Origin of the sequence: Arenibacter catalasegens, from assembly GCF_002909235.1 — a bacterium.
Lineage (GTDB): Bacteria > Bacteroidota > Bacteroidia > Flavobacteriales > Flavobacteriaceae > Arenibacter > Arenibacter catalasegens.
Window position 1 is genome coordinate 1 of the sequence record NZ_PHQQ01000028.1, and the last position, 57671, is coordinate 57671.

A 57671-nucleotide genomic window follows, 5' to 3' on the forward strand; every position below is an offset into this window, starting at 1 on the left:
GCGTTATTAATAGTTCTGGTAGTATAAGCTTTAATAGGTCCAAAGATAATTCCAATGCCGATCGTTTTCTTGCAAAGATCGGACTCCTATTTCAATTCACACACAACTTTTGGGATTGATCCATTGTGACCATATCTAAAATAAGAGAAGCCAATTGTATTGCTTTATAGCGCGACTTTTAAATGCGCTATAGCCATTTGATTCTCCCATAAAAATTGATGGGATTGTCCATCCAAACAGACTATTTGCGACATATTTGTAGGCAAAACATCCCTTTGGAGGTATGGATAGGTGTATTTATCGCCTTTTGTCATTGATTAAAATTGCCCGATATGCAACGGTTTTTGCATTGCGATAAAGGAAATGGATTTGACCCTTTTTAAAATCGTATACCTTGGCAATCTCTTCCAACGGATTTTTTGCCTTTTAGTTTCATCCGTAGGTCACAAGATCAATCTGAACATCTTCGCATAAGGCAGAAAGATCTTTCCAAAGCAATTCTAAACGGGCTTTATCGGAATTATCCAAGGGCAAAGTTTTATTCCTACTGTTTGTAGTCAAACCAAGGCCTCGCAAGTTCATAAAATATTTGGCTCCGATTGAATATTTTTTACCAATGACTGATTTATTCGCAAGCACGAAATCATTTACTTTTTTCACAGATTCAGACACCTCTTTAGTCCGTCCATTTTGCCACAAATAAGAAAACAATTCTGGGTAATAGTTACCTGCAATACAGGAGATGCCCGCACCACCATGTTGAATGGACTGTAGCACATCGGGTGAATGCGCATTGTAGATGCCTAAGTCAGAACTAGAAGCAATATCTATCTTCTTGTCCACCAAATCGGCATCACAGGTAGTATCTTTAAAGTATAGGTATCTTCCCGTTTTTAGGAGTTGTTCTAACATCACAGGACTAATTTGTCGTTTGTAAGGACTTGGGCATTCGTAAATACCTAAGGGGATATTCCCGGTCAGATTCATAATACCTTCAAAAGAATTCAGTAGCGCAGCATCATTTTTTCCTTTTTTAACCATTACGGATGGTATTAAAACAACAGCATTAACACCTGTGTCGTAGATTTTCTTCACAAAATCTGCATTTTCCGTTACGTCACTAGAAAAGGTTCCGGTGGACACTACTGGAAGTTTGGTATTTTCTACTACAAACCTCGTGAGATCTAGACGTTCTTGGTTACTTAGATTGTACATTTCACTAGAACCACAATTTGCAAATAAGCCTGTGGACCCAGAATCTTCATACCACCGAATTAATCTTTTTAATCCAGGATAATCAATGGATAAATCATCATTAAATGGGGTCATCATTACGGGCCAAAATCCCCCTGGCAACTTATTGTCAAAGGAAGAAAAAGGTAACTTTTCAAAGCCTCTACTTAACCATATACCGCCTAAAGTTGTCATAAATGCAGTACTCACAAATTTTCTACGTGTCCAATTCATTCTATATTAAATTTATTTTACTCATGGCTCATTTAGAACCAAAATCCTGAGGGTTAAAGTACTAAATTTTGGGTATCAATTTAAATCTGTCATAGATTTAAAGCTTCATTTTTTGGTATTGTTGTGGTTAGGGCCTTAAAAAAAGGCTTCTTTAATGGGAGTTAAATACGCCAGAATTATGGCGATGAACTGTTGCAATTCTTTATTGATCTTCTGTAATGAGGTTATGCGGTTTCCTACTAATGGAAGAGTCATTTTTTTATATTCAATACCTTGATAATTTTTTCAATATTTTTTATCCTCCAACCACTTACTCTTAAAAAACTGATGGTTAAGTAGTGTTTTTGCTAATTAATTTGAAAAAATAATTTTTCCTTTGAATGTCTGCTATAAATGGTTCCGGAGGGGGGTTTCTTGATTAAATACACCATCTCTGATGGTATAAAAAATCTATGAAAGTTGGAATATGCAGTGTTTCATATTATATTTCCACTTTTATTCAAAGCTAAAAAAGAGATGCTTTTATAAAAATTGCTTAATCGTTTAAATCGAAAATGTTATTTTACATAGGGTGTCAAAATGTTGTTGTATCAAAAAGCGACCAAATTAATATAGAGAGTACTATTATGGACTTACACAATTTATCAAGATTTAACTTTTTTCTATGCCTCGTAATATTATGTTCTTCCACGGCAAGTTTACGGGCTCAGAAACACCAAAAAGAACAACTTGGCAGTATAGATAAATCGGCTTATGATTTTAATTCTGAATATGAGAAAGTCAAATCCAGGGTAAGTTATGTGCCAGGTATTAAGGTGATCAGAGGGGAAACCCATGTAATTGTTCCAGAGCAAGAATTTTTCTGCCCTGCTGGCAGTGTTTTTAAATATAACAATGGAGATATTCAGGTATTTGACCGGCGTTCTAATAATGGCGGAAAGACCTGGCAGCAGGTACCCCATATTCTTGAAAATTCTACTTACCAATTCCCTGGACCAGAAGGGGAAGTAGTTATGTTTCAATCGGATAATCAGGCGGGAGGTTCGACTAGCGCGGGAAGACCGGAAATTTCTTTGCAAAAGACTGATGAGGAAGGTGTTTTAGAGGCTAACTTTTTTCGTTCAAAGGATAATGGATTAACTAGGGTAAGTGACCCTGCTAGAGTTTATCTGCCTAAAAAATTTAAGGATTGGTCGGGGGTTTTATGCCGTAATATTGTTGGGCTTGATGATGGTAGCCTTCTTATGAGTATGTATCTCAGAAGTGGAGTCAAGAACACCATAGAGAATAAATTTCGTGACATCGTACTAAAATCCTCGGATAGCGGTAAGACTTGGCATTATTTATCAACGGTAGCCTTTGATATGTCCGAGGATAGCCGGGGAGAAGGCTTTAATGAAGCATCACTGTTGGTTCTTCCCGATGGTAAAATTAATTGCTATATGAGGTCGGGTGCTAGTTACCAGGCCTCTTTGGGTAGTTTTAATAATAACGATTGGGATAATAAAATGCCTTTCGGATTAGGACAACAAACATCTATTTATAAGTGCGTATCCGTTGATGGAGGTGAAAATTGGAGTATTCCGGATCCCATAACTGCTCATGGTGTTTGGCCAGATGCTACTCTAATGAAAAATGGGATTACGGCATTAACTTATGGACGGCCAGGTAACTGGATAATGTTTAACATAGGAGAGAGCGATACCTGGGGCCCAATTATTCCATTCTACAATGACCTTTATCCCCCAGATTGCGGAAATTATGTTTCTGTGGCGGAAGTAGCCCCGGACATTTTGCTGGTAGTTTATGCCCGCACCAACCCAAACGATCATTGGAAAAGTGAACTCGTGGGCACTTACTTTAATGTTAAGGCCGTGACGGAGTAGAATAAACGTAGTAGAATAAAATATTCCTAAAGGAAAGAATATAAAATAGATTGCATGAATAATATAGACAACTGTCTCTTCTCTGGTAGGATTGCCCTGATTTTCTTAAGCTTGTTAATAGTAACAGGGGCATTGTTCTCTTGTTCTGGAAATAAGGGAAAAGGTGGGGTCCAAATACCTGGTCCAAATATATCTTTAATTCTCAATCCCTCTGAAAACAACCCTCGTAACAGTGAAGGAGATTTTATCACTTTAAAGGATGGCCGAATTTTATTTATATATAGTCGGTATTCTGGAGATTCGTCTCATGATAATGCACCCGCCTCCCTAGCGGGAAGATATTCTAATGATGGAGGGAAGACCTGGACCTTAAAAGATGAAATGATCATTTCCAATGAAGGGGGAATGAATATTATGTCCGTTTCCTTACTTCGATTGAAGAATGGAGAAATTGCGTTGTTTTATTCAAAGAAAAATTCGGATGAAGACAATTCTCCTGTAATGCGTATTTCTGTGGATGAAGCAAAAACTTGGAGCGATCCAGTTCAAATCATAACTGATAAACAAGGATATTTCGTTCTTAATAACGATAGGGTCATCCAATTGAAAAACGGAAGAATAATTTTGCCTGTTTCTATGCATAATTCACCCGGCGGTAAGTGGAGCAGTAAGGGGGATCTGTTTAGTTATTACTCGGATGATAATGGTAGTACCTGGCAGTCAGGATTTAAAGTTCCGGATACAACGGACATTGTTACGCAAGAACCTGGGCTGATAGAGTTGCGCGACGGGAGGGTTATGATGTATTTAAGGGCCGGTGGAGGATTTCAAAGGCACTCTTTCTCTGAGGATAATGGCGTAACATGGAGTCAGATTCAGAAGAGTAATATTCCCTCTCCGGTATCACCGGCCTCAATTGAGAAAATACCTTCAAATGGAGATTGGTTACTGGTGTGGAACAATAATGATGGTTCCAAGGAGGCTCTTAAGGGGAAAAGGACCCCCTCACTGTTGCTGTGTCCAAAGACGAAGGTGAAACGTGGAAAATGATTAAAAACATTGAAAGTGAGCCAGATGGTTGGTACTGCTACACTGCTATAGAATTTGTGGGTGACCATTTATTACTTGGGTATTGCGCAGGAAAAAGAAAAAAGGGGGTAAGTGGGAGCGGCTTGGCAACCACACAAATTACTAGATTAAATATTAATTGGATTTATAAATAATTGGAGGTATGATGAATTTAAAATTTTTATGTGCATTTTTTATAGCCACAATGGTACATTGTTTGTGCTTTGGTCAAAGGGATAAAACCTTCCTTGATCCTCCCAAATTAATAAAGAATCCATCATCAGTAGCGTTTTATGCCCCCGAGAATAGAAAATTCACAGGTATTTCTAGCCTCGCTGTTAGCCCTAAAGGGCGACTGTGGGCGACATGGTATTCCGGAATAACACCAGGGGAAGATGCTAATAATTATGTAGTTGTTGCTACTAGTGGAGATAATGGGCAAACTTGGGAAGAAGTACTTGTGATAGATTCTGATAAAAAGGGTCCTGTTAGGGCTTTTGATCCAGAAGTATGGATTGATCCTGCAGGTAAACTTTGGATTTTTTGGTCTCAATCAATTCATAAGGAGATGGATAAGCATTACGATGGCATTAATACTGGTGTGTGGGTTTTGACGATTGATGATGCAGAAGAAAGTAATCCAACTTGGCCCACCCCTAAAAGAATTGTTGATGGTATCATGATGTGTAAGCCAGTCGTATTATCTACAGGTGAATGGGTTTTGCCAGTCTCAACATGGCAAATAAACGATGGGGCAAAAGCAGTCGTATCAGTTGATCATGGCCAAAGCTGGCAAGTTCGAGGCGCCGTTAACGTTCCAGAATTGGCGCGTAGTGCTGATGAACACATGATTGTTGAGAGAAAGGATGGGACATTATGGATGCTTGTTCGAACCAAATATGGGATTGGGGAAAGTGTTTCGAATGACAAGGGGTATTCATGGACCCCATTAGTACCTTCTAAAATTCAACATCCAACGGCTAGATTCTTTATTTATAGACTTAATTCTGGAAATCTTTTACTAGTAAAACATGGGCCAATAGATATGAAAATTGGACGATCTCATCTCATGGCTTTTGTATCTAAAGATGATGGATTTACCTGGTCCGATGGATTATTACTGGACCAAAGAAAAGATGTTTCCTACCCAGATGGTCAGCAATCAAGTGATGGAACTATTTATATCACCTATGATTATATCCGTAGAAGTGACCAAAAGATTTATCTTACAAGTTTCTCGGAAGAAGATATTGCTAAAGGTTCAAGCAAAACAATTTTGGAGGTCTATAACAGAAGGTTGCTAATAAGTCAAGGTGGCGCACAATAGTTCATTAATTCGGACTAAAAAGGTGCATATTAAGCGTCAAATGGATTGAGGTGACTTAAGTTCCATATGTCCATCTGGTTTTCTATAACTGATTTTAATTTTACAGTTTATTTTTCCGAAAAATAAACTGTAAAATTATTAATAAACATCCTTTCATCTTCCCCTTCCAAAGTGAGTCGAAGTTTAGTGGTTTTAGCAACAGGGAAAGTTTGAATGCGCTTCCTACCTATACTTTGGCCTTCGGCAATCGTTTTCCATTGATTATTAACGTGGGCATCAACTTTATATGACTTGATATGTTGGCCATTCCGAATATCTTCTTCCAATACCAGCAGATTTACTTTCTGTTTTTTTGGGAAATCAATGACAAGTTGGTTATTGGGTCGGTCAACTTTTGAGGAGGTACTGCCCAGGGGTATGGCAAATGTGTCTTCCAAAGATTTGCCAAATTCGTATAACCGTTCTACTTCCGCTTCAGGGATAAGGCCCGTAGTATCCGGTGTCATATTGACGAGCAGGTTGGCCCCTCGGCCTATGGATTCAAAATACACCTTCCTTAAGAAAGGAATATCCCTCAAGGTACTGTCGGAGTCCGGCGTCCAAAACCAGGTACTTCTGGTGTGAAGGTTGGCCTCCGCAGGAATCCAACCCGCGTTTTGCGGTCCTACCCACATCTCGAGACCTTCCCCTGGCCTTACAATATTTTGCAAGGGATAAGCGGCCCAGCCCTGTTCGCTTCCGGACCATCTTACGTCGGGTTTGGTTCCTCCCATTATCACGGCAGTAGGCTGTAAATGTTGTACCATGGAATGAATGGCATCGCCATAGGCCGTTCCAAACGGTTTCATGGTTTTTGGGTCCATTACATCCCAGCCAAAGGGGTCGTAGGCCCCATCGAACCATAGGTATGATATCTCGCCGTAGTTGCTAAGTAATTCCCTTAATTGTTCCATAAATACAGGGAAGTATTTATGGATGTCCCCAACCATCTTTCTTTCGCCTTGCGGGTCTGGTGTACTACTGCATCCAAAATGTTTATCGCCCCCAGATACATATAATCCAATTTCAATATCATATTTACGGCAGGCTTTTACAAATTCGCCTACCACATCGCCTTTGCCTTCCTTCCAGGGAGAACCTTTTATAGAATAATCCGTTGTTTCGGTTGGCCATAGGCAGTAGCCATTATGATGCTTTGCCGTTAAAACGATATGCTTCGCGCCAAAGGATTTGGCAGTTTTCACCCATTGCTCGGCATCCAATTCGGAAGGGTTGAAAATATCGGCAGCCGGAACGGACATCATATCTGATTCGATATACGCAGCTGGACCATAGTGGATAAATGCTCCCAATTGTCTTTCCTGAAAGGCAAGCTGTTGAGGGGAGGGTTTATTTGTTACCTTAAAAATGGGACTTTTACCATTCATCGTTTGTTTCTTGGGTGCTGTAAGTACCGGTGTCCAATTGCCTTGGTGCTCTGGAGGGACTTTAATGTTTTCTATGCTACCCTTGAAAAAATGTTCGAACAATTGTTTTGGAGTTCCTTCATAGGTAGCCCGTTGTAGGTCTCCCGCAGTGGTCTGGTCGCTCCCCGTAAAATAAAGAATGGTCTTCCCTTTAAAATAACAGAGTTCTACGTCGGATGCATTACTTTCACTTATCGTTGGGTCAATTAAAGGAATATTTTTATGTGAAGCGTCAAAAGTAACAAAGGGCCTGTCTTCATTGGCATCTTCCCAATTAACCAAATCTTTTGAGCGCGTAATACGGGTTTCATAACCTCCGCTAATGGATTCTAAATATAGTGTATAGTACCAATCCCCTTCATAGTACAGGGCGGGACCACCTACGTATTTTTCCTTTCCATAAACCGCATCGGGAATTTCCTTCCAGTTGATCAGGTCTGTCGATTCCAAATATCGGAATGTAAAGGGTTTCCAATGGGGGTCATTGGTCTCATATAGTAAGATGAATTTATCCTTTCCCCTACATACCGCAGTGTTGAAAAAGAACTCTTGCCCTGAAGCCTTAAAAACAGTTCGGGGCTTTGTCCAATTTTTTAGATCTTTTGAACTGGTCATGGTTATTTCTGTCATCTTACGCCAGGGCTTATCATTTCCATAATTACCAGCAAAAACATAAACCGAGTCCTTCCAGGTCAATACAGTTCCAAAACCATGATTTTTTAAGGGAACCGAAATTAGTTTCCCAGTTTCGATGTCCCTGATGCGCACTTCATCTTCGTGAAAAAAATCTCCGGGCTTAGCCCCCTGAAGGTCCCAGAAGTGCTGGTTGTTTTCAAGTAGGTATAATTTATTTTTAAAAACAAAAGGAGAGGTCTCTACCAATGGAGAATCGAGCCGCCCTTGTTTTTTTATCGGATTATCAAAGGGTGTTTGAGCGCTTATACCGCAATTAATTAGACACACATTTAAAAAGAGGAGTATTTTGGTAAAATTTATCATTGGATACTTATATGGTTTGGAAATCTAAAATTATGCTGAAACTTGGTGAATAACCACTGGATTTTCTTCAATATGTGATGGTAATTATACAAATCTTCAGGAATTGGGTTAAAAAAGGGAAATGACCCAATTAAATAGTAAGAATCGGATTTGAGTGGATCTTTAGATTTAGATAGTGATAGTGTTCTTTCATCATACTATGCATGTGGTATGTAAAATCGACTAAAAGGATTGACCTTTTTAAAAATTAAAATTTGATTTTAAGAAGCTGAAGCTCGGTAAATGTTCAAGCCGAAACCTTGGGTAAAGCGTTTTTTGTTTTCTATCGTTTAATTGGATTGATAATGAATAAATAGTTGGAATTTTAGGTATCTTTTTAGAATAAATAACTTAGATTATTGTAAGATCTAAAAAATATGTATATTTGCGGTGCTGAAAGAATATAAAGTATTCATGAGGGGACAATTTGTCCCCTCTTTTATTACCATACTTTGTTTAAACGGCACGGTAAATGAACAGCTTTAAGTAATATTCTGAAGCATGTCGATTTCAGAGTTAAAAGCGGATGTTTAATAAAACCGAGGTATATGTTGAAGGAAAAAGTTACTGCACTTTTAGAAGACGCGTTAAAGGAGGATCAATCACTTTTTTTATTGGATTTCTCCGTATCCGCGGATAATAAGATTATGATAACCTTGGACGGTGATCATGGTGTTACTTTGCAGGATTGTATGAATGTAAGTCGTGCCATAGAGCACAATATGGACAGGGAAGAAGAAGATTTTTCCTTGGAAGTGGCTTCTGTCGGAGCGGCTACACCACTCACATTGCCTAGGCAGTATGTGAAAAATATAGGAAGAAAGCTTGAAGTTAGAACCCGGGATATGGAATTCGAGGGTAAGTTAACAGAAGCATCAGAGGATAGTATTACCTTGGAATGGAAAGATAGGGAACCCAAACCCATAGGAAAAGGGAAAATTACGGTTCAGAAAAAGCAGCAAATCGCAATTTCTGATATTAAAGAAGCTAAAGTTGTATTAAAATTTTAATTGTAGTTCAAAAATGGAAAATATTGCGCTAATCGAATCTTTCTCAGAATTTAAAGATGATAAATTCATTGATAGAGTAACGCTAATGGCGATCTTGGAGGATGTTTTTAGGAATGCGTTAAAGAAGAAGTTTGGTTCCGATGACAATTTCGATATCATCATAAACCCGGATAAGGGGGATTTGGAGATTTGGAGAAACAGAATTGTAGTGGAAGATGGGGAAGTCGAAGATCCAAACGAGGAAATATCACTTACGGCCGCAAGAAAAATAGAGCCCGATTTTGAAGTTGGGGAAGATGTATCCGAAGAAGTGAAATTGATCGATCTTGGGAGAAGGGCTATTTTGGCCTTAAGACAAAATCTTATATCCAAGATTCATGAGCATGATAATACTACAATATACAAGCAATTTAAGGACTTAGAAGGAGAGATATATACAGCTGAGGTTCATCATATAAGACATAAGGCTATTATTCTTTTGGATGACGAAGGAAATGAGATTATTTTGCCAAAGGATAAGCAGATTCCATCTGATTTCTTTAGAAAAGGTGATAACGTACGTGGTATAATAGAAAGTGTAGAGCTTAAGGGTAACAAACCTACTATCATTATGTCAAGAAGTTCTCCATTATTTTTGGAGCAACTTTTCTTCCAGGAAATCCCTGAAGTTTTTGATGGTTTGATTACGATTAAGAAAGCAGTGAGGATTCCAGGGGAAAAAGCTAAGGTAGCTGTTGATTCCTATGATGATCGTATTGATCCAGTAGGCGCGTGTGTAGGTATGAAGGGGTCTAGGATTCATGGTATTGTCCGTGAATTGGGCAATGAAAATATCGATGTTATAAATTGGACCAGTAATCCACAGTTGTTGGTTACCAGGGCGTTGAGCCCGGCAAGGGTGTCTTCTGTAAAATTGAACGATGAGAAAATGACTGCTCAAGTATACCTAAGGCCAGAGGAAGTTTCCAAGGCGATTGGTAGGGGAGGTCATAATATTAGATTGGCAGGACAATTAACGGGTTATGAGATTGATGTTTTCCGTGAAGGTGTTGAGGAAGATGTGGAACTAACAGAATTTTCCGATGAAATTGAAGCTTGGATCATTGAAGAATTTAAGAAAATTGGTATGGATACGGCCAGAAGCGTTTTGGAACAAGATGTGGCTGATTTGGTAAAAAGAACCGATTTAGAAGAGGAAACAATTTTGGAAGTTGTGCGAATTCTTAAGGAAGAATTAGAAGATTAAACTATATATTAGCAGTAAATTACAAGAATAGGAATTTTTTTTTATGGCGGATAATGCAACGATAAGGCTTAATAAAGTCCTAAGAGAACTTAATATTTCATTGGACCGTGCAGTAGACTATCTCGGGTCCAAAGGGCATGATATAGATGCACGACCTACCACCAAAATATCTAATGAGGTATATCAAGTTCTGTTGGATGAGTTCCAGACGGACATGAGCAAGAAAGTTGCGTCCAAAGAGGTGGGTGAGGAAAAGCGAAAGGAAAAGGAGGCTATACGATTGCAATTGGAACAAGAGCAAGAGGAGAAAAAGCTTGCAAGGGAAAAGAGAGCAGAGAGAGATAATGTTATCAAGGGCCGAGTTGAGCTTGCGGGACCCAAAACTGTTGGAAAGATAGATTTGGACGCAGGTAAAAAAACGACCCCGGTTACACCTGTTGCCCCAGTTAAGAAAGAGGAGGCGGTTCCGGTAAAGGAACCAGTGAAGGCTCCTGAGAAAGTGGAGGAAAAAATACCGGAAGTTGTTTCCAAGGAATCAATTGAAGAGGTAAAGGCGGAGGTACCTAAAATAACGGAAGAACCCAAAGTCAAGGAAGAACCTAAGGTCAAGGAAGAACCCAAAGTTAAGGAGGAACCCAAAGTTAAGGAGGAATTGGCTCCAAAGGTAGAGGCAGTTAAGCCGGAAGGGGTTGAAGCAGTAAAGGAAGTTAAGGAGGCTAAGGAAGGTAATAAGGAAGAGGCTCCCGCTGCTGAGGATGCTACAGGAGAGAATGAGGTTATAACTACTAAATATCAAAAACTTAGTGGGCCCAAGATAATGGGAGACAAAATTGATCTTACCAGATTTGAAAAGCCTAAAAAGAAAAAAGAAGCTCCAAAGCCAGGAGATGCTGCCGATAGAAAAAAGAGAAGGAAACGAATAGTTACTAAAGCAGGTGATAATACTTCATCACCTAGGCCGCCAGCGGCCAAGGCAAGAGGTCCAGTGGTTAGGAGAGCTCCCGGACAACGTTTTGTGTCCAGTGTCAAGGTAGAACCTACCGAGGAAGATGTTCAAAAACAAGTAAGGGAAACATTAGAAAAACTACAAGGGAAATCCAAAAAAGGAAAAGGAGCCAAATATAGAAGGGATAAGAGAGATCAGCACCGTCAACAAACGGAGAAAGATCTTGAACAGCAAGAACTTGAAAGTAAAATATTAAAGGTTACGGAATTCGTAACTGCCAATGAGGTGGCAACCATGATGGATGTCCCGACTACCAAAATTATTTCGGCATGTATGTCACTCGGTATCATGGTAACCATGAACCAGCGATTAGACGCTGAAACGCTGTCTATTGTGGCCGATGAATTTGGTTATGAAGTAGAATTCGTTACCGCTGACTTGGAGGAGAGTATTTCGGAAGAAGTGGATGCTCCGGAAGATTTACAGCCTCGTGCCCCAATTGTAACAGTAATGGGACATGTGGATCACGGTAAAACTTCTTTGTTGGATTATATAAGAAAAGAGAATGTTATTGCAGGTGAGAGTGGTGGTATTACTCAGCATATTGGTGCTTATGGTGTTACCCTTGAAAATGGTCAAATGATTTCCTTTTTAGATACCCCTGGTCACGAGGCGTTTACCGCTATGCGAGCACGTGGTGCACAAGTAACGGATATCGCCATTATTGTAGTGGCTGCGGATGATGATATTATGCCTCAGACGAAGGAAGCTATTAGCCATGCGCAAGCTGCTGGTGTACCTATAATTTTTGCGATCAACAAAATAGATAAGCCAACGGCCAATCCTGAAAAAATTAAGGACGGTCTTGCGCAAATGAACTTATTAGTTGAAGATTGGGGAGGTAAAATCCAATCTCATGATATTTCTGCAAAAACAGGACTTGGAGTTAAGGAATTGTTGGAAAAAGTACTTTTGGAGGCTGAACTTCTAGAACTTAAAGCAAATCCTAATAAGTTGGCTTCAGGAACGGTTGTAGAGGCCTTTTTGGATAAGGGAAGAGGATATGTCTCTACTATACTTGTTCAGGCAGGAACCTTGAAAATAGGTGATTATGTTTTGGCGGGAACTTGCAGTGGTAAAGTTAAGGCCATGCAGGATGAAAGAGGTAATATTATAAAAGAAGTAGGTCCATCAAGACCAATATCAATTTTAGGGTTGGATGGTGCTCCACAAGCTGGGGATAAATTTAATGTACTGGAAGATGAACGTGAGGCCAAGCAAATAGCAACCAAACGTTCCCAATTATTGAGGGAACAATCGGTTAGGACCCAACGTCATATTACATTGGACGAGATAGGAAGACGTATTGCACTTGGTGATTTTAAAGAATTGAACATTATCCTTAAAGGGGATGTGGATGGTTCTGTGGAAGCCTTGACAGATTCGTTCCAGAAATTGTCTACAGATGAAATACAAGTGAACATTATCCATAAAGCCGTAGGACCAATAACGGAATCTGATGTGTTGTTGGCTTCTGCCTCCGACGCGGTTATTATAGGATTTAATGTTAGGCCTATGGGTAATGCCAGACAGGTAGCTGAAAAAGAAGAAATAGATATTAGAATGTATTCTATTATTTATGACGCTATAAATGATCTTAAGGACGCCATGGAAGGCATGTTGTCTCCTGAAATGAAAGAGGAGATTACAGGGACCGCTGAGATTCGTGAGACCTTTAAAATATCCAAAATTGGTACCATTGCAGGTTGTATGGTTACTAGTGGTAAGATCTTTAGGAATTCTAATATTAGATTAATAAGGGATGGTGTGGTAATTTACACTGGAGAGTTCTCCTCCCTTAAGAGATTTAAGGATGATGTTAAAGAAGTTGCTAAAGGGTATGACTGTGGTCTGCAAGTTAAAAATTACAATGACATACAGGAATTGGATATCATAGAAGCATTCCAGGAAGTGGCCGTTAAGAAGAAATTGAAATAGCCGGGAAGAATTTATAAAGAGTATTTTAAAAGAAAAAACGACCTAATTGGTCGTTTTTTCTGGTTTTAAGAGCATGGCGCTCGGGTATTTTTGCCTCACTTCTATAAGTTTTCGCTCTCCCTCCAGTTGAGTTTTGAATCTGCCGATCCTTACCCGGTAGCTGGGAGATTCAAAATCGATTTTAGTGGGCCATGTCGGGAAATCCTTATCTACATTTGCCTTAAGGGTTTCGGCTTCCTGAAAGGAGCCAAACCCAACTTGGATTCGGTAATGACTGCTACTTTCGTTTACAGATTTATAAATTCCCATTAAGTCCGTAATTTTTTCGTCTTGGTTAATGGTGATATTGCCCTGTTGCGCATTGCAATAAAATGCGGAACAGGCTAAAATGAGTGAAAAAGAAAAGGTTTTCATAGGGTTTTTGTGTTATGAAATTTAGACAATACAAATGTAAATTATTAAGAATCAATCAAAAGTTTTTATTATTATTTAGAATTGGTATAAATTGTCAATTATCAATACCTTAACATTTCCCAAATAAAGTCTAATGTGTATTTTTGCCATCAATTTGAGCATGGTTATTCCAATTGTTATTTTTAATATATAAATATCATGCCAAACTTTCGATAGAAATATTTTTAATATGAAAAAGGTTCCATACCGCAATCTAATTTCTAAAGTTTTAGGTGTCAGTCTGGTAGTAGTATTACTGCTTTCAAATTCCCTTCTTGCCCAAGAAACTGTAGCTGCTTCATCCGGTGAAGGTGATGCTGCTAAGGGTAAACAGCTGTTTAATCAGAATTGTGCCGCTTGTCACTCTTTGACTAAAAAGATGACCGGTCCGGCATTGGCAGCAGTAACGGAGAAACATGATAAAGAGTGGCTTTATCAATGGATAAAAAACAGCCCTGCTATGATTAAGGCGGGTGATGCTGCAGCTGTGAAGATTTACAATGAGTACAATCAGGCGGCAATGACGCCTTTCCCTACTTTGTCCAATCAGGATATTGATGATATTTTAGCCTATACCGATGCGCCCCCAGCAGTAGCTGCAACAGTTGTTGCTGTTAATGATGGTGCTCAAGGTGGTGGAGGTTCTTCTGGAATTTCCAATGAAATAATCTTGGGAGCTTTGGCGTTGGTCTTCGCTTTGTTGGTGATGATGCTAGTCTTGGTGAACAAAACCTTGAGGCGTATTGCAGAGGCAAACGGCGTGGTTTTGGAAAAAGAGTTGGCAGAGAAAAGGACTCCAATCTGGGAGGCCTTTGCTAAAAATCAATTTTTGGTTCTGGTATTTGCTATATTTCTATTATTAGGCAGTGCGTACTTTGCTTATGGCTGGATGATGCAGGTTGGTGTGGATCAAGGTTATGCCCCGATCCAACCAATTCATTATTCTCATAAAATACATGCTGGAGATAATGCAATAGAATGTAAATATTGTCATTCATCGGCAAGGGTATCCAAAACCTCTGGTATACCTTCATTGAATGTTTGTATGAACTGTCATAAATCCATATATGAATACCAAGGTAACCCAGAAGGTCCAAGTCAGGAAGATTTGGCTAATGGGTATACCAATGAATTCTATACGGGTGAAATAAAGAAGTTGTACAAGGCTGTAGGATGGGATGAGGAAAATCAAAAATATACTGGAGAGTCCAAGCCAGTAGAGTGGGTGAGGATTCATAACCTTCCTGACTTTGCGTATTTCAATCACTCGCAGCATGTTTCTGTTGCGGGAATCGAGTGTCAGACATGTCATGGTCCTGTTGAGGAAATGGAAATTATGTACCAATATTCTCCTTTAACTATGGGGTGGTGTATTAATTGTCACCGTGAGACCAATGTTAAAGTAGAGGGTAACGCGTACTATGAAAAGATTCATGCCGAGCTTTCCAAAAAATATGGGGTTGATAAACTTACGGCCGCTCAAATGGGTGGATTGGAATGTGGTAAGTGTCACTATTAATCAAACTAATTAGAAGATAATTTCAGATATATCATATGTCATCAAACAAAAAATACTGGAAAAGCGAGGCGGAGTTAAACCCCAACGATTCCATTGTTGAGGCGCTAAGACAAAATGAATTTGTTCAAGAGATTCCTGTAGATGATTTCTTGGGTGATAAGGAAAACTTGGCGGCATCTTCGACCAACAGAAGGGATTTTCTTAAGTACGTAGGATTTAGTACAGCTGCTGCTTCATTGGCAGCGTGTGAGGGTCCGGTAATCAAGTCTATTCCTTATGTAGTGAAGCCGGACAATATAATTCCGGGCGTGGCCAATTTTTATGCCACTACCATTGCCAATGGTTTTGATTTTGCCAGTATTTTGGTAAGAACTCGTGAAGGGAGACCAATTAAGGTTGAAAACAATACGGATGCCAAAATTGGAGGCACTGCAAATGCACGTGTACAGGCATCGGTTTTGTCGTTGTATGACAGTACTCGCTTGCAGGGGCCTACTTTTAATGGGGAGCCTGTTGCGTGGAGTGATTTGGATGCTGCGGTAAAATCTAAATTGGGATCATTAAAAAATTCAACCAAAAAGATTGCGATACTTACACAGACCTATGCAAGTCCTTCGACCTCTAGGTTGATTGCTGAATTTAAGGAGGCTTACGGAAACGTGGATCATGTTACTTATGATGCCATATCCCAAGATGCCGCACTTTCGGCTTTTGAGGCTAAGTATGGTGAAAGGGCTTTGGCTGATTATAATTTTGAGAATGCGGAAATCATTGTTTCTTTTGGTGCTGATTTCTTAGGAGATTGGCAAGGTGGAGGTTATGATGGAGGGTATTCCAAGGGCAGGGTTCCAAAAAATGGAAAGATGTCCAAGCATGTGCAGATCGAGGCCAATATGTCCTTGACCGGGGCAAATGCGGATAAAAGAGTGCCTTTGACACCTTCAGAGCAAAAAGTAGCCTTGGCTTATTTCTATAGTAAGCTTAATGGTACCGCTGGTGGCGGTAATCTTCCTGATAGCGCAAAAGCTGCGCTGGATGTTGTTGCTGGCCAAGTATTAAAAAATAAATCTAATGCTGTTGTTGTAACGGGTATAGATGATGTTAATGCCCAGGCAGTTGTTTTGGCTATTAATGAAATGTTGGGAAGCAAGGCGTTTGACGTTGCTGCTCCTAAATATGTTAGACAGGGTAACGTTAAGGCTGTGAACGCATTGTTGGCCGAGATGAAATCTGGTAAGGTGGGTGCGTTGTTGATGGATGGTGTAAACCCTGCATATTCCCTGCCTAATGCTACTGATTTTGCGGAAGGAATCAAGAATGTTGATTTAACAGTGGCATTCTCCACCAATAGAAATGAGACTACCGAATTGGTTCAATATGTTGGAGCTTCAAATCACTATTTGGAATCTTGGGGTGACGCCCAATTTAAGAAGGGCTATTATAGCCTTATGCAGCCAACTATTAAAGAGTTGTTTGATACAAGACAAGTCCAAGGCGCTTTGTTGCAATGGATGGACAGTGATAAATCTTATTACGATTATATAAAAGAAACTTGGAGTGCCGGAATATTGGCGGGTAATGACTGGAATCAGGCATTGCACGATGGTATTTTGGTGTCAGTTCCAATGATGGACGAAGAGGTTGCGAAAACTGTTACCCCTGTTGTTGGGGATGACGTGGAAGCACCGACTGCAGTTCCTTTGGCCTCGGCTATTAGAAGTTTGTCGGCAGCCTCTGCCGATGGCATGGAGCTAACATTGTATTCCAAAGTTGGTATGGGTGACGGGCAACAAGCAAGTAACCCTTGGTTACAAGAGTTTCCGGATCCAATTACAAGGGTTTCTTGGGATAACTACGTTACGGTTTCCAAGGCAGATGCAGAGAAATTAGGTTTGGTCAATGAAAATGTTGCCGATGGTGGTCTAAACGGTAGTTATGTGAAACTAACGGTAGACGGTGTTGCTGTTGATGGTGTACCGGTTATTGTTCAGCCAGGACAAGCATCGGGCTCAATGGGACTTTCCTTTGGGTATGGCAAAACAGTTGGTATGAAGAGTGAAATGCAAACAGGTGTAAATGCTTATGCCTTGTACAGTAATTTCTCCAATACCCAGGCGGTCACCATTGAGAAATCTGCTGGAATGCATGAATTTGCATGTGTTCAATTGCATAAAACTTTAATGGGTAGGGGCGATATTATAAAAGAAACTACCTTAGAGATATTTAATACAAAGGATGCCAAAGATTGGAACGTTGTTCCTGTGGTTTCCTTAGATCATCAAGAAGTTCCTGCCACTTCAGTGGATTTATGGGATAGTTTTGATCGTTCCATAGGTCACCATTTTAATTTGTCTATAGATTTGAATGCCTGTACAGGTTGTGGGGCGTGTGTTATAGCATGTCATGCAGAAAATAATGTACCGGTTGTAGGTAAGGCCGAAGTTAGAAAATCTAGAGATATGCACTGGTTGCGTATAGATAGGTATTACTCTTCAGAAGAGACTTTTGCTGAAGATGATACTAAAAAGGATGAATTTGATGGCTTATTCGGCGATAAGGGGTCCTTGGGTGGTTTTGGTGAGATGGAAGATCCTTCAGCCAATCCACAAGTGGCATTCCAGCCTGTAATGTGTCAGCATTGTAATCATGCGCCATGTGAAACTGTTTGTCCTGTGGCTGCAACTTCACACGGACGTCAGGGTCAAAACCAGATGGCTTATAACAGATGTGTAGGTACTAGGTACTGTGCTAACAACTGTCCTTATAAAGTAAGGAGGTTTAATTGGTTCCTGTACAATGAAAATGATGAGTTTGATTATCATATGAACAACGACTTGGGTAAAATGGTCATCAATCCTGATGTTACTGTAAGGTCTAGGGGTGTTATGGAGAAATGTTCAATGTGTATGCAAAAGACCCAGAAAACAATTCTTGATGCTAAACGAGATGGTCGTGTGGTTAAGGATGGTGAGTTTCAAACAGCTTGTTCCGCTGCATGTGGCAATGGTGCAATGAAGTTTGGGGATGTTAATGATGCAGAAAGTGAAATTGTAAAATTAAAGGAAAGTAACCGCATGTATCACTTGTTGGAACATGTTGGGACCAAACCAAACGTTTTTTATCATGTAAAAGTGAGAAATACGAACGAAGCTTAATCAAATTAGAGGAACGTAACTATATATTAAATTATGGCGTCGCATTACGAAGCACCTATACGAAAACCCTTAGTACTCGGAAATAAAGGATACCACGATGTAACCGTGGACATTGCTGCTCCGGTAGAAGGGAAGGCCAATAAGCATTGGTGGATTGTATTTTCCATTGCATTAGCGGCATTCCTATGGGGTGTTGGCTGTATTATTTACACGGTATCAACAGGTATCGGTACATGGGGATTGAATAAAACTGTGGGCTGGGCCTGGGATATTACCAACTTTGTTTGGTGGGTAGGTATTGGTCACGCAGGAACATTGATCTCCGCGGTATTATTACTGTTTAGGCAGAAATGGAGAATGGCTATTAACCGTTCTGCTGAGGCGATGACCATATTCTCGGTTATTCAAGCGGGATTGTTTCCTATTATTCACATGGGGCGTCCTTGGTTGGCTTATTGGGTATTGCCTATACCAAATCAATTTGGATCATTGTGGGTAAACTTTAATTCACCTCTGCTTTGGGATGTATTTGCGATATCTACTTACCTTTCAGTTTCCCTTGTTTTCTGGTGGACTGGATTGTTGCCGGATTTCGCCATGATTCGGGATCGAGCGGTAAGACCTTTTCAAAAGAAAATATATAGCTTGATAAGTTTTGGATGGTCAGGGCGTGCCAAGGATTGGCAGCGTTTTGAAGAAGTTTCCTTGGTCTTGGCCGGTTTGGCTACACCATTGGTGCTTTCTGTACATACTATTGTATCCTTTGACTTTGCTACATCGGTTATCCCTGGGTGGCATACAACAATATTTCCACCATATTTCGTTGCTGGGGCTATTTTCTCAGGTTTCGCAATGGTGAATACCTTGTTAATCATCATGAGGAAGGTATGTCATTTGGAATCATATATTACAGTACAACATATAGAGTTGATGAACATAGTTATAATGTTGACTGGTTCTATAGTTGGTTGTGCTTATATTACAGAGTTGTTTATGGCTTGGTATTCCGGAGTTGAATATGAGCAGTATGCCTTCTTAAATAGGGCAACTGGACCTTACTGGTGGGCTTATTGGGCAATGATGACCTGTAACGTGTTCTCTCCGCAGTTTATGTGGTTCAAAAAGCTTAGGACGAGTATTATGTTTTCTTTCTTTATTTCTATCGTGGTAAACATAGGGATGTGGTTCGAAAGGTTTGTAATTATCGTAACTTCATTACACCGAGATTACCTTCCGTCTTCATGGACAATGTTCTCTCCAACTTTTGTGGATATAGGAATTTTTATTGGAACGATAGGATTCTTCTTTGTGTTATTCTTATTGTATGCCAGAACTTTCCCTGTAATTGCTCAGGCAGAGGTGAAGTCTATTTTAAAGTCTTCCGGTGAGAAGTATAAAAAATTGAGGGATGCAGGTAAACCTTTGTATGAAATTACCAAAATGAAAACAGGGGTTAAGGAAAAAGAACCTATCACTGATGATGTTTTGATGGGAGAGGTTGTACCGGCAAAAGGTGATAAGCAAGGTGTTTCTGAACTTTTAGGTACTATAGGAACATTTGATCCTACTTCACAGGAGGCTGATGACTTGAAAAAGATTAAAGGTATAGGGCCTCAAATGGAAGCCACTTTGAATCAAATAGGAATATTTACATTCGCACAGGTGGGACGTATGACCAATAAGGAATACGATCTGTTGGATTCTATTACTGAATCGTTCCCAGGCAGGGCACAAAGAGACGATTGGGCAGGACAAGCAAAGATTTTAAATAATAAGAAATAATTATGGCGTCGAAAGTTATACATGCATTTTATAATGATGACGATGTGCTAATGCATGCTGTTAAAAGGGTAAAAGCGGCGAAGCATCATATAGAGGAGGTTTATTGTCCTTTTCCAGTACATGGTTTGGACAAAGCTATGGGGCTTGCGCCCACAAGGATTGCAATTACATCCTTTATGTATGGATGTGTTGGTCTTGCTGTATCCATTGTGATGATGAATTATATCATGATCCAGGATTGGCCACAGGACATTGGAGGTAAGCCAAGTTTTAGTTATTTGGAGAACATGCCCGCCTTTGTGCCGATCATGTTTGAATTAACGGTATTTTTTGCAGCCCATTTAATGGTAATCACCTTTTACTTAAGAAGTAGATTGTGGCCTTTTAAAGAAGCTGAAAATCCAGATGTGAGAACCACGGATGACCATTTCCTAATGGAAATTGAAATTCATGATAACGAGCAGGAATTGAGGGATTTGTTGATAGATACTGGAGCAGTCGAAATTAATATTACAGAAAAGTAGTCGTAAAAATTATGAATAGTTTTAGCAAAATAGGAGTCTTGTTGGGTTTGGTATTAATAGTTGCTTCTTGTGGAAACAAAAATAGCAGGAACTATCAATACATGCCCAATATGTACGAATCCGTAGGTTATGAGGCCTACCAGAAAGTTGATTTTCTTCCGGATGGCATGGAAGCTGGAATTCCAGCTGAGAATACAGTAGCAAGAGGGTGGATACCTTACGGAATTGAGAATACTATTGAAGGAAAAGAATTGGCACGGTTAAACCCAAGTCCATTGGATTCCTTGAAGCTAGAGGACAATCTAGTTGTAGGTAAGGAGCTCTATGCTATTTATTGTGCCATTTGTCACGGGGACAAGGGAGATGGACAAGGTAACTTGGTGAAAAGGGAAAAAATATTGGGCGTGCCCAGTTATGCAGATGTAGCTAGAAACGTTACAGTTGGAACTACGTACCATACCATATACTATGGATTGAATTCCATGGGGTCCTATGCAGGGCAATTGGATACCGAAGAGCGTTGGAAGGTTTCTGAATACGTGATGAAATTGAAACAAGATTTAACAAAATAAGACCTAGATTTTAGCAATATGTACACTTTTTCAAATAGATTAAAAATTGCTTCCTTCATTTTAATGGCTGTGGGCGTTTTGGGAATTGGTATCGGTTTTATGGCTGCGCCAAGTACTGTAGAAGAGGCAAAGGCCATTGTTGCCGGACACGGTGACGGACATGGCGATGCCCATGCGGTTGCAGAGAGTCATGGTGCCGAAATGGAACACGGGGATGCCCATGATTCATCACATGATGAACATTTGTTGCACCAGTTGCAAAACAAGCCTTGGGCGGCATTATATGTTGCAGCTTTTTTCTTTTTTATGATTGCCTTGGGGGTATTGGCCTTTTACGCTATTCAGCGGGCAGCGCAAGCTGGTTGGTCACCACTGCTCTTTAGGGTAATGGAGGGAATTACGGCCTATTTGGTGCCAGGTGGTATCGTTGTATTTGTAATATTGGCCATGTCCGTAGCCCATATGAATCATTTGTTCGTGTGGATGGATCCAGAAGTGGTCGCACATGATACTTTGTTGCAAGGCAAAGCCGGATTTCTAAATGGGACATTCTTCCTTATTAGGGCTGCGATATTCTTGGGAGGTTGGATCTTATATAGGGAGTATTCCCGTAAGTTGTCCTTGGCTCAAGATGAATCCAATGACGACTCCAATTTTAAATTGAATTTTAGAATTTCTGCAGGCTTTCTGGTCTTCTATTTAATATCTGAGTCCATGATGTCATGGGATTGGATTATGAGTGTAGATCCACACTGGTTCAGTACCTTGTTTGGATGGTATATTTTTGCCAGTATGTTTGTATCTGGAATTACCGTTATTGCGATGGTAACCATTTATCTTAAATCTAGAGGTTATTTGCCAGATGTTAACGATAGCCATATTCATGACTTGGCTAAGTTTATGTTCGGGATGAGTATTTTTTGGACTTATTTATGGTTCTCCCAATTTATGTTGATATGGTATTCCAATATTCCTGAAGAGGTTACTTATTTCGTTACCAGGATAGCCGATTTCAATTTGCCGTTTTTTGGCATGGTGGCCATGAACTTTTTATTCCCTGTACTTTTGCTTATGAATAGTGATTTTAAGAGGACGAATTGGTTCGTGGTAATGACAGGAATCGTGATTTTAGCGGGCCATTATATGGATATTTTTAACGCTATAATGCCTTCGACGGTTGGCGATCAGTGGTATATTGGTATACCTGAAATTGGATCTATTTTATTCTTTGCCGGATTTTTTATATTTTTTGTTTTCAGGGCTTTGACCAAGGCTCCATTACAGCCAAAACGAAATCCGTTTATAGAAGAGAGTAAGCATTTTCATTATTAGTATTTAGTATATAAGTATAATTTCAAATCATACGATGACTCCATTTTTGACCATAGTTGTTTTAGTATTAGTGGCAATTGCAATCTGGCAAATGACCAAGATATTCGAATTGTCACAAATTAGAACCAGCAATTCCCAAGTAGCAAGTGAAACAGATAATAAGTACAATGGGTATTTAATGTTCGCTTTCTTAATCTTCCTTTATGGAATTACCATTTTTAGCTTTTGGAAATATTCTAAAACACTTTTGCCGGAAGCTGCTTCCGAGCATGGTGGGGAGTATGATTCCTTGATGGTAGTTTCTTTTGTGATAATTTTTATTGTTCAAACCTTGACCCAGTTTTTGTTGCATTATTTTGCTTTTAAATATAGAGGGGATGATGGGAAAAAAGCCTTGTTTTATGCCGATAACGATAGATTGGAGTTTATCTGGACGATTATACCTGTTATTGTATTGGCAGGTTTAATCCTGTGGGGGCTATATGCTTGGACCAATATTATGGATATCAATGACGAGGACGATCCCTTAACTATAGAGCTATATGCCCAACAATTTAATTGGACAGCTAGATATGCGGGAAATGATAATGTTTTAGGCGATGCTAACGTTAGAATGATCGATATCGATAAAGCCAATATACTTGGTTTGGACAGTGCAGATCCCAATGCTGTCGATGATATTATTGTTAAGGAATTGCATTTACCAGTAGGACGTAAGGTGAATTTTAAAATGCGTTCACAAGATGTACTTCATTCTGCATATATGCCACATTTTAGGGCTCAGATGAACGTTGTCCCAGGAATGATTACCCAGTTCTCCTTTACACCTATAACGACCACTGAGGAAATGAGGCTTAATCCAGATGTTGTGGATAAAGTAAAACGCATTAACGGAATTAGGGCCGAAAAAGCTTCTAGAGGGATTGAGAATCAGGATCCTTGGGAATTCGATTATATCTTGTTGTGCAACAAAATATGTGGAAAATCCCATTACAATATGCAAATGAAAATTATTGTAGAAACGGAAGAGGAATATAATGCATGGATAGCAAGTCAGAAGACTTTTGGTAAAACCATGGCTTCGGCACAATAATTTAGTCTTTAATAATAATCATAAAAATATTTAAAAATACAACTATGTCTGTAACAGTTCACGCACATGTAGAAGACCATTCAGATGATCACGGACATCATCACAAAGAAACCTTTGTGACGAAGTATATTTTTAGTCAAGATCACAAAATGATTTCCAAGCAGTATCTAATTACTGGACTTATCATGGGATTCATTGGTATTATGATGTCCTTATTGTTCAGGATGCAATTGGCATGGCCTGGAGAATCTTTTGCAATTTTTGAATTTATTTTAGGTAAGTGGGCACCAGGTGGTATAATGGATGCAGATGTTTATTTGGCATTGGTGACCATACATGGAACGATCATGGTATTCTTTGTTTTAACGGCAGGATTAAGTGGTACCTTCAGTAACTTATTAATTCCACTTCAAATTGGAGCTAGGGATATGGCGTCAGGATTTTTGAACATGATTTCATACTGGTTGTTCTTTTTGTCCAGTATAATTATGCTTTCTTCCCTTTTTTTAGAGGCAGGACCAGCGGCTGCAGGATGGACGGTATACCCTCCACTTAGTGCACTTCCAATGGCACAGCCTGGATCTGGTATGGGTATGACGCTATGGTTAGTGTCTATGGCTATATTTATAGCTTCATCTTTATTGGGGTCATTGAATTATATTGTTACCGTAATTAATCTTAGGACCAAGGGAATGTCTATGACTAGACTTCCTTTGACCATTTGGGCATTTTTTGTTACCGCAATTATTGGGGTTATTTCTTTCCCAGTGTTATTGTCAGCAGCCTTACTATTGATTATGGATAGGAGTTTTGGCACATCTTTTTTCTTGTCAGATATTTTTATTCAAGGGGAAGTATTGCATTATCAAGGAGGTTCACCTGTGTTGTACGAGCATTTGTTCTGGTTTTTGGGCCACCCTGAGGTGTATATTGTAATCTTACCTGCAATGGGAATGGTATCCGAAATTATGGCTGTTAATTCGCGTAAACCAATCTTTGGATATAGGGCAATGATTGCCTCCATCTTGGCAATTGCATTCTTGTCCACTATTGTTTGGGGTCACCATATGTTTATTTCGGGAATGAATCCTTTCTTAGGGTCCGTATTTACTTTTACAACCCTATTGATTGCTATTCCATCTGCCGTAAAGGCATTTAACTGGATTACTACCTTGTGGAAAGGTAACCTTCAATTAAATCCGGGGATGTTATTTTCTATAGGTATGGTTTCTACCTTTATTTCTGGTGGTTTAACTGGGATTATTCTTGGAGATAGTACCTTGGATATTAATGTCCATGATACATACTTTGTAATAGCCCACTTCCATCTGGTGATGGGAATATCAGCACTTTATGGATTGTTTGCCGGTGTTTACCATTGGTTCCCTAAGATGTTCGGTAAAATGATGAGCAAGAACTTGGGTTATATACATTTTTGGATAACAGCCGTTTGTTCTTACGGTGTTTTCTTTCCAATGCATTTTGTTGGAATGGCAGGGGTACCACGTAGGTATTATGAGAACACTGCGTTCCCGATGTTTGATGATTTAACTGATATTCAGGTCTTAATGACTGTCTTTGCAATTATAGCGGCAGCAGCTCAGTTAGTTTTTGCCTTTAATTTTATTAGAAGTATTTTCTACGGAAGTAAAGCTGTTCAGAACCCATGGAAATCTACTAGCTTGGAATGGACTACACCAGTAGAACATATCCATGGAAACTGGCCTGGAGCAATTCCAGAAGTTCACCGCTGGCCGTATGACTATAGCAAAACTGATGAGAACGGAGAATATATAATTCCGGGACAGGATTTTGTCCCTCAGACCTTACCATTATTTGAGGGTGAGGAGGAAATGCAGCATTAATATCTTGAAAGTAACAAAATTTGGAAGTCCGTCTCTAAGATGGACTTTTTTTGTATCTTCCATTTACATATCGGAATTATGGCGAGTAAATACCATATGCGTTCATTAATTATTGGCAGTAATAAAACAGCTTAAGTTTTAGTTTTTTTGAAGTGGTGTATTGTTTATTTTAAATCATTTATGGTGAGACATTTTTTATTATTTTTTATGTTAACGGTAAGCTGCGTAGTCTATTCCCAGCGGAAACCTAAAATTAAAGGCAATAAGAATGTTATTGAGGTTAGGGAGACCTTGCCTCCATTTAATGCCATAGAGTTAAATGATGATCTTGATATCGTCTTGCAAGCTGCTTCTACAGAAGAATATATAATAGAAGCCGACGATAACCTAATGGACGTTTTAAAGTTTAGGGTAGAGAATGAAACACTTGTAATTAGTTCCTATTATAAAATAACCTCCAAGCGAAAGCTGAATATAACAGTAAATTTTGTTCAATTATACCATATAACTGCCCATGCGGGCAATATCGTTGTGAAGAATCGATTTTCAACCGATTTTCTCGAGGTGAGCACTTTCGACTCGGGCAGGGTAGAAATTGATGTTGACGCCGATGAATTGGTGGTTAAAATGCAAGGAAATAGTAGAGGTAATTTTAAGGTAGATTCTGATACTTTAAATATATCCTTAATGGATAAGGCAGATTTAAAGTTGTTCGGGGTCATGGAAACTACTGTTTTGGATATGAAACAAAATTCCGATGCCGATCTGGAAGGATTTACAAATGAATTAGTAGTGCATTTATTTGATAATTCTGACCTCAAAGCAAGGCGTTTGGAGGCAGAAACGGTGCAGGCTAATTTGGAAGGCGGTTCATCAGCCGAAGTTTTAGCTAAAACTGCGGTTGATCTAAATTCCAAAGGATCGGCCAAGACCTTTGTATATGGTGAGGGCAGAATTAATTTGGAAGAATTTCAAGATACCTCGGAACTCTATAGGCGCAAGAATTAACGACTTATTGGGGCTGTTAAGCAATGGTCCGGAATTCCAAATCCATCTACTAAAACCTCAATATGTGGTCTGAACTCGGAGCTTAACCTTTCCACTCGTTGCCGTATTGCCTTAGATTTGGTCCCTCCCAAATATCCCTGTTCCAGAAACCAAGATGCATCTTCACGAATTTCTGATAATGCGAAGAGGCAACCTAATTTCAGGAATAGTTGTTTGTTCTTGCTGTCTTCGATGGTTTCCGTAAACTGTAAAAAGGTATTATAGGCCAATTCACAGCTATAGGCCTTTCCCAGAGCCAATAAATGGGTCTGTACTTTTAAGAAAGCCTGATAGGATGGGACCCCTTTCTTAATGTAATCTCTGATTCGCATGGCTACGGAATAGGTTAATCTTCTAGTTCTGTAATCAAAGGCATGTTTGTGGAATTTTGGATTGTATAAATGTTCTTTGTCCACTTTGTTGGCATACATAGGATTTATGGTGACCAATTTATCGCTTATTTGAGTACCCAATAGTTTAAGTACGGCAGAAAATCCACCGCTGTTCAATTCTGAATTAAAATCGGACATGATACCCTTGGCGGCCAATTGTAAAAGCACTGTATTATCCCCTTCGAAGGTGGTAAATATATCCACATCTGCCTTTAGATCGGCTATTCTGTTTTCCAGTAGATACCCTTTTCCCCCACATGCTTCCCGGCATTCTTGAATGGTCTCGTTGGAGAACCAAGTTATTATGGCCTTTAGCCCGGCAACCTGGGTTTCTATTTTTCGTTTATCGGTGATACTTTCATCACTGTAGATTTTCATTAATGAATCCAATGTCACCTGATATACATAGGACTTGGCAATAGCCGGTGTAAGTCTAAGTTGATGGGATGGGTAGTCCATAATCAAATCCTCTTGAACTTTTACATTGTCGTTAAATTGCCTTCTGTGAAGGGCGTATTTCACGGCAATGGCTAGGGCCATTTTTGCACCGCTTAAAGCTCCCTTGGCCACACAGATCCGTCCTCCTACCAGGGTGCCCAGCATGGTGAAAAAGCGCTTGTTCGGGTTTTTTATTTCGGAATAATAACTGCCGTCCGGTTTAATGTCTCCGTATTTGTTTAAAAGATTTTCACGGGGGACCTTAACTTGGTCAAACCAAATTTTCCCATTGTCAACACCATTGAGACCTAGTTTATGACCATTGTCTTCAATACGTACACCTGGCATTAAACGGTGTTCATTGTCCCTTATTGGTACTATTATGGCATGGACTCCATGGTTTTGTCCTCCAACGATCAATTGGGCAAACACAGTGGCCATTGTGCCGTGTAACGCATTCCCAATATATTCCTTATTGTCATTTTTGCCTGGCGTATGGATGGTGATGTTATCCTTATCCAAATTGTACGTTGCAGTCGTTTTTACACCTCTTACATTAGATCCATGACCTGTTTCTGTCATGGCAAAACATCCAAGCAACTTGGCTTTTCCGATTTCTGTTAAATAGAGGTCATGATGTTTTTTAGTGCCCAACTTCTCCACACTGCCTCCAAATAGTCCAAACTGTACTCCAAACTTTACTGTAAGACTGCCGTCTACATACATCAGGTTTTCAAAAATTGAGGCATACAACAACATATTGTTTGTACCTCCATAGGGCTCGGGGTAAGCAATGGCACCATAGCCTTCTTTGGCCAAATACTGTACCTGAGATAATACTTTCTCCCTAAAAATTTCTTTGTTCTTAATTACCTCCCAGGAGAAGATAGGATGCTTTAAGGTCTCTCTAAATTCATTTAGTTCATGGCTGAAATTACCCTTAAATAATTCATCTATTTCTCTTGGGTCATAATAATCTGAGGTTTTTTCCGGCACTACTTCCACGTCAAATAAATGGTGGTAATGATTGGGTTGTATCCCTAGGTTTATTTCTATGGCCGACAAATTTTCATTGAAAACATGTGCTGATTCATTTTGAAGTATCAATTTCTTGCTAAAGGAGGTTAGGGGATGGTTATCGCCCTCCACTAATTTAACACCAGAATTGGATATGGTATGCTGCCAAGACTTCATTTCCGCCGCACTTGGTGGATTAGCCGTGTTAAGCCAGTTGTTTAGGGTTTCCCTGTCATTATTGGAAAGGTGTTGGTCCTCTTCAATTATCTTCTTTACGACTGCAATTTCAGAAACTGTCAATAGGTCATCGGACCAGATTACAAAAAAGAAGGGTATATATTGTAGTATGCTGGTTGGATATTTGGTCTTTATCATACTATGAATTTACATTATTTTTTATTCAATTTTCATATACCCTACAGGATTATGAAAAATTTGGGAATCGATTTAAGCAGGGGGGATACCTCAATTCTTAAAATTTGGTTTCATTTAAAAACTATCTCTATTTCCACTATCTTTGTTGGTGTATGAATGAGAACCTAGATCCAACAGCCAATAATTTTTCCAACGAAGAAGTTGATATTGAAAGGGCGTTACGTCCCATTTCATTTGACGATTTTACAGGGCAAGAACAAGTGCTGGAGAATCTGAAGATATTTGTGCAGGCTGCCAATTTGAGAGGAGAAGCCTTAGATCATACTTTGTTCCATGGCCCTCCAGGTCTAGGAAAAACAACCTTGGCCCATATCTTGGCGAATGAATTGGGGGTGGGGATTAAAATGACCTCCGGTCCTGTTTTGGATAAGCCAGGAGATCTGGCCGGATTATTGACCAATTTGGATGAACGGGATGTATTGTTTATTGATGAGATCCATAGATTAAGTCCAATTGTAGAAGAGTATCTGTATTCAGCTATGGAGGATTATAAAATCGACATAATGATAGAATCTGGTCCCAATGCCAGATCGGTTCAGATTAATCTGAACCCTTTTACCTTGATTGGCGCTACTACTCGCTCTGGTTTGTTAACGGCCCCTATGAGGGCACGTTTTGGGATTCAGAGTAGACTGCAATATTATTCTACTGAATTGCTTTCAACTATAGTGGAACGAAGTGCCGAAATTCTGAAAACACCAATTACCCAACAAGCGGCCATTGAAATAGCAGGAAGAAGTAGGGGAACTCCCAGAATATGTAATGCCCTTTTAAGAAGGGTCCGCGATTTTGCCCAAATTAAAGGAAATGGAAAAATCGACATAGAGATTTCGCAATTTAGCCTCAAGGCGTTAAATGTAGATGCCCACGGATTGGATGAAATGGATAATAAGATTTTGACTACTATTATAGATAAGTTTAAAGGAGGGCCTGTAGGAATATCAACTTTGGCAACTGCTGTGTCCGAAAGTGCCGAAACCATAGAGGAGGTATATGAACCCTTTTTAATACAACAAGGGTTTATAATGCGTACTCCTCGAGGTAGAGAGGTAACGGAATTGGCTTATAGGCATTTGGGGAGAATAAAGGGCGCAATCCAAGGGGGTCTTTTTTGATTAGGTCACAGCCTGCTAAAAATCTATGTTCCCTATCGGAAATCCCATTTTAAATGAACAATTTGAAGTTAGTTTCTAGGTTCCAAGTCTTAAAAAATGCAAGGAGAATCCTAAAAAATCCTTTACCCTTTCATCATGAAAATTTTGAGGCCCATGGGGATAGTTTTAAAGTGCAATTGAGTACAAAGGAAATAGTTCTTTTTACTAGAAGCCCGGGTTTAATAAAATACATACTTCAAAAACAGCATAAGAATTTTGAAAAATCCCCGTTGCAAACTGTGGATTTGGCCAAGTATATTGGTCATGGTATTTTAACATCTAATGGAGAGCATTGGAGGACCCACAGGCGAATGGTGCAACCCGCCTTTCATAAGAAAAAACTCCATAATTTAATGGGGGTCATTAGAAAGGCCATAATTACGGAACTAAAGCGAATAAAACCCAATAGTGAACAGGATGTTTTTCCACTTATGGGCGATCTTGCATTTCAGGTGGTGGCAAAGGCACTTTTTAGTAGTTCGGACATTAGGGAAAGAATGGCACGCTTAAAGCAAATAACGGAGGCCAATCAACGTATGTTGATAAGAGAAATGCGGCAGCCTTACCTAAAATGGTGGTACAACTTTAATGGTAAGATAGACCGACACTTAAAAATGGCCGCAGAAGGCAAGCAGCTGCTTTTGGAAATTATTGAAGAACGTAGAAAATCTGGATTCGAGATAGACGACTTACTGGATATGTTGCTTAAAGCACAATATGAGGACGGCTCGCCTATGTCCGATGGGCAATTGTTGGATGAAGTATTGATTCTTTTTACTGCTGGGCATGAAACCACGGCAAACGCTCTAAGTTTTACGCTTTTTCTTTTGGCCAAGCATCCAGAAATTCAGGAACAAGTTTATGACGAGGTTTCCAAGGTAAATCTAGGAGATGCCAATGTTGACCTTATGCAAGAGGTTATGCAGCTTCATTGTGTTAATCATTGTGTCGAGGAGGCGTTAAGATTATATCCACCAGCCTATGTTATTGATAGGATTGCCACGGAAGACGAGTCTTTTGAGGGAATCGTTCTGCCCAAAGATAGCATGGTACTTATGTCCATTTATGAATTACATCGCTATAATGATTTTTGGGAAAAGCCATCTGAGTTTATTCCCAGCCGTTTTAGAGGTATGGATAAAAAGGATTATGGGGACTATTATTATCCGTTTGGGCTTGAACACAAAGGGTACAATAATGTGGTCAATGGTACTGAATACAACTATAAAACGTACCAAGGTCAAGAAATCTCGAAAGAGCTCGGTTACAATATGCTTGAATTTAAGTATAGGCATTATGACCCTGCAATTGCTAGATTTGTTGCTGTTGACCCTTTAGCTAGTAAATATCCTTATAACTCTACATATGCTTTTCAGGAAAATAAACTTGGTTTAGGTGTTGAACTTGAGGGATTAGAACTTGTATATAGAAAAGGAACTGACCCAAAGTTTAAAACACAATTTGCTAAAACTGTTAAGTTTATGAACAGTAAAGGCACTTCTGGGAAAATGGCAGTATTGAATGAATCAGGAAGAACCGAATTAGTTGATAACACAGGAAAAGGGTCTTTTTATAGACCAAGTGAGGGAGCAATTTACTTTGACCCAACGGCAGCAGTTGAGACAGATGAAGGACATATTTTATCTCCTGCTACTGTATTAGACCACGAAATTGACCACGCTTTACAGGATAAAGAAAATCCAGGTCAGTTTAAAAATGATATTGACCCAATTGAAGGTTATGACCCTGCGTATGACACTAAAGAAGAGAAAAGAGTTATAACAACTTCAGAACAAGTAACGGCTAAAAAGCACGGCGAAATAAATAAAGGAGAAGTCACAAGGACTAATCACAATGGAACAGTAATGGATGTTACCGACCCTACGTCAACTAAAAATGCTACTCAAAGAGCAAATCAATTAGAAGAAGTAATAATAACTGTTCCTAAAAAGAAAGAAAATGGGCAGAACTAAAAAAAATAAAATAGGAATATTGTTTTTTGCTGTACTGATAATTACTTTAGCCTGTAACAATGCGAAAAATAAAGATACCGCAAAAATAATAAGTAAAGAAGATAATGTTATTGAGCTAATAATATTATATGAAAATTTGACTACTCAAACTTTTACACGTGTTGCCTGTAATGAATTAGAGCAAATATTTGATAAAGTTTTGAAGAAAAAGATACTTAAAGACAAGAGTAGTATAAGTGAAATTACTGAATCAATTGATAGAACCGTACGACAAGGAAACTATACAGAGAATATTGATGTACGATTTAAAATGATATTGATTTATCAATCTAAAAAAAGTGATACCATTTGTGGTAACGGAAGTGTAATTAGTGTAAAGAACAAAAATTACAGGATTGATAAAGATTTTACAAATCTCTTAAAAAATTTAACCGATACGGAATAAGTAACATAAGACCACCTTTAACGAGGTGGTTTTTTTATGCTCTAAAGTGAAGCTACATTTTTATTAAAGAAATCCTTAAACTTTTTAGAGGTCAGCATTTTATCAATCATCTTAAAGATAATGGCTCTATCATCAGTATCAAGTTCAGAAATCAAACGCAACTGTTCTTGTGCTTGCTTATCTTCTATAACAACTTCTTTAGGCAAACCATCATTAAGGTTAATCACTTGGTCAACCTTAATATTATAAAACTCTGCAAGTCGCTGTAACTCTTTTACAGAAATCTCACGATTACCATTCTCAATCTTATTGTAGTTGGAATAACCAATATCAAGAGCGTTAGCAACTTCTTTTTGTCGAAGCTCTTTATCTTCTCTTAATTTTTTAATGTTATCAGCTAAACTCATATAAATCTGTATTAGAAGTTGTAAAAGTAGCGAAAAACGATATAAATATGAAATATTAGTGAAATAGTAAATTATTAATGTTCGATAAAAGAAATATAATTGTATTTTTGAAGTATCGAAAATCGAATAAAATAGTTTTACTATGCTCAACACAACTAATCCAAACAACTACGAATACACTACAAAATATCTTGAAATCCACATTCTGGGAGGAATCAAAATCAACAAGTTAGAGAGTTTACGAATAACCATAAGCGTACAGAAACCAAAAGAGTATAATGTTTTAAGGCACTCAATAGATTTATACAACGATAACCAAATAGAAAAGTTTACTCGAAAGATTGCAGAACGCTTGGAAATTGGAACAAGTGTAGCACGTAGAACGTTACAAGATTTAACCAGAGAATTAGAGAATTACAGATTTTTATTGATTGAAGAATACGAGAAACAGCACCAACCCTATTTTAAGGAACTCACAGGAACAGAGGAAAAACAAGCCATTACATTTTTAAAGAAACCCAATCTACTAAAGCGAACCAATGAACTTATAGGAAAGTCTGGAGTAATCGGAGAAGAACACAACAGACAAACGATGTTTTTAATCTTCACGAGCAGAAAGACAAATAATCCATTGCATTGCATCAGCTTGGGAAGTTCCGGAGTTGGCAAGACGCATTTACAAAGTAAAGTATCGGAACTTATCCCGGAAGAAGACAAAATCGAAATCACGGTCTTATCTGCCAACGCTTTTTATTACTTCAACAGAACAGAATTACAACACAAACTTATTTTAATAGAAGATTTAGACGGAGCGGAAAGCGTACTCTATCCACTTCGGGAACTGCAATCTAAAAAACGCATTACAAAAACAGTCGTGCATAAAGACACCAAAGGAACGACCAAAACCATACATCTAACGGTTGAAGGTCCTGTAAGTGTTGCAGGTTGCACCACTCGCGAAAGTATTTACGAAGATAACTCAAATAGAAACTTCCTTTTGTATATCGATGAAAGCGAAGAACAAGACCAAAAAATAATGGATTACCAGCGGAGAGCCTCCGCAGGCAAATTAAATGAGCAGGACGAAACCCAATCAAGAGAATTACTAAAAAACGTACAGCGAATTTTAAAGCCAATAAAAGTAATCAATCCTTTTGCAGAATATCTGGAACTGCCGAAATCAGTTTTTAAACCAAGACGAACCAACTCACACTATTTACAATTTATTGAAGTCGTTACATTTTACAAGCAATACCAAAGGGAAAAGCAATACGATACCGAAACAGGAGAAGAATTTATAGAAACCACGATTGAGGATATTGAAGAAGCCAACGAGCTTATACAAGAGGTTTTACTACGAAAAAGTGATTTACTCAATGGAGCTTGCAGACAATTTTTTGAAAGCCTCAAGGCTTATTTAACAAAAGAGAATCAGACAACTTTTACGAATGCTGAAATCCGTAGAGTTTTACGAGTAAATCCAAGCAACCAAAAACGATATATGTTGCAATTACAATTAGCGGAACTCATACAGAAAGCCAAAGGAAATAAGCGAAAAGGTTATGTATATGAAATCGTAAACTATGATGATTACGAAACCACGAACAAGCAAATAAAAGACCTATTGCAGAGCATTATCAATAGGTTAAGAAGTTCAAATGGTTCATAATAGTTCAATCAGTAAAATGGACTAATAACATAACTGAAAATCAACAACTTAAATAAGTAGTTCACAAAATCCCAAAAAACACATACCGAAGTGAAAAAATTAAAGCTACAAAACGAGGTATTTAAAATGTTCGTTGCCAATTATAAAGAATGGTTGGACATCTTGGGTTATGCAGAAAGTACAGTCTATCAATTACCAAATCATTTACAAGAGTTCTTTTATTATGTTGAAAAGCAGAACATCAAAAAGCTAACAGACATCACGCCAAAAACAATAAAGGAATATTACAGCGAACTGAAGGAAAGAGCCAACGAACGAACAAGCGGAAGTTTAAGTAAAAGCTATCTCAACAAACACCAACAAGCTCTAAAAAAGTTCAAGGAATATTTACAGAACCACAACTATAACGACTTTAATGTTCATCTAAAAAGCGAAACCAATCCAACAGAAGAAAAGATAAATATATTGACCCAAGACGAAATAAAGGAACTCTTTGAAGCAACAGAATTAAGTCATACAGAAAGTCGATTTAGATTAAGAGATAAAGCCATTTTAGCAATATTATATAGTTGTGGATTACGAAGAAATGAAGCAGTACATCTGGATTTAAGCGACATCTATTTTGATAAGGAAAGAGTATTTGTTAGAAAAGGGAAAAATTACAAAGAACGATTTATACCAATCAACAGAAAGAATGCAGAAATATTGGAAGATTACATTTTTGAAGCTCGACCAGAATTTTATCAATCCAATTTAAGTGAAGCTTTGTTTATCAATAAGAACGGAACACGAATGCAAGGAATGAGTTTTGCCAATCGATTAAAAGTAATTGTAATAGCTACGAATAATAAAAATATAGAAGAAAAACATATTACACTTCACATTTTAAGACACTCAATAGCAACACATTTATTACAGCGAGAAGTACCATTAGAAAGCATCAAAACCTTTTTAGGACATAGCAGTTTAGAAAGCACTCAAATCTATACACACTTACTTAAAACACTTGAAGATGAAACCATATAGCGAATTTTTAGAACAGCAGAATTACAGCAAAACCACAATCAAGGTTTACACTACGGAAATACAAAGCTTTATAAAATGGTGCAACAGAAATAGTACAACAGCAACCGAAATCGATTATAAAAATTGTCTGAAATACATAAAATATCTTACTCGAAAAGGAACGACCAAAAAGACAATAAACCACAGATTACGAACCGTAAAAATTTACTTTAATTACTTAATTGATGAAGCTTGTAGAAGTGATAATCCAATCGAGAATACAACTATAAAAGGCGTGAAAAGAACAGTCAATTACAACTTACTTGAAGCTGATGAATTAGAGGATTTATATTATAGTTTTGAAACGGATAAATATCAAGAAGAATATCACAAGTACACTTTAAAAAGAGCAAAGGTAATTATTGGATTAATCGTTTATCAAGGCTTAAATACAACAGATTTAGGCAACTTAAAAATAGAACATTTACAACTCTCAAAAGGAAAGATTTATGTTCCAAGTGCCAAACGAAGTAACGCCAGGGAACTGGAATTAAAACCTTGGCAAATAATGGAGTTTATGGAATACCTGAACGAAGTTCGGCCAACAATCCAAGACAGACTGCAAAACCATAGCGAACAGCTTTTTCCAACGAATGCACGTTTTAACTCAATCGTTTATCACATCTTTAAAAAGTTAAAAAAGTACAATCAAAAAGCAGAAAATATAAAACAGATTAGAGCATCAGTAATTACAAATTGGTTAGGTCAATATAATTTAAGAAAGGTGCAATATTTAGCTGGACATCGTTACATAAGTTCAACCGAAAGATACTTGCAAGATGACTTGGAAAACCTGCACGAAATAGTAAATAATTTTCATCCAATTAGCTAAAAGAAAATAATATCAAACTTGATATCACAATTTGTGACATCAAGTTGTTATTTTTGTCAAATATTTATAATAAATGAGCAACAAATTAATCATACCAGACGAAGTAGTTATCAGTAAGATTTACTATATAAGGGACCAAAAAGTAATGTTAGATAGTGATTTAGCAGAACTTTACGAAGTAGAAACAAGAGTTTTAAATCAACAAGTAAAAAGAAATATAGATAGGTTTCCTGATGATTTTATGTTCCAGTTAACCGAAATTGAATGGGAAACTTTGAAGTCGCAAAATGCGACACCAAGTTGGGGAGGAAGAAGAAAATTACCTTATGTATTTACGGAACACGGTGTACTGATGTTGTCGAGTGCTATAAATAGCAAAAAAGCGATTGCAGTTAATATCCAAATAATGAGGATTTTTACCAAGTTACGTGAAATGCTAACAGATAATTTAAGTTTAAAACTTGATGTTGAAGAAATCAAAAAGAAGTTAACAAATCACTCTAAAAATATTGAACTGGTCTTTAATTATTTGGATGAATTAATTGATAAGAAAGATAACGAAAAGCCAAGAACGAAAATAGGTTACAAAAAGGATAGAAAGTAAAATCCCCACAAAACAAAATCCAACTTTATCATACTTCAAAAACCTTTGTATTTTGTTTTGTTCCGCTCGCCAACGCTAAATGTAATTTTTGGTTGCCGAAAAAACCCGCACACAGCACATTACTTTTTTAAGGAAAATCAGTTGTTTAAATAAAGTTAGGATCCTTAAAAAAGTAAAGAGCTGTTCCCAACGCTCACACCAAAAATTACCCAAAGCAAAGTTACATAATAGTAGTTATAATACTTCCCTTTTTGTAGCCTTATCAGGCGCATATTATTCGGGCGATAGTTATAACTGCTATTATGTAAAATGTCCGCTCATCCAACGCTCAAATCCGAACTGAACAACAAACTTTGGAACTAAAAAGCTGAACGCACTATCGTTTGTCTCATTCCAATAACAGTTGAAAATCCAACGCTTCGCCAACCTCTTTTTCAACTATTATCGGAACGTTTTGCACTTCAGACAAAACGTTTTGAAAACTGGCGGAACAGAGGCGGAAAAAAGCGTTGGAGTTCCGTTGGTTTTTAAAATGGAACAACTGAAAGGCGTTAGTATTTACAATCTTTTATAATCAAATCTAAAAACTTCAATCCAAGTTTAAAACCGAGCGTCGGAAGTCAGGCGAAAGGGAGTATTTTACATAATTTACATTATAACTTACGGCTTTGGTTTTTTAAGCGTGGACGAAGTCGGCAGTATTATAATGCCAATTATGTAACATATCGAGGAAAAGGAAGCAAGGAATATACAGAGGTTTTTGAAGAATGAAAATACTGGATATTACTTGCGTGGCAATTACTCAAAAGTTTATATATTGTAGGTTCAATGGGATGCACCAAACTTAAATATCAAAATTTTTCTTTTTTAGAGATAGTACACTCTGAAAAAAGGGTGTCCGAAGAAAAAAAACGCATAAACTATTATCCATTTGGGCTTGAACACAAAGGGTACAATAATGTGGTCAATGGTACTGAATACAACTATAAAACGTACCAAGGTCAAGAAATCTCGAAAGAGCTCGGTTACAATATGCTTGAATTTAAGTATAGGCATTATGACCCTGCAATTGCTAGATTTGTTGCTGTTGACCCTTTAGCTAGTAAATATCCTTATAACTCTACATATGCTTTTCAGGAAAATAAACTTGGTTTAGGTGTTGAACTTGAGGGATTAGAACTTGTATATAGAAAAGGAACTGACCCAAAGTTTAAAACACAATTTGCTAAAACTGTTAAGTTTATGAACAGTAAAGGCACTTCTGGGAAAATGGCAGTATTGAATGAATCAGGAAGAACCGAATTAGTTGATAACACAGGAAAAGGGTCTTTTTATAGACCAAGTGAGGGAGCAATTTACTTTGACCCAACGGCAGCAGTTGAGACAGATGAAGGACATATTTTATCTCCTGCTACTGTATTAGACCACGAAATTGACCACGCTTTACAGGATAAAGAAAATCCAGGTCAGTTTAAAAATGATATTGACCCAATTGAAGGTTATGACCCTGCGTATGACACTAAAGAAGAGAAAAGAGTTATAACAACTTCAGAACAAGTAACGGCTAAAAAGCACGGCGAAATAAATAAAGGAGAAGTCACAAGGACTAATCACAATGGAACAGTAATGGATGTTACCGACCCTACGTCAACTAAAAATGCTACTCAAAGAGCAAATCAATTAGAAGAAGTAATAATAACTGTTCCTAAAAAGAAAGAAAATGGGCAGAACTAAAAAAAATAAAATAGGAATATTGTTTTTTGCTGTACTGATAATTACTTTAGCCTGTAACAATGCGAAAAATAAAGATACCGCAAAAATAATAAGTAAAGAAGATAATGTTATTGAGCTAATAATATTATATGAAAATTTGACTACTCAAACTTTTACACGTGTTGCCTGTAATGAATTAGAGCAAATATTTGATAAAGTTTTGAAGAAAAAGATACTTAAAGACAAGAGTAGTATAAGTGAAATTACTGAATCAATTGATAGAACCGTACGACAAGGAAACTATACAGAGAATATTGATGTACGATTTAAAATGATATTGATTTATCAATCTAAAAAAAGTGATACCATTTGTGGTAACGGAAGTGTAATTAGTGTAAAGAACAAAAATTACAGGATTGATAAAGATTTTACAAATCTCTTAAAAAATTTAACCGATACGGAATAAGTAACATAAGACCACCTTTAACGAGGTGGTTTTTTTATGCTCTAAAGTGAAGCTACATTTTTATTAAAGAAATCCTTAAACTTTTTAGAGGTCAGCATTTTATCAATCATCTTAAAGATAATGGCTCTATCATCAGTATCAAGTTCAGAAATCAAACGCAACTGTTCTTGTGCTTGCTTATCTTCTATAACAACTTCTTTAGGCAAACCATCATTAAGGTTAATCACTTGGTCAACCTTAATATTATAAAACTCTGCAAGTCGCTGTAACTCTTTTACAGAAATCTCACGATTACCATTCTCAATCTTATTGTAGTTGGAATAACCAATATCAAGAGCGTTAGCAACTTCTTTTTGTCGAAGCTCTTTATCTTCTCTTAATTTTTTAATGTTATCAGCTAAACTCATATAAATCTGTATTAGAAGTTGTAAAAGTAGCGAAAAACGATATAAATATGAAATATTAGTGAAATAGTAAATTATTAATGTTCGATAAAAGAAATATAATTGTATTTTTGAAGTATCGAAAATCGAATAAAATAGTTTTACTATGCTCAACACAACTAATCCAAACAACTACGAATACACTACAAAATATCTTGAAATCCACATTCTGGGAGGAATCAAAATCAACAAGTTAGAGAGTTTACGAATAACCATAAGCGTACAGAAACCAAAAGAGTATAATGTTTTAAGGCACTCAATAGATTTATACAACGATAACCAAATAGAAAAGTTTACTCGAAAGATTGCAGAACGCTTGGAAATTGGAACAAGTGTAGCACGTAGAACGTTACAAGATTTAACCAGAGAATTAGAGAATTACAGATTTTTATTGATTGAAGAATACGAGAAACAGCACCAACCCTATTTTAAGGAACTCACAGGAACAGAGGAAAAACAAGCCATTACATTTTTAAAGAAACCCAATCTACTAAAGCGAACCAATGAACTTATAGGAAAGTCTGGAGTAATCGGAGAAGAACACAACAGACAAACGATGTTTTTAATCTTCACGAGCAGAAAGACAAATAATCCATTGCATTGCATCAGCTTGGGAAGTTCCGGAGTTGGCAAGACGCATTTACAAAGTAAAGTATCGGAACTTATCCCGGAAGAAGACAAAATCGAAATCACGGTCTTATCTGCCAACGCTTTTTATTACTTCAACAGAACAGAATTACAACACAAACTTATTTTAATAGAAGATTTAGACGGAGCGGAAAGCGTACTCTATCCACTTCGGGAACTGCAATCTAAAAAACGCATTACAAAAACAGTCGTGCATAAAGACACCAAAGGAACGACCAAAACCATACATCTAACGGTTGAAGGTCCTGTAAGTGTTGCAGGTTGCACCACTCGCGAAAGTATTTACGAAGATAACTCAAATAGAAACTTCCTTTTGTATATCGATGAAAGCGAAGAACAAGACCAAAAAATAATGGATTACCAGCGGAGAGCCTCCGCAGGCAAATTAAATGAGCAGGACGAAACCCAATCAAGAGAATTACTAAAAAACGTACAGCGAATTTTAAAGCCAATAAAAGTAATCAATCCTTTTGCAGAATATCTGGAACTGCCGAAATCAGTTTTTAAACCAAGACGAACCAACTCACACTATTTACAATTTATTGAAGTCGTTACATTTTACAAGCAATACCAAAGGGAAAAGCAATACGATACCGAAACAGGAGAAGAATTTATAGAAACCACGATTGAGGATATTGAAGAAGCCAACGAGCTTATACAAGAGGTTTTACTACGAAAAAGTGATTTACTCAATGGAGCTTGCAGACAATTTTTTGAAAGCCTCAAGGCTTATTTAACAAAAGAGAATCAGACAACTTTTACGAATGCTGAAATCCGTAGAGTTTTACGAGTAAATCCAAGCAACCAAAAACGATATATGTTGCAATTACAATTAGCGGAACTCATACAGAAAGCCAAAGGAAATAAGCGAAAAGGTTATGTATATGAAATCGTAAACTATGATGATTACGAAACCACGAACAAGCAAATAAAAGACCTATTGCAGAGCATTATCAATAGGTTAAGAAGTTCAAATGGTTCATAATAGTTCAATCAGTAAAATGGACTAATAACATAACTGAAAATCAACAACTTAAATAAGTAGTTCACAAAATCCCAAAAAACACATACCGAAGTGAAAAAATTAAAGCTACAAAACGAGGTATTTAAAATGTTCGTTGCCAATTATAAAGAATGGTTGGACATCTTGGGTTATGCAGAAAGTACAGTCTATCAATTACCAAATCATTTACAAGAGTTCTTTTATTATGTTGAAAAGCAGAACATCAAAAAGCTAACAGACATCACGCCAAAAACAATAAAGGAATATTACAGCGAACTGAAGGAAAGAGCCAACGAACGAACAAGCGGAAGTTTAAGTAAAAGCTATCTCAACAAACACCAACAAGCTCTAAAAAAGTTCAAGGAATATTTACAGAACCACAACTATAACGACTTTAATGTTCATCTAAAAAGCGAAACCAATCCAACAGAAGAAAAGATAAATATATTGACCCAAGACGAAATAAAGGAACTCTTTGAAGCAACAGAATTAAGTCATACAGAAAGTCGATTTAGATTAAGAGATAAAGCCATTTTAGCAATATTATATAGTTGTGGATTACGAAGAAATGAAGCAGTACATCTGGATTTAAGCGACATCTATTTTGATAAGGAAAGAGTATTTGTTAGAAAAGGGAAAAATTACAAAGAACGATTTATACCAATCAACAGAAAGAATGCAGAAATATTGGAAGATTACATTTTTGAAGCTCGACCAGAATTTTATCAATCCAATTTAAGTGAAGCTTTGTTTATCAATAAGAACGGAACACGAATGCAAGGAATGAGTTTTGCCAATCGATTAAAAGTAATTGTAATAGCTACGAATAATAAAAATATAGAAGAAAAACATATTACACTTCACATTTTAAGACACTCAATAGCAACACATTTATTACAGCGAGAAGTACCATTAGAAAGCATCAAAACCTTTTTAGGACATAGCAGTTTAGAAAGCACTCAAATCTATACACACTTACTTAAAACACTTGAAGATGAAACCATATAGCGAATTTTTAGAACAGCAGAATTACAGCAAAACCACAATCAAGGTTTACACTACGGAAATACAAAGCTTTATAAAATGGTGCAACAGAAATAGTACAACAGCAACCGAAATCGATTATAAAAATTGTCTGAAATACATAAAATATCTTACTCGAAAAGGAACGACCAAAAAGACAATAAACCACAGATTACGAACCGTAAAAATTTACTTTAATTACTTAATTGATGAAGCTTGTAGAAGTGATAATCCAATCGAGAATACAACTATAAAAGGCGTGAAAAGAACAGTCAATTACAACTTACTTGAAGCTGATGAATTAGAGGATTTATATTATAGTTTTGAAACGGATAAATATCAAGAAGAATATCACAAGTACACTTTAAAAAGAGCAAAGGTAATTATTGGATTAATCGTTTATCAAGGCTTAAATACAACAGATTTAGGCAACTTAAAAATAGAACATTTACAACTCTCAAAAGGAAAGATTTATGTTCCAAGTGCCAAACGAAGTAACGCCAGGGAACTGGAATTAAAACCTTGGCAAATAATGGAGTTTATGGAATACCTGAACGAAGTTCGGCCAACAATCCAAGACAGACTGCAAAACCATAGCGAACAGCTTTTTCCAACGAATGCACGTTTTAACTCAATCGTTTATCACATCTTTAAAAAGTTAAAAAAGTACAATCAAAAAGCAGAAAATATAAAACAGATTAGAGCATCAGTAATTACAAATTGGTTAGGTCAATATAATTTAAGAAAGGTGCAATATTTAGCTGGACATCGTTACATAAGTTCAACCGAAAGATACTTGCAAGATGACTTGGAAAACCTGCACGAAATAGTAAATAATTTTCATCCAATTAGCTAAAAGAAAATAATATCAAACTTGATATCACAATTTGTGACATCAAGTTGTTATTTTTGTCAAATATTTATAATAAATGAGCAACAAATTAATCATACCAGACGAAGTAGTTATCAGTAAGATTTACTATATAAGGGACCAAAAAGTAATGTTAGATAGTGATTTAGCAGAACTTTACGAAGTAGAAACAAGAGTTTTAAATCAACAAGTAAAAAGAAATATAGATAGGTTTCCTGATGATTTTATGTTCCAGTTAACCGAAATTGAATGGGAAACTTTGAAGTCGCAAAATGCGACACCAAGTTGGGGAGGAAGAAGAAAATTACCTTATGTATTTACGGAACACGGTGTACTGATGTTGTCGAGTGCTATAAATAGCAAAAAAGCGATTGCAGTTAATATCCAAATAATGAGGATTTTTACCAAGTTACGTGAAATGCTAACAGATAATTTAAGTTTAAAACTTGATGTTGAAGAAATCAAAAAGAAGTTAACAAATCACTCTAAAAATATTGAACTGGTCTTTAATTATTTGGATGAATTAATTGATAAGAAAGATAACGAAAAGCCAAGAACGAAAATAGGTTACAAAAAGGATAGAAAGTAAAATCCCCACAAAACAAAATCCAACTTTATCATACTTCAAAAACCTTTGTATTTTGTTTTGTTCCGCTCGCCAACGCTAAATGTAATTTTTGGTTGCCGAAAAAACCCGCACACAGCACATTACTTTTTTAAGGAAAATCAGTTGTTTAAATAAAGTTAGGATCCTTAAAAAAGTAAAGAGCTGTTCCCAACGCTCACACCAAAAATTACCCAAAGCAAAGTTACATAATAGTAGTTATAATACTTCCCTTTTTGTAGCCTTATCAGGCGCATATTATTCGGGCGATAGTTATAACTGCTATTATGTAAAATGTCCGCTCATCCAACGCTCAAATCCGAACTGAACAACAAACTTTGGAACTAAAAAGCTGAACGCACTATCGTTTGTCTCATTCCAATAACAGTTGAAAATCCAACGCTTCGCCAACCTCTTTTTCAACTATTATCGGAACGTTTTGCACTTCAGACAAAACGTTTTGAAAACTGGCGGAACAGAGGCGGAAAAAAGCGTTGGAGTTCCGTTGGTTTTTAAAATGGAACAACTGAAAGGCGTTAGTATTTACAATCTTTTATAATCAAATCTAAAAACTTCAATCCAAGTTTAAAACCGAGCGTCGGAAGTCAGGCGAAAGGGAGTATTTTACATAATTTACATTATAACTTACGGCTTTGGTTTTTTAAGCGTGGACGAAGTCGGCAGTATTATAATGCCAATTATGTAACATATCGAGGAAAAGGAAGCAAGGAATATACAGAGGTTTTTGAAGAATGAAAATACTGGATATTACTTGCGTGGCAATTACTCAAAAGTTTATATATTGTAGGTTCAATGGGATGCACCAAACTTAAATATCAAAATTTTTCTTTTTTAGAGATAGTACACTCTGAAAAAAGGGTGTCCGAAGAAAAAAAACGCATAAACTATTATCCATTTGGGGCGGGTCCTAGAATGTGTGTGGGTAATAATTTTGCTATGGCTGAGATGATCATAGCTATAGCGGAAATTGTGAAGAAATTTCAAATTTCCAGTTCCTTGGCAAGCGTAGAGATTAACCCGCTAATTTCTCTGAAGCCAAAGTGTGTACCTTTACTCTTTAAAGAAAGATAATTATTTGAAAAACATTCATAAACATACCCAACTCATTAAGGCCGAAGCCAAACGCCTCGGTTTTTTGTCGTGCGGTATCTCCAGAGCCGAATTTTTAGAAGAGGAAGCCCCAAGGTTGGAAACGTGGCTAAATAAGAACATGCATGGGGAAATGGGCTATATGGAAAACCATTTTGATAAGCGCTTGGATCCCACTAAATTGGTGGAAGGGTCTAAATCTGTGATTTCCCTTCTCCTTAATTACTTTCCGGAAGAAACGCAAAAACCTGCGACTATTAAGCTGTCTAAATATGCTTACGGACAGGATTATCATCATATTATTAAATCCAAATTAAAAGAACTTCAAGAATTTATTGCACAGGAGATAGGAGAAGTAAACGGCAGGGCTTTTGTAGATTCCGCCCCTGTGTTGGACAAGGCTTGGGCCGCAAAGAGCGGGTTAGGTTGGATAGGGAAACATAGTAATCTACTGACCCAGCAAGTGGGGTCTTTTTATTTTATTGCAGAACTGATTTTGGATTTGGAACTGGAGTATGACCATAGGGTAACAGATCATTGTGGCACCTGCACTGCCTGTATCGATGCCTGCCCTACGCAGGCTATTGTAGAGCCTTATGTAGTTGACGGCAGTAAGTGTATCTCATACCTTACCATTGAATTAAAGAACGAAATTCCTACAGATTTTAAAGGTAAAATGGATGATTGGATGTTTGGTTGTGATGTCTGCCAAGATGTTTGCCCTTGGAACCGCTTCTCTAAACCGCACCAAGAACCTTTGTTTAATCCCCATCCCGAATTACTTTCCATGACCAAAAAGGACTGGGAGGAAATTACAGAGGATGTATTTAAAAAGGTGTTTCAGAAATCTGCCGTAAAACGGACCAAATTTTCGGGACTTAAAAGAAATATTGATTTTTTGAAATAGTATTTTTTGATATTGGGATAGGCTTCGGACCAAAAATCTTATATCTTGAGGAGTTGGCCGCCTTTATGAAATTTCGGCAATGGTTTTGGAATGGGAGACATTGCCAACCGGAGCTTTTGAAAATTAATTGTCTAAACTTGTATTAAAACTACGGGATATTACTTTTTTAAATCCTTTTATTTTAAAGAATACTGTTAACTTTGTTTTTCTAAACAACACTTTATGAGCAAGCAAAAAACCAGACGGGAGGCTTTAGTATACCATGCCAAACCACAGCCGGGAAAAATTAAAATCGTGCCTACGAAACCCTATGCTACCCAAAGGGATTTAGGTCTTGCCTATTCCCCTGGAGTTGCTGAACCTTGTTTGGAAATTGCCAAGGACAAGGATAACGTATATAAGTATACTGCCAAGGGTAATTTAGTGGCGGTAATATCCAATGGAACTGCTGTACTTGGATTGGGGAATATAGGTCCCGAGGCGTCCAAACCGGTAATGGAAGGGAAATGTCTGTTGTTCAAGATTTTTGCTGATATTGATGGAATTGATATTGAATTGGATACTACCGATGTTGAAAAATTTATAGAAACTGTAAAGATAATAGCCCCAACCTTTGGAGGAATTAATTTGGAGGACATAAAAGCTCCTGAAGCTTTTGAAATTGAAAGACGATTAAAAGAGGAATTGGATATTCCGGTAATGCACGATGATCAACACGGAACGGCCATAATTTCAGCCGCCGCGCTATTGAATGCCTTGGTACTTACTAAGAAAAAAATAAGTAATGTCCGTATTGTAATAAGTGGAGCAGGTGCTGCTGCTGTTTCTTGCACTCGTCTATACAAGGCATTTGGGGCAAGTGATAAAAATATAGTAATGTTGGATAGTAAAGGCGTTATCCGTAGTGATCGTGATACCTTATCAGCAGAAAAGTTAGAGTTCGCCACGGATAGAAAAATTGACACCTTGGAAGATGCCATGAAAGATGCCGATGTGTTTATTGGCCTTTCCGTAAAAGATATCGTTTCTGCGGATATGTTATTATCCATGGCTAAGGATCCCATTGTGTTTGCTATGGCAAATCCTGATCCGGAAATAGATTATAATCTGGCCGTAAAAACTAGAAAGGATATTATAATGGCCACAGGTAGATCCGATCATCCTAATCAAGTAAACAATGTTTTAGGATTTCCTTTTATATTTAGAGGTGCACTGGATGTTAGGGCCACCAAAATTAACGAAGCTATGAAAATGGCTGCTGTTAAGGCATTGGCGGAGCTTACAAAGGAACCTGTTCCAGAGCAGGTGAATATCGCCTATGGTCAAACGAGGTTAACCTTTGGGAGGGAGTATATAATCCCTAAACCTTTTGATCCCAGGTTAATTTCTGAAATCCCACCAGCAGTGGCAAAAGCTGCAATGGACAGTGGGGTGGCTAAAATGCCTATTGAAGATTGGGATAAATACAGGGAGGAACTGCTTCAGCGTTCTGGTAACGACAATAAGATAGTTCGTTTGTTGCACGACCGTGCCAGAATGAACCCTAAAAAGGTTGTTTATGCCGAGGCCGATCATTTGGATGTCCTTAAAGCGGCCCAAATTGCCTATGAAGAAGGGATTGCAACCCCAATTTTATTGGGAAATAAAGTGATTATAGCAGAATTGATGAAGGAGCTCGAATTCGATGCCGATATTCTTGTAATAGACTCACATGCAGATGAAGCCAATGATAAAAGAAATCATTATGCGGCAAAATACTTTGAGAATAGACAACGTAGTGGCGTAAGCCTGTTCGGGGCACGGGCAAAGATGAAGGAACGCAACTATTTTGCAGCAATGATGGTATTGGAGGGCGATGCCGATGGAATGATTTCAGGATATTCCCGAGCATATCCTACAGTGGTAAAGCCGGTGTTCGAGGTAATAGGAAGAGCTGCCAATGTTAAGAAGGTATCTACCGTTAATATTATGATAACCGAAAGGGGCCCATTATTTTTAGCGGACACCTCTATCAATATAGACCCCAGTGCAGAGGAAATTGCAGAAATAGCAAAGATGACCGCAAATGTGGCTACCACTTTTGGTTTTACTCCTGTTATGGCCTTATTGTCCTATGCCAATTTTGGTTCTTCCTCCCATCCGCGGGCTACAAAAGTTAGAGAAGCGGTGAAAATATTGCACGCTTCCAATCCGGATTTACTGGTTGATGGTGAGTTACAGATTGATTTTGCATTGAATAAGGACTTGCACCAAGGGAAATTTCCTTTTTCCAAATTGGCGGGTAAAAAAGTAAATACCTTAATCTTCCCCAACTTGGAGTCGGCCAACATTACCTATAAGTTGCTGAAAGAACTTAATCAAGCAGATTCCATAGGTCCAATTATGGTAGGTTTAAGACGGTCTGTACATATCCTTCAATTAGGGGCAAGTGTAGACGAGATGGTCAATATGACCGCTGTTGCTGTTATTGATGCCCAAGAAAGAGAAAAGAGAAAAATGGCAAAATCCAGAAAATAAAATAATTGAAAAAAGCCCAATTTTCAAGAAGTTCCTAAGCTTAAAAAACGAAATAGATTATGATTACCCATTTAAAAGGAAAGCTTGTTGAAAAAAATCCAACCCATCTTGTAATCGAGTGCGCAGGTGTGGGATATTTTGTAAATATTTCGTTGCACACATTTTCAAAAATTGGAGACTCGGAGAGCGTACAGTTGTATACCCATCTTCAGGTCAAGGAGGATTCCCATACTTTGTTCGGATTTTCCGAAAAGTCCGAACGTGAGATATTTAGATTGCTGTTATCCGTTTCAGGAATAGGCTCAAGTATAGCAAGAACTATGTTGTCTTCCCTTTCTCCGGGACAAATAAGGGATGCCATTGCAACTGGAGATGTCCCAACTATTCAGGGGATAAAGGGAATTGGTGCCAAAACGGCCCAACGCGTAATTTTGGACCTAAAAGACAAGGTTTTAAAAGTCTATGATTTAGATGAACTTTCGGCTCCATCAAACAATACAAACAAAGATGAAGCGTTATCTGCATTAGAGGTTCTTGGATTTGTCCGCAAACAAGCTGAAAAAGTTGTGGATAAAGTAGTTGGCCAAGATCCTGGACTAAGCGTAGAGGACATTATAAAATTTGCGCTTAAAAATTTATAACAAGTTTGAAAACAGGGGCAAAAATTTATCTTAAATCATTATTTAAGCTTACTATCCTACTCTTTATTTTCTTGGGCACAACGGAATCTTCCTTTGCACAGGAAACAGAGGCGGAAGATGTTAACGAGCAGGAAACGGACACGCTGCAAACCGGTGTGGCTTTGGGGAGATTGAAAATGGAAAACCCAGAAAGTATCGTTTCCAAATATACTTATGACCCCAATCTGGATAGATATATTTATTCCGTTAGTGTTGGAGATTTTGATATTAGTTATCCCATTATACTTACACCTACCCAGTACTTGGAGTTGGTGCGCCGAGAAGGCATGAAATCCTATTTTAAGGAAAAAATTGATGCTTTTTCTGGTAAAAAGGAAGGAAGTGAAGAGGCTCGAAAAAATTTATTGCCCAACTTTTATGTGAACAATAGTTTTTTTGAAAGTGTTTTTGGAGGAAATACTATTGAAGTAATTCCCCAAGGTTCTGTGGCCATGGACTTAGGTGTCATTTGGCAAAAAAACGATAATCCTTCCTTGTCCCCAAGAAACCGTACCAATCTTTCCTTTGATTTTGATCAACGTATAAGCTTAAGTATGTTGGGTAAAATAGGGGAACGTTTACAGGTTACCGCCAATTACGATACGGAGGCCACTTTCGATTTTCAGAATTTGGTAAAATTGGATTATACTCCCTCAGAGGATGATATTCTTCAAAAAATTGAAGTCGGTAATGTTAGTATGCCGCTGAATAGTTCGTTGATTACTGGCGCACAGAGTCTATTTGGTGTAAAAACAGAATTGCAATTCGGCAAGACTAGTGTTACTGCAGTTTTTTCAGAACAAAGATCACAAAACAATACAGTTGTTGCACAAGGCGGGGGAACGGTGAATAACTTTGAACTTAGGGCCCAGGATTACGATGAGGACAAACACTTTTTTCTAGCACATTACTTTAGGGACAATTATGATGCGGCCCTTGTAAATTATCCATATATAAGGAGTCAGGTCCAAATTACCAGGTTGGAAGTTTGGGTGACCAATAGGAGTCAGCAAACCCTAAATGTTAGAAATGTGGTTGCCATCCAAGATTTGGGAGAGGTGCGAGCAGAAAAGACGAGAATAGGACAAAACAATGGAGATCCAGCTGGATTCTTTAATGCTTCTACTGCTGGAAATTTACCTAGGAATAGTGCCAACGACTACAATCCCTTGCAAATAGGGGCTGGAGGTGCCCTAACACAAAATATTCGAGATATTGCTACCGTTCAGACTGGTTTTAACGTGCCGGGATATACTGTAAATCAGGGATTTGATTATGCTATTTTGGAAAATGCGCGAAAACTGGAACAAGGACGCGATTTTACCTTTAACGCGCAATTGGGATATATTTCCTTGAACCAAAGATTAAGCAATGATGAGGTTTTAGGGGTTTCATTTCAATATACCTTTAACGGCGAGGTCTATCAGGTTGGGGAGTTTGCCAATGGAGGTTTGGACGCCACTACGGTGTCGCCAGGTGCAGAAATTCCGGTAAACAACAATACCTTAATTCTTAAATTGCTAAAGAGTAATATTACCAATGTTGTGGACCCTATCTGGGACTTAATGATGAAGAATATTTATTCCACTGGAGCATATCAATTAAGTCAGGAAGATTTCAAATTAAATATTCTATATACCGAAACCACTCCCCGAAATTATATTACAGCTGCGGAATCTGGTGTTGGGTCTGGTTGGCCCACGACCCCTAAGCCCTTGGAGGAAAGGATTTTGTTGGATGTGTTTAATTTGGATAGGTTAAATGCCTATAATGACCTGCAGAATGGGGGTGATGGTTTTTTTGATTATGTTCCCGGTATTACTATAGATCCGCAAACTGGTAGTATCATTTTCACTAAAGTGGAACCTTTTGGGGAGTTCTTGTTTGACCTCCTTGGGGGCGGAACTTATGATGTGGATAATGATCAGGGATATAATGCCAATCAGAAGAAGTACGTATTTAGAAATATGTATGCACTTCCTACGGCAGCGGCGCAACAGGATGCTGAAAAAAATAAATTCATTTTAAAAGGTAATTATAAATCTCAAGGCACCAATGGTATTCCCATCGGGGCCTTTAATGTGCCTAGAGGTTCGGTAAGGGTTACGGCCGGCGGTAGACAGCTTCAGGAAGGTATAGATTACACCGTAAACTATCAATCCGGTACAGTTCAAATATTGGATCCAAGTTTGGAGGCTTCCAATACACCTATCAATATTTCCGTTGAAAATAATGCCGTTTTTGGTCAACAAACAAGACGTTTTACAGGAGTAAATGTTGAGCATCAATTCAATAAGAACTTTGTTTTGGGAGGTACTTTATTGAATTTGAACGAAAAGCCATTGACACAGAAGTCCAATTATGGGATAGAGCCTGTAAACAATACGATTTTTGGTTTAAATAGTAATTTCTCGACCGAAGTTCCTTTTTTGACCAGATTGGCCAATAAATTACCAAACATAGATACTGATGTTCCTTCCAATTTATCGGTAAGGGGCGAAGTCGCATTTTTAAGTCCCGGTTCACCAAAGAATGCTGATTTTCAGGGTGAAACAACTACCTATTTGGACGACTTTGAGGGTGCCCAATCCTTAATCGATATTCGATCTTTTCTAGGATGGTCTATGGCTAGTCCACCCTTGGAGTACATGACCGGCAATAACAGTTTGGAATCTGGATACGGAAGGGCTAAAATGGCATGGTATACCGTAGATCCCATTTTTTATTCCAACCAACGTCCGTCAGCACTAAATGATAATGATATATCTACGAACGAAACTAGAAGAATCTATATACAGGATGTTTTTAATCAGGATGTTCCGCAAGGACAGACTTTAGCACAAAATACCTTGGATATTGCATACTATCCAAATGCAAAAGGGCCCTATAATGCAAACCCAGATTTCACGGCAGAACAGCCGCAGGATAAGTGGGCTGGGATAATGAGGTCCCTAAGTAGTACCAATTTTGAGCAGTCCAACGTGGAATACGTTCAATTTTGGGTATTGGACCCCTACGTTGATGGCATTGCAACAAGTGCTGGTGATTTGGTAATCAACCTTGGAAATATTTCAGAGGATATCTTACCTGATGGAAGGAAGCAATATGAGAATGGACTTCCAGTAAATCCGGTTTCTAACGATCTTACCTATAAAACAAATTGGGGCAAGGTTCCAGCAACCCAATCTTTGGTTTATGCTTTTGATGCCGATCAGAACAATAGAGGGTTACAGGATATTGGTTTTGACGGTTTATCTGATGCCGATGAGGCTACTTATACATTTGAAGGGGGAATAACTTATAATGGTCCGGCGGAGGATCCTGCTCTGGATAATTATGAGTATTTCTTGAACAGGGAAGGGAGCATATTGGAACGATATTTAAATTTTAATAACCCAGATGGTAACTCTCCGGTTCAATTGAGCAATTCGGACAGAGGCTCAACTACCTTGCCAGATGTAGAGGATATAGATAGGGATGGTACCATGAATACGGTTAACAGTTACTTTGAATACCGTATCAATATAAAGCCGGGGACAACTATCAATGATAAGTATGTAACGGATATAAAAGAAGGGGTTACAAGGTCTTTGCCAAATGGAAATACCTTGAACGAGCGTTGGATTCAATACAAGATACCTTTGTCAGATTTTACGGATGCCAAGGGAGGAATAACCGATTTTAGATCCATTAGCTTTATGAGAATGTATCTTACCGGATTTTCCAGTAATATAGTAATGCGTTTTGCAACCTTGGACTTAGTGCGTGGAGATTGGCGTACTTATACGAAATCTTTACAGCCCGAGGTTGACGGAGACCCTACGGATGATGGTACTTTAGTGGATGTCAATGCCGTTAATATTGAAGAAAATGCAGCCCGCACCCCAATACCATACGTATTGCCCCCTGGTGTGCAGCGAGAAAGATTGAACAACAACAATACCATAATTAGGCAGAATGAGCAGTCTTTGTCTTTTGTGGTCGAGAATTTGGAACCTCGTGATTCTAGAGGGGTATTTAAAAATTTGAATATTGATATTAGGCAGTATAAACGTTTGAAAATGTTTATGCATGCAGAAGAGATTGTAGAAACCGATTATGCCAACGACGAGACTCCCTTGGTAGGTTTTATAAGAATTGGTTCGGATTTTTCCCAAAACTTTTATCAGATAGAGTTGCCCTTGCAATTAACCCCTTACGGTACAAGTTCGGACAGTGAAATTTGGCCTGAGGTAAATGAATTGGATCTTTCCTTGGAGGATTTATCTAAGGTGAAATCTGCAGGAATTGCAGCTCAGACCCTAAGCACCATTAATTATTACGAAATAGACAATGGGGTAGTGGTTCAGGTAAGCGAATTTGACCCTAGAACACTGGGTAGATTGCGTATCGGTATTCGAGGTAACCCTTCCCTGGGAAGTATTAGAAGTGTTATGGTCGGTGTTAAGAACGATGATAACCTTCCTGCCAGGGGCGAGGTTTGGTTTAATGAATTGCGACTTTCCGGATTGGATAATAACGGGGGTTGGGCAGCGATTGCAGCTTTGGATATGAATATGGCAGATTTCGCCAGTGTATCCGCAACAGGTAGTAAAAGTACTTCTGGATTTGGTGCCATTGATCAAATGCCAAATGAACGGGCACGGGAAGATGCTATATCATATGACGTAGTCACCAATGTGAATATTGGCCAATTGTTTCCAAAAAAATGGGGTTTACAACTGCCATTTAATTACGGTATTTCCGAGCAGATGATAACTCCGGAATTCGATCCAGTGTATGATGACCTTAAATTGGAGGACCGTATTGCAGCTGCGGAAACCCCTGAAGATGCTGAGGCTATTAGGCAGCAAGGAGAAGATTATACCAAGAGGACCAGTATTAACTTTATAGGGGTCAGTAAGGATAGAGGGGAAGAAGCCGAGGCAAACTTTTACGATATAGAAAACTTTACTTTCAATTATTCCTATAATGAGGTGAACCATAGGGATTTTGAAATCGATGAATTAAAAGATCAAAATGTGGTGACCGGATTCGTGTACAACCATAATTTTAAACCGGTCACGGTGGAGCCTTTTGCAAAGAAAGATTCTTTGTTTACCGGTAAGTATTTGAAATGGTTGAAAGATCTAAATTTGAATGTACTGCCTGCCAGTGTTTCTCTTCAATCCAATATAAACAGATCTTTTAATCAACAAAAGTTCAGGGATGTTTTTGAACCAGGGGTCGAAAAATTAGACCTACCATTTTTACAGCAAAGGAACTATCTTTTTAATTGGCAGTATGCTATCAACTATAGCCTAACAAAATCCTTGCGTTTAAATCTAACTGCTTCCAATAATAATATTGTTAGGAATTATTTTGAAGAAGATGGAAATTCGGATTCGGATATAAACCAGGCCTTGGGACTGTGGGACGGATTTTTTGATTTGGGAGAGCCCAATAGACATTCTCAAGAGATGCAATTGAATTATGAATTGCCATTCAACAAAATTCCCGCTTTCAGTTTTATAAATTCCCAGTACACCTATACGAGTAATTTTGATTGGCAAAGGGGAGGGGATGCTTTGCGTGAAGTGGCAAATGAAGATATTAATACAGTGCAGAATGCGAGTACCCATAATTTAACGGCTTCTTTGACCATGCAAAAATTCTATGATTTTCTAGGATTGAGCAGAAAGAATACCAAAGCTGCTGCTAAGAAACCGGTTCGTTTAGACAAGGGTGGGAATGCAGCATCAAAGGAAGAGGATAATGAAATTAAAAAGTCGAGCGGAGCCGGATATAATGCTTTTATAGATGTGCTTACCATGGTAAAAAGGGTAAATGTTACCTATAGTCAGAATAGTGGTAAGGTATTGCCAGGGTATACTAGGTCTGTAGGGTTCATAGGTACGGCAAAACCAACTATTGGATTTGTTTTCGGTAGTCAGGCCGATGTTAGGTATGAGGCGGCAAGGAATGGGTGGTTGACCACTTTTCCAGAGTTTAACCAGCAATATATAGAGAATACCAATAAGCAGTTGAATATAACTGCAACAGCACAGCCCACGCGGGATTTAACTATCGATCTTGTTGCGGATAGGCAATCTTCGGAAAGTTATCAGGAGACTTTTAACGTGGAAGATCTGGGCAATAGCACATACGAATATTTGAATTTGTTGGGGAATAACTATGGCAGCTTTAGTATTTCTACTTTAATGATTGGCACGGTCTTTAGTCAAGGAGATGAATTTAATTCTGCCAATTTTGAAACTTTCAAGCAAAATAGGATTACGGTGGCCAATAGAATTGTGTCGGAAAGAAACCAGGATACCGGTGTGGTAGATGATGATGGTTTTCCCGAAAGATATGGCAAGACAAGTCAAGATGTTTTATTGCCCGCTTTTTTTGCTGCCTATACAGGGAAAGATCCCAATAAGGTGAGCTTGGACGCTTTTAGGGATATTCCCATTCCCAACTGGAACATTAAATATACTGGATTAATGCGCAATCCTTGGTTCAAGGAAAAGTTTAAACGTTTTTCTTTAGGCCATGGATATAGGTCGGCATATAGTATAAATTCATTCCAGACCAATTTAACGCGTACCCAGCTGATCAATGAGGGTATGGAGCCTATAAATCCGGAAACCCAAGATTTTTTACCGGTTAATATTATGAATAATGTGGTGCTGACGGATCAGTTTAATCCATTGGTGCGGGTAGATTTCGAAATGCAAAATTCGCTTAGTGTCCTAGCGGAGATAAGAACGGATAGGACATTATCCTTAAGTTTTGATAATAATTTGATGACAGAGATCAATGGTAAGGAATATACGGTAGGACTTGGTTATCGCTTTAAGGATGTGAAATTTGTAACTAATATAGGAGGGGAGAAGCAACGATTGAAGGGCGATTTAAATCTTAAAGCTGACGTAACCTTAAGAGATAATATTACCATTATTCGAAACTTGGATATTGATAACAATCAAATTACTTCAGGACAAAATTTAGTGTCCGTTAAATTCGTAGCAGATTACGCCTTGAGCAAAAGTTTAAATGCGCTTTTCTTTTACGATCATTCGTTTTCCAAATTTGCCATTTCAACTGCATTTCCCCAAACTTCTATAAATACCGGATTTACCCTAAGGTATAATTTTGGGAACTAGACTAGCTCTCAATAGAAAAGGGACTATAAATTTGCAGCTGATAGGTAAGTGAAAAAGTTTAAAGGAGTTTATTGATTAACAAGATATAATCTTTTACATTTGCTTTCTTTTTTCTTAACAAATTGAGATAATGAATATACCTTCAGAATTAAAGTACACAAAAGACCATGAATGGGTCAGAATAGAGGGCGATACCGCTATTGTGGGGATTACCGATTTTGCCCAAGGGGAACTTGGCGATATTGTCTATGTGGAAGTAGAGACCTTGGATGAGACCTTGGACAAAGATGAAGTTTTTGGAACTGTTGAGGCTGTTAAAACGGTTTCTGATCTGTTTCTTCCTTTAAGTGGGGAAATAGTAGCTTTCAATGAAGCGCTAGAGGATGAACCCGAAAAGGTGAATACCGATCCTTATGGTGACGGTTGGATCATTAAAATTAAATTAAGTAATACTTCTGAAATAGAGGGCTTATTAGGGGAAGCTGAATACAAAGAACTTGTGGGTGCGTAAAAAGTATTTTTTTACAATGATATTTATAGGCTGGGTGGTGTTTGTTACACTTCTCAGCCTTGTTTCTTTTAAGGAAGAGCATATTCCTTCTATTGATATCCCCCATTTGGACAAGCTAGTGCATTTTACTTTTTATTTTGGGTTTACCGTTTTAGGTTGTTTGTCTTTTAGGGAATTTAATCGCAGAAATGTTTCCTTGGGAAAAGTATTGCTGAAAATAATTACTTACGCTGTCGTTTATGGTATAATTATTGAAGTGTTGCAAGGTGTAGCTACTATCAATAGAGATCCTGATTTGCTGGACGTTTTGGCAAATAGTTCCGGGGCATTGTTTGGAAGTTTTATAGTGAAGTACATTTTCTCTGGAAAAACTTCACTAAAGTGGGTGAAATAGCATTTATTTTGAGTATTTTGGAGGGGTATTTCGATTTAAGGAGTGCAACTTTCTGGTTCTTAGTTAAATGTAAGTGCAAATTGATGTAATCTGCGTCGTTAGTACTATTTTGGCTATAGGTAACAAATGAAAGCGATGTTTTGGATCCCAATGACCTGTTTAAATTTATTTGTATTTTTTTTAACAAAAAGTTTTAAACAGATAAAATAAATATATAAATTAGCGAACATTAAAAATGAATAATTATGGAACTTAAAAAGAATCCTAAGGCAGATTTAACAAGAAATAGCGGGCTTTATTTCGTTATTGGTCTTGTTGTGGTTATGCTATTGACGTATATAGCTTTTGAATGGAAGACCTATGACGACGATAATAATTTTGATTATACCATGAATGTGGAGGATACTT

General features: G+C 37.9%; 43 protein-coding genes (1 of these 43 running past the window's edge). 37 read left to right on the forward strand and 6 right to left on the reverse strand.

The genetic code is table 11. The features are described from left to right. Positions 1–432: 432 nt before the first annotated feature. The gene (locus CWD90_RS18735; RefSeq protein WP_103477605.1) at positions 433–1467 is read right to left on the reverse strand and encodes a dihydrodipicolinate synthase family protein; all 1035 of its coding nucleotides are present in this window, start codon (positions 1465–1467) and stop codon (positions 433–435) included. A gap of 626 nt (positions 1468–2093) precedes the next feature. On the opposite strand from CWD90_RS18735, the gene CWD90_RS18740 reads away from it, so the two are divergent. Genes CWD90_RS18740 through CWD90_RS18750 form a run of 4 tightly spaced genes read left to right on the forward strand, consistent with a single transcriptional unit; the run spans position 2094 to position 5748 of the window. Further along, positions 2094–3353 (forward strand): sialidase family protein, encoded by a 1260-nt coding sequence (locus CWD90_RS18740; protein ID WP_157941273.1) that lies wholly within the window; start codon positions 2094–2096, stop codon positions 3351–3353. Between the two features lie 54 nt (positions 3354–3407). Next, positions 3408–4403, forward strand: coding sequence for a sialidase family protein (locus CWD90_RS18745; RefSeq protein ID WP_205161271.1), 996 nt, complete (start codon positions 3408–3410; stop codon positions 4401–4403). Then, positions 4400–4576: a hypothetical protein gene (locus CWD90_RS23315; RefSeq protein ID WP_205161272.1), complete on the forward strand. Its 177-nt coding sequence runs from the start codon at positions 4400–4402 to the stop codon at positions 4574–4576. Before CWD90_RS18745 ends, CWD90_RS23315 begins: the two co-directional genes overlap by 4 nt. Before the next feature lie 8 nt (positions 4577–4584). Beyond that, a complete protein-coding gene (locus CWD90_RS18750) occupies positions 4585–5748 on the forward strand; it encodes a sialidase family protein (protein WP_205161273.1) in 1164 nt (387 codons plus the stop codon). A gap of 107 nt (positions 5749–5855) precedes the next feature. Here the strand turns inward: CWD90_RS18750 and CWD90_RS18755 are convergent, their stop codons facing one another. Then, positions 5856–8213: an alpha-L-fucosidase gene (locus CWD90_RS18755; protein WP_103477608.1), complete on the reverse strand. Its 2358-nt coding sequence runs from the start codon at positions 8211–8213 to the stop codon at positions 5856–5858. A gap of 587 nt (positions 8214–8800) precedes the next feature. Between CWD90_RS18755 and rimP the strand changes: the two genes are divergently transcribed. Genes rimP through infB form a run of 3 tightly spaced genes read left to right on the forward strand, consistent with a single transcriptional unit; the run spans position 8801 to position 13452 of the window. Further along, positions 8801–9262 carry a ribosome assembly cofactor RimP gene (gene rimP, locus CWD90_RS18760; RefSeq protein ID WP_103477609.1) on the forward strand — a complete coding sequence of 154 codons (462 nt, stop codon included), beginning with the start codon at positions 8801–8803 and terminating at the stop codon, positions 9260–9262. A 13-nt stretch (positions 9263–9275) separates the two neighbouring features. Further along, positions 9276–10508, forward strand: coding sequence for a transcription termination factor NusA (nusA, locus tag CWD90_RS18765; RefSeq protein ID WP_103477610.1), 1233 nt, complete (start codon positions 9276–9278; stop codon positions 10506–10508). 43 nt (positions 10509–10551) lie between these two features. Then, positions 10552–13452 carry a translation initiation factor IF-2 gene (gene infB, locus CWD90_RS18770; RefSeq protein WP_103477611.1) on the forward strand — a complete coding sequence of 967 codons (2901 nt, stop codon included), beginning with the start codon at positions 10552–10554 and terminating at the stop codon, positions 13450–13452. Positions 13453–13494: 42 nt separating this feature from the next. Here infB and CWD90_RS18775 read toward each other — a convergent pair whose 3' ends face one another. Then, positions 13495–13866: an SPOR domain-containing protein gene (locus tag CWD90_RS18775; RefSeq protein WP_103477612.1), complete on the reverse strand. Its 372-nt coding sequence runs from the start codon at positions 13864–13866 to the stop codon at positions 13495–13497. 229 nt (positions 13867–14095) lie between these two features. On the opposite strand from CWD90_RS18775, the gene CWD90_RS18780 reads away from it, so the two are divergent. From CWD90_RS18780 to CWD90_RS18820, 9 genes are all read left to right on the forward strand, one after another. After that, positions 14096–15424 carry a c-type cytochrome gene (locus CWD90_RS18780; RefSeq protein WP_103477613.1) on the forward strand — a complete coding sequence of 443 codons (1329 nt, stop codon included), beginning with the start codon at positions 14096–14098 and terminating at the stop codon, positions 15422–15424. 35 nt (positions 15425–15459) lie between these two features. Beyond that, positions 15460–18579 carry a TAT-variant-translocated molybdopterin oxidoreductase gene (locus tag CWD90_RS18785; protein ID WP_103477614.1) on the forward strand — a complete coding sequence of 1040 codons (3120 nt, stop codon included), beginning with the start codon at positions 15460–15462 and terminating at the stop codon, positions 18577–18579. A 33-nt stretch (positions 18580–18612) separates the two neighbouring features. After that, the gene (nrfD, locus tag CWD90_RS18790; protein WP_103477615.1) at positions 18613–20361 is read left to right on the forward strand and encodes an NrfD/PsrC family molybdoenzyme membrane anchor subunit; all 1749 of its coding nucleotides are present in this window, start codon (positions 18613–18615) and stop codon (positions 20359–20361) included. Between the two features lie 2 nt (positions 20362–20363). Then, entirely contained in the window at positions 20364–20885 is a 522-nt protein-coding gene (locus CWD90_RS18795; RefSeq protein WP_103477616.1) for a DUF3341 domain-containing protein, read from the forward strand. 11 nt (positions 20886–20896) lie between these two features. Then, positions 20897–21457 (forward strand): c-type cytochrome, encoded by a 561-nt coding sequence (locus tag CWD90_RS18800; RefSeq protein ID WP_103477617.1) that lies wholly within the window; start codon positions 20897–20899, stop codon positions 21455–21457. Between the two features lie 18 nt (positions 21458–21475). After that, positions 21476–22789, forward strand: coding sequence for a quinol:cytochrome C oxidoreductase (locus tag CWD90_RS18805; RefSeq protein WP_103477618.1), 1314 nt, complete (start codon positions 21476–21478; stop codon positions 22787–22789). Positions 22790–22823: 34 nt separating this feature from the next. Then, complete coding sequence (locus CWD90_RS18810) at positions 22824–23882, forward strand: cytochrome c oxidase subunit II (RefSeq protein ID WP_103477619.1); 1059 nt, start codon at positions 22824–22826, stop codon at positions 23880–23882. 44 nt (positions 23883–23926) lie between these two features. Further along, a complete protein-coding gene (locus tag CWD90_RS18815) occupies positions 23927–25747 on the forward strand; it encodes a cytochrome c oxidase subunit I (RefSeq protein WP_103477620.1) in 1821 nt (606 codons plus the stop codon). Positions 25748–25954: 207 nt separating this feature from the next. Next, positions 25955–26755 (forward strand): GIN domain-containing protein, encoded by an 801-nt coding sequence (locus CWD90_RS18820; protein WP_157941274.1) that lies wholly within the window; start codon positions 25955–25957, stop codon positions 26753–26755. Here the strand turns inward: CWD90_RS18820 and CWD90_RS18825 are convergent. Next, complete coding sequence (locus tag CWD90_RS18825; protein ID WP_103477622.1) at positions 26752–29016, reverse strand: acyl-CoA dehydrogenase family protein; 2265 nt, start codon at positions 29014–29016, stop codon at positions 26752–26754. The genes CWD90_RS18820 and CWD90_RS18825 overlap by 4 nt on opposite strands. Positions 29017–29168: 152 nt before the next feature. On the opposite strand from CWD90_RS18825, the gene ruvB reads away from it, so the two are divergent. From ruvB to CWD90_RS18840, 3 genes are read left to right on the forward strand one after another with little or no spacing between them, the layout of a single operon-like run. Further along, on the forward strand, positions 29169–30191 hold the full coding sequence (gene ruvB, locus CWD90_RS18830) for a Holliday junction branch migration DNA helicase RuvB (RefSeq protein ID WP_103477623.1): 1023 nt from the start codon (positions 29169–29171) through the stop codon (positions 30189–30191). A 53-nt stretch (positions 30192–30244) separates the two neighbouring features. Beyond that, positions 30245–32203, forward strand: coding sequence for a cytochrome P450 (locus CWD90_RS18835; RefSeq protein WP_103477624.1), 1959 nt, complete (start codon positions 30245–30247; stop codon positions 32201–32203). Then, entirely contained in the window at positions 32190–32648 is a 459-nt protein-coding gene (locus CWD90_RS18840; RefSeq protein WP_103477625.1) for a hypothetical protein, read from the forward strand. The genes CWD90_RS18835 and CWD90_RS18840 overlap by 14 nt, the downstream gene beginning before the upstream one ends. Positions 32649–32689: 41 nt before the next feature. On the opposite strand, the gene CWD90_RS18845 is transcribed toward CWD90_RS18840, so the two are convergent. Beyond that, positions 32690–33055: a helix-turn-helix domain-containing protein gene (locus CWD90_RS18845; RefSeq protein WP_103477626.1), complete on the reverse strand. Its 366-nt coding sequence runs from the start codon at positions 33053–33055 to the stop codon at positions 32690–32692. Between the two features lie 142 nt (positions 33056–33197). Here CWD90_RS18845 and CWD90_RS18850 point away from each other — a divergent pair, with 142 nt between their 5' ends. The 6 genes from CWD90_RS18850 (at position 33198) to CWD90_RS18875 (ending at position 39404) form a co-directional block, all read left to right on the forward strand. Further along, the gene (locus CWD90_RS18850; protein WP_103477627.1) at positions 33198–34724 is read left to right on the forward strand and encodes a hypothetical protein; all 1527 of its coding nucleotides are present in this window, start codon (positions 33198–33200) and stop codon (positions 34722–34724) included. A gap of 90 nt (positions 34725–34814) precedes the next feature. Then, positions 34815–35750, forward strand: coding sequence for a tyrosine-type recombinase/integrase (locus CWD90_RS18855; RefSeq protein ID WP_157941275.1), 936 nt, complete (start codon positions 34815–34817; stop codon positions 35748–35750). Further along, positions 35737–36621 (forward strand): tyrosine-type recombinase/integrase, encoded by an 885-nt coding sequence (locus CWD90_RS18860; RefSeq protein ID WP_103477629.1) that lies wholly within the window; start codon positions 35737–35739, stop codon positions 36619–36621. Before CWD90_RS18855 ends, CWD90_RS18860 begins: the two co-directional genes overlap by 14 nt. 73 nt (positions 36622–36694) lie before the next feature. Further along, entirely contained in the window at positions 36695–37225 is a 531-nt protein-coding gene (locus CWD90_RS18865; RefSeq protein ID WP_103477630.1) for an ORF6N domain-containing protein, read from the forward strand. A gap of 828 nt (positions 37226–38053) precedes the next feature. Continuing rightward, the gene (locus CWD90_RS18870) at positions 38054–38959 is read left to right on the forward strand and encodes an RHS repeat-associated core domain-containing protein (RefSeq protein ID WP_103477631.1); all 906 of its coding nucleotides are present in this window, start codon (positions 38054–38056) and stop codon (positions 38957–38959) included. Beyond that, complete coding sequence (locus tag CWD90_RS18875; protein ID WP_103477625.1) at positions 38946–39404, forward strand: hypothetical protein; 459 nt, start codon at positions 38946–38948, stop codon at positions 39402–39404. Before CWD90_RS18870 ends, CWD90_RS18875 begins: the two co-directional genes overlap by 14 nt. 41 nt (positions 39405–39445) lie before the next feature. Here CWD90_RS18875 and CWD90_RS18880 read toward each other — a convergent pair whose 3' ends face one another. Further along, entirely contained in the window at positions 39446–39811 is a 366-nt protein-coding gene (locus CWD90_RS18880) for a helix-turn-helix domain-containing protein (protein WP_103477626.1), read from the reverse strand. Between the two features lie 142 nt (positions 39812–39953). Between CWD90_RS18880 and CWD90_RS18885 the strand changes: the two genes are divergently transcribed. The 12 genes from CWD90_RS18885 to CWD90_RS18940 form a co-directional block, all read left to right on the forward strand. Next, on the forward strand, positions 39954–41480 hold the full coding sequence (locus CWD90_RS18885; protein ID WP_103477627.1) for a hypothetical protein: 1527 nt from the start codon (positions 39954–39956) through the stop codon (positions 41478–41480). A 90-nt stretch (positions 41481–41570) separates the two neighbouring features. Then, a complete protein-coding gene (locus tag CWD90_RS18890; protein WP_157941275.1) occupies positions 41571–42506 on the forward strand; it encodes a tyrosine-type recombinase/integrase in 936 nt (311 codons plus the stop codon). Continuing rightward, positions 42493–43377 carry a tyrosine-type recombinase/integrase gene (locus tag CWD90_RS18895; RefSeq protein WP_103477629.1) on the forward strand — a complete coding sequence of 295 codons (885 nt, stop codon included), beginning with the start codon at positions 42493–42495 and terminating at the stop codon, positions 43375–43377. The genes CWD90_RS18890 and CWD90_RS18895 overlap by 14 nt, the downstream gene beginning before the upstream one ends. A gap of 73 nt (positions 43378–43450) precedes the next feature. Further along, positions 43451–43981, forward strand: coding sequence for an ORF6N domain-containing protein (locus CWD90_RS18900; protein WP_103477630.1), 531 nt, complete (start codon positions 43451–43453; stop codon positions 43979–43981). 828 nt (positions 43982–44809) lie between these two features. After that, positions 44810–45088 carry a cytochrome P450 gene (locus CWD90_RS18905; RefSeq protein ID WP_103477632.1) on the forward strand — a complete coding sequence of 93 codons (279 nt, stop codon included), beginning with the start codon at positions 44810–44812 and terminating at the stop codon, positions 45086–45088. 4 nt (positions 45089–45092) lie between these two features. Continuing rightward, positions 45093–46013, forward strand: coding sequence for a tRNA epoxyqueuosine(34) reductase QueG (gene queG, locus CWD90_RS18910; protein ID WP_103477658.1), 921 nt, complete (start codon positions 45093–45095; stop codon positions 46011–46013). Between the two features lie 222 nt (positions 46014–46235). Further along, entirely contained in the window at positions 46236–48530 is a 2295-nt protein-coding gene (locus tag CWD90_RS18915; RefSeq protein ID WP_103477633.1) for an NADP-dependent malic enzyme, read from the forward strand. A 59-nt stretch (positions 48531–48589) separates the two neighbouring features. Then, positions 48590–49171 (forward strand): Holliday junction branch migration protein RuvA, encoded by a 582-nt coding sequence (gene ruvA / locus CWD90_RS18920; RefSeq protein WP_103477634.1) that lies wholly within the window; start codon positions 48590–48592, stop codon positions 49169–49171. Between the two features lie 5 nt (positions 49172–49176). Then, positions 49177–56358, forward strand: a complete 7182-nt coding sequence (sov, locus tag CWD90_RS18925; protein ID WP_103477635.1) for a T9SS outer membrane translocon Sov/SprA — start codon at positions 49177–49179, stop codon at positions 56356–56358. 130 nt (positions 56359–56488) lie between these two features. Further along, entirely contained in the window at positions 56489–56869 is a 381-nt protein-coding gene (gcvH, locus tag CWD90_RS18930) for a glycine cleavage system protein GcvH (RefSeq protein ID WP_103477636.1), read from the forward strand. Between the two features lie 16 nt (positions 56870–56885). Next, positions 56886–57263, forward strand: a complete 378-nt coding sequence (locus CWD90_RS18935) for a VanZ family protein (protein ID WP_103477637.1) — start codon at positions 56886–56888, stop codon at positions 57261–57263. Positions 57264–57508: 245 nt separating this feature from the next. Further along, positions 57509–57671, forward strand: the 5' end (the start) of a protein-coding gene (locus CWD90_RS18940) for an energy transducer TonB (protein WP_103477638.1). 548 nt of this gene lie beyond the right edge of the window; the window shows 163 of its 711 coding nt (coding positions 1–163); it begins with the start codon at positions 57509–57511; its stop codon lies off the right edge, out of view.

What these genes read in the sequence shown, in the direction of transcription:
- CWD90_RS18735 (WP_103477605.1), bottom strand. Translation starts at nt 1,467, where the DNA reads ATGAATTGGACACGTAGAAAATTTGTGAGTACTGCATTTATGACAACT.
- CWD90_RS18740 (WP_157941273.1), top strand. Translation starts at nt 2,094, where the DNA reads ATGGACTTACACAATTTATCAAGATTTAACTTTTTTCTATGCCTCGTA.
- CWD90_RS18745 (WP_205161271.1), top strand. Translation starts at nt 3,408, where the DNA reads ATGAATAATATAGACAACTGTCTCTTCTCTGGTAGGATTGCCCTGATT.
- CWD90_RS23315 (WP_205161272.1), top strand. Translation starts at nt 4,400, where the DNA reads ATGATTAAAAACATTGAAAGTGAGCCAGATGGTTGGTACTGCTACACT.
- CWD90_RS18750 (WP_205161273.1), top strand. Translation starts at nt 4,585, where the DNA reads ATGATGAATTTAAAATTTTTATGTGCATTTTTTATAGCCACAATGGTA.
- CWD90_RS18755 (WP_103477608.1), bottom strand. Translation starts at nt 8,213, where the DNA reads ATGATAAATTTTACCAAAATACTCCTCTTTTTAAATGTGTGTCTAATT.
- rimP (WP_103477609.1), top strand. Translation starts at nt 8,801, where the DNA reads ATGTTGAAGGAAAAAGTTACTGCACTTTTAGAAGACGCGTTAAAGGAG.
- nusA (WP_103477610.1), top strand. Translation starts at nt 9,276, where the DNA reads ATGGAAAATATTGCGCTAATCGAATCTTTCTCAGAATTTAAAGATGAT.
- infB (WP_103477611.1), top strand. Translation starts at nt 10,552, where the DNA reads ATGGCGGATAATGCAACGATAAGGCTTAATAAAGTCCTAAGAGAACTT.
- CWD90_RS18775 (WP_103477612.1), bottom strand. Translation starts at nt 13,866, where the DNA reads ATGAAAACCTTTTCTTTTTCACTCATTTTAGCCTGTTCCGCATTTTAT.
- CWD90_RS18780 (WP_103477613.1), top strand. Translation starts at nt 14,096, where the DNA reads ATGAAAAAGGTTCCATACCGCAATCTAATTTCTAAAGTTTTAGGTGTC.
- CWD90_RS18785 (WP_103477614.1), top strand. Translation starts at nt 15,460, where the DNA reads ATGTCATCAAACAAAAAATACTGGAAAAGCGAGGCGGAGTTAAACCCC.
- nrfD (WP_103477615.1), top strand. Translation starts at nt 18,613, where the DNA reads ATGGCGTCGCATTACGAAGCACCTATACGAAAACCCTTAGTACTCGGA.
- CWD90_RS18795 (WP_103477616.1), top strand. Translation starts at nt 20,364, where the DNA reads ATGGCGTCGAAAGTTATACATGCATTTTATAATGATGACGATGTGCTA.
- CWD90_RS18800 (WP_103477617.1), top strand. Translation starts at nt 20,897, where the DNA reads ATGAATAGTTTTAGCAAAATAGGAGTCTTGTTGGGTTTGGTATTAATA.
- CWD90_RS18805 (WP_103477618.1), top strand. Translation starts at nt 21,476, where the DNA reads ATGTACACTTTTTCAAATAGATTAAAAATTGCTTCCTTCATTTTAATG.
- CWD90_RS18810 (WP_103477619.1), top strand. Translation starts at nt 22,824, where the DNA reads ATGACTCCATTTTTGACCATAGTTGTTTTAGTATTAGTGGCAATTGCA.
- CWD90_RS18815 (WP_103477620.1), top strand. Translation starts at nt 23,927, where the DNA reads ATGTCTGTAACAGTTCACGCACATGTAGAAGACCATTCAGATGATCAC.
- CWD90_RS18820 (WP_157941274.1), top strand. Translation starts at nt 25,955, where the DNA reads ATGTTAACGGTAAGCTGCGTAGTCTATTCCCAGCGGAAACCTAAAATT.
- CWD90_RS18825 (WP_103477622.1), bottom strand. Translation starts at nt 29,016, where the DNA reads ATGATAAAGACCAAATATCCAACCAGCATACTACAATATATACCCTTC.
- ruvB (WP_103477623.1), top strand. Translation starts at nt 29,169, where the DNA reads ATGAATGAGAACCTAGATCCAACAGCCAATAATTTTTCCAACGAAGAA.
- CWD90_RS18835 (WP_103477624.1), top strand. Translation starts at nt 30,245, where the DNA reads ATGAACAATTTGAAGTTAGTTTCTAGGTTCCAAGTCTTAAAAAATGCA.
- CWD90_RS18840 (WP_103477625.1), top strand. Translation starts at nt 32,190, where the DNA reads ATGGGCAGAACTAAAAAAAATAAAATAGGAATATTGTTTTTTGCTGTA.
- CWD90_RS18845 (WP_103477626.1), bottom strand. Translation starts at nt 33,055, where the DNA reads ATGAGTTTAGCTGATAACATTAAAAAATTAAGAGAAGATAAAGAGCTT.
- CWD90_RS18850 (WP_103477627.1), top strand. Translation starts at nt 33,198, where the DNA reads ATGCTCAACACAACTAATCCAAACAACTACGAATACACTACAAAATAT.
- CWD90_RS18860 (WP_103477629.1), top strand. Translation starts at nt 35,737, where the DNA reads ATGAAACCATATAGCGAATTTTTAGAACAGCAGAATTACAGCAAAACC.
- CWD90_RS18865 (WP_103477630.1), top strand. Translation starts at nt 36,695, where the DNA reads ATGAGCAACAAATTAATCATACCAGACGAAGTAGTTATCAGTAAGATT.
- CWD90_RS18870 (WP_103477631.1), top strand. Translation starts at nt 38,054, where the DNA reads ATGGGATGCACCAAACTTAAATATCAAAATTTTTCTTTTTTAGAGATA.
- CWD90_RS18875 (WP_103477625.1), top strand. Translation starts at nt 38,946, where the DNA reads ATGGGCAGAACTAAAAAAAATAAAATAGGAATATTGTTTTTTGCTGTA.
- CWD90_RS18880 (WP_103477626.1), bottom strand. Translation starts at nt 39,811, where the DNA reads ATGAGTTTAGCTGATAACATTAAAAAATTAAGAGAAGATAAAGAGCTT.
- CWD90_RS18885 (WP_103477627.1), top strand. Translation starts at nt 39,954, where the DNA reads ATGCTCAACACAACTAATCCAAACAACTACGAATACACTACAAAATAT.
- CWD90_RS18895 (WP_103477629.1), top strand. Translation starts at nt 42,493, where the DNA reads ATGAAACCATATAGCGAATTTTTAGAACAGCAGAATTACAGCAAAACC.
- CWD90_RS18900 (WP_103477630.1), top strand. Translation starts at nt 43,451, where the DNA reads ATGAGCAACAAATTAATCATACCAGACGAAGTAGTTATCAGTAAGATT.
- CWD90_RS18905 (WP_103477632.1), top strand. Translation starts at nt 44,810, where the DNA reads ATGGGATGCACCAAACTTAAATATCAAAATTTTTCTTTTTTAGAGATA.
- CWD90_RS18915 (WP_103477633.1), top strand. Translation starts at nt 46,236, where the DNA reads ATGAGCAAGCAAAAAACCAGACGGGAGGCTTTAGTATACCATGCCAAA.
- ruvA (WP_103477634.1), top strand. Translation starts at nt 48,590, where the DNA reads ATGATTACCCATTTAAAAGGAAAGCTTGTTGAAAAAAATCCAACCCAT.
- gcvH (WP_103477636.1), top strand. Translation starts at nt 56,489, where the DNA reads ATGAATATACCTTCAGAATTAAAGTACACAAAAGACCATGAATGGGTC.
- CWD90_RS18935 (WP_103477637.1), top strand. Translation starts at nt 56,886, where the DNA reads ATGATATTTATAGGCTGGGTGGTGTTTGTTACACTTCTCAGCCTTGTT.